Source organism: Mycobacterium sp. NGS45 (assembly GCF_059812645.1).
Genome location: NZ_JCALDB010000004.1, coordinates 56,674 through 112,827, shown reverse-complemented (window position 1 = coordinate 112,827; position 56,154 = coordinate 56,674). Strand labels below are relative to the sequence as shown.

At 70.2% G+C, this 56,154-nt stretch carries 55 protein-coding genes (2 of these 55 cut by a window edge); 23 read left to right on the top strand and 32 right to left on the bottom strand.

The window, feature by feature from the left end:
* The 5 genes from AC5Y3P_RS05625 to AC5Y3P_RS05605 form a co-directional block, all read right to left on the bottom strand.
* Positions 1-885 carry the beginning of a peptidoglycan D,D-transpeptidase FtsI family protein gene (locus AC5Y3P_RS05625; protein ID WP_500044900.1) on the bottom strand. The gene continues 1,035 nt to the left of window position 1, outside the view, so 885 of the gene's 1,920 nt are visible here — the first part of the coding sequence; it begins with the start codon at positions 883-885; the stop codon falls past the left edge of the window.
* Positions 882-2,033 carry a cell division protein FtsL gene (ftsL, locus tag AC5Y3P_RS05620; RefSeq protein ID WP_500044899.1) on the bottom strand — a complete coding sequence of 384 codons (1,152 nt, stop codon included), beginning with the start codon at positions 2,031-2,033 and terminating at the stop codon, positions 882-884. The genes AC5Y3P_RS05625 and ftsL overlap by 4 nt, the downstream gene beginning before the upstream one ends.
* Complete coding sequence (rsmH, locus tag AC5Y3P_RS05615) at positions 2,030-3,217, bottom strand: 16S rRNA (cytosine(1402)-N(4))-methyltransferase RsmH (protein WP_500044898.1); 1,188 nt, start codon at positions 3,215-3,217, stop codon at positions 2,030-2,032. The genes ftsL and rsmH overlap by 4 nt, the downstream gene beginning before the upstream one ends.
* On the bottom strand, positions 3,192-3,623 hold the full coding sequence (gene mraZ, locus AC5Y3P_RS05610; protein ID WP_500044897.1) for a division/cell wall cluster transcriptional repressor MraZ: 432 nt from the start codon (positions 3,621-3,623) through the stop codon (positions 3,192-3,194). The genes rsmH and mraZ overlap by 26 nt, the downstream gene beginning before the upstream one ends.
* A gap of 372 nt (positions 3,624-3,995) precedes the next feature.
* Entirely contained in the window at positions 3,996-4,400 is a 405-nt protein-coding gene (locus AC5Y3P_RS05605; protein WP_500044896.1) for an SCO2097 family morphological protein, read from the bottom strand.
* A gap of 240 nt (positions 4,401-4,640) precedes the next feature.
* Between AC5Y3P_RS05605 and AC5Y3P_RS05600 the strand changes: the two genes are divergently transcribed.
* From AC5Y3P_RS05600 to AC5Y3P_RS05585, 4 genes are all read left to right on the top strand, one after another.
* The gene (locus AC5Y3P_RS05600) at positions 4,641-5,279 is read left to right on the top strand and encodes a GNAT family N-acetyltransferase (RefSeq protein WP_500044895.1); all 639 of its coding nucleotides are present in this window, start codon (positions 4,641-4,643) and stop codon (positions 5,277-5,279) included.
* Positions 5,280-5,338: 59 nt separating this feature from the next.
* Entirely contained in the window at positions 5,339-6,034 is a 696-nt protein-coding gene (locus AC5Y3P_RS05595; RefSeq protein ID WP_500044894.1) for a DUF3153 domain-containing protein, read from the top strand.
* Between the two features lie 161 nt (positions 6,035-6,195).
* Entirely contained in the window at positions 6,196-7,257 is a 1,062-nt protein-coding gene (gene idsA2 / locus AC5Y3P_RS05590; protein WP_500044893.1) for a bifunctional (2E,6E)-farnesyl/geranyl diphosphate synthase, read from the top strand.
* Complete coding sequence (locus AC5Y3P_RS05585) at positions 7,257-8,777, top strand: alpha-(1->6)-mannopyranosyltransferase A (RefSeq protein WP_500044892.1); 1,521 nt, start codon at positions 7,257-7,259, stop codon at positions 8,775-8,777. Before idsA2 ends, AC5Y3P_RS05585 begins: the two co-directional genes overlap by 1 nt.
* 15 nt (positions 8,778-8,792) lie before the next feature.
* On the opposite strand, the gene AC5Y3P_RS05580 is transcribed toward AC5Y3P_RS05585, so the two are convergent.
* Positions 8,793-9,197, bottom strand: coding sequence for an Rv2175c family DNA-binding protein (locus AC5Y3P_RS05580; RefSeq protein WP_500044891.1), 405 nt, complete (start codon positions 9,195-9,197; stop codon positions 8,793-8,795).
* Positions 9,198-9,259: 62 nt separating this feature from the next.
* Here AC5Y3P_RS05580 and AC5Y3P_RS05575 point away from each other — a divergent pair, with 62 nt between their 5' ends.
* Positions 9,260-10,495, top strand: a complete 1,236-nt coding sequence (locus AC5Y3P_RS05575; protein ID WP_500044993.1) for a protein kinase domain-containing protein — start codon at positions 9,260-9,262, stop codon at positions 10,493-10,495.
* 27 nt (positions 10,496-10,522) lie between these two features.
* Here the strand turns inward: AC5Y3P_RS05575 and AC5Y3P_RS05570 are convergent, their stop codons facing one another.
* Positions 10,523-11,929, bottom strand: a complete 1,407-nt coding sequence (locus AC5Y3P_RS05570) for a class II 3-deoxy-7-phosphoheptulonate synthase (protein WP_500044890.1) — start codon at positions 11,927-11,929, stop codon at positions 10,523-10,525.
* Positions 11,930-12,040: 111 nt separating this feature from the next.
* Between AC5Y3P_RS05570 and AC5Y3P_RS05565 the strand changes: the two genes are divergently transcribed.
* Positions 12,041-12,754, top strand: coding sequence for a zf-HC2 domain-containing protein (locus AC5Y3P_RS05565; protein WP_500044889.1), 714 nt, complete (start codon positions 12,041-12,043; stop codon positions 12,752-12,754).
* A 3-nt stretch (positions 12,755-12,757) separates the two neighbouring features.
* Here AC5Y3P_RS05565 and AC5Y3P_RS05560 read toward each other — a convergent pair whose 3' ends face one another.
* A complete protein-coding gene (locus AC5Y3P_RS05560; RefSeq protein ID WP_500044888.1) occupies positions 12,758-13,432 on the bottom strand; it encodes a DUF5134 domain-containing protein in 675 nt (224 codons plus the stop codon).
* Positions 13,429-14,781, bottom strand: a complete 1,353-nt coding sequence (locus AC5Y3P_RS05555; protein WP_500044992.1) for a PepSY-associated TM helix domain-containing protein — start codon at positions 14,779-14,781, stop codon at positions 13,429-13,431. The genes AC5Y3P_RS05560 and AC5Y3P_RS05555 overlap by 4 nt, the downstream gene beginning before the upstream one ends.
* Positions 14,782-14,993: 212 nt before the next feature.
* Here AC5Y3P_RS05555 and AC5Y3P_RS05550 point away from each other — a divergent pair, with 212 nt between their 5' ends.
* Positions 14,994-16,988 (top strand): cytochrome c oxidase assembly protein, encoded by a 1,995-nt coding sequence (locus AC5Y3P_RS05550; protein WP_500044991.1) that lies wholly within the window; start codon positions 14,994-14,996, stop codon positions 16,986-16,988.
* A gap of 158 nt (positions 16,989-17,146) precedes the next feature.
* Here AC5Y3P_RS05550 and AC5Y3P_RS05545 read toward each other — a convergent pair whose 3' ends face one another.
* The gene (locus AC5Y3P_RS05545) at positions 17,147-17,365 is read right to left on the bottom strand and encodes a heavy-metal-associated domain-containing protein (protein ID WP_500044887.1); all 219 of its coding nucleotides are present in this window, start codon (positions 17,363-17,365) and stop codon (positions 17,147-17,149) included.
* 8 nt (positions 17,366-17,373) lie between these two features.
* Positions 17,374-19,644, bottom strand: coding sequence for a heavy metal translocating P-type ATPase (locus AC5Y3P_RS05540; RefSeq protein WP_500044886.1), 2,271 nt, complete (start codon positions 19,642-19,644; stop codon positions 17,374-17,376).
* 104 nt (positions 19,645-19,748) lie between these two features.
* On the opposite strand from AC5Y3P_RS05540, the gene sigC reads away from it, so the two are divergent.
* Positions 19,749-20,306 (top strand): RNA polymerase sigma factor SigC, encoded by a 558-nt coding sequence (sigC, locus tag AC5Y3P_RS05535; RefSeq protein WP_500044885.1) that lies wholly within the window; start codon positions 19,749-19,751, stop codon positions 20,304-20,306.
* Here the strand turns inward: sigC and AC5Y3P_RS05530 are convergent.
* Together AC5Y3P_RS05530 and AC5Y3P_RS05525 are read right to left on the bottom strand one after the other, a co-directional pair.
* The gene (locus tag AC5Y3P_RS05530; protein ID WP_500044884.1) at positions 20,303-20,797 is read right to left on the bottom strand and encodes a polyadenylate-specific 3'-exoribonuclease AS; all 495 of its coding nucleotides are present in this window, start codon (positions 20,795-20,797) and stop codon (positions 20,303-20,305) included. The genes sigC and AC5Y3P_RS05530 overlap by 4 nt on opposite strands.
* A gap of 11 nt (positions 20,798-20,808) precedes the next feature.
* A complete protein-coding gene (locus AC5Y3P_RS05525; RefSeq protein WP_500044990.1) occupies positions 20,809-21,666 on the bottom strand; it encodes a hypothetical protein in 858 nt (285 codons plus the stop codon).
* 112 nt (positions 21,667-21,778) lie between these two features.
* Here AC5Y3P_RS05525 and AC5Y3P_RS05520 point away from each other — a divergent pair, with 112 nt between their 5' ends.
* The gene (locus tag AC5Y3P_RS05520; RefSeq protein ID WP_500044883.1) at positions 21,779-23,056 is read left to right on the top strand and encodes a glycosyltransferase family 87 protein; all 1,278 of its coding nucleotides are present in this window, start codon (positions 21,779-21,781) and stop codon (positions 23,054-23,056) included.
* On the opposite strand, the gene AC5Y3P_RS05515 is transcribed toward AC5Y3P_RS05520, so the two are convergent.
* The 5 genes from AC5Y3P_RS05515 to AC5Y3P_RS05495 form a co-directional block, all read right to left on the bottom strand.
* Positions 22,995-23,714 carry a lysophospholipid acyltransferase family protein gene (locus tag AC5Y3P_RS05515; protein ID WP_500044882.1) on the bottom strand — a complete coding sequence of 240 codons (720 nt, stop codon included), beginning with the start codon at positions 23,712-23,714 and terminating at the stop codon, positions 22,995-22,997. The genes AC5Y3P_RS05520 and AC5Y3P_RS05515 overlap by 62 nt on opposite strands.
* Before the next feature lie 92 nt (positions 23,715-23,806).
* Positions 23,807-24,241 carry a hypothetical protein gene (locus AC5Y3P_RS05510; protein WP_500044881.1) on the bottom strand — a complete coding sequence of 145 codons (435 nt, stop codon included), beginning with the start codon at positions 24,239-24,241 and terminating at the stop codon, positions 23,807-23,809.
* Positions 24,238-25,503, bottom strand: coding sequence for an ArsA family ATPase (locus tag AC5Y3P_RS05505; RefSeq protein WP_500044989.1), 1,266 nt, complete (start codon positions 25,501-25,503; stop codon positions 24,238-24,240). The genes AC5Y3P_RS05510 and AC5Y3P_RS05505 overlap by 4 nt, the downstream gene beginning before the upstream one ends.
* Positions 25,500-25,934, bottom strand: coding sequence for an SRPBCC family protein (locus AC5Y3P_RS05500; protein ID WP_500044880.1), 435 nt, complete (start codon positions 25,932-25,934; stop codon positions 25,500-25,502). Before AC5Y3P_RS05500 ends, AC5Y3P_RS05505 begins: the two co-directional genes overlap by 4 nt.
* A 108-nt stretch (positions 25,935-26,042) precedes the next feature.
* A complete protein-coding gene (locus AC5Y3P_RS05495) occupies positions 26,043-26,432 on the bottom strand; it encodes a polyketide cyclase / dehydrase and lipid transport (protein ID WP_500044879.1) in 390 nt (129 codons plus the stop codon).
* A gap of 129 nt (positions 26,433-26,561) precedes the next feature.
* On the opposite strand from AC5Y3P_RS05495, the gene AC5Y3P_RS05490 reads away from it, so the two are divergent.
* Positions 26,562-28,364, top strand: coding sequence for an AMP-dependent synthetase/ligase (locus AC5Y3P_RS05490; RefSeq protein ID WP_500044988.1), 1,803 nt, complete (start codon positions 26,562-26,564; stop codon positions 28,362-28,364).
* Between the two features lie 7 nt (positions 28,365-28,371).
* Here AC5Y3P_RS05490 and AC5Y3P_RS05485 read toward each other — a convergent pair whose 3' ends face one another.
* The 4 genes from AC5Y3P_RS05485 to AC5Y3P_RS05470 all read right to left on the bottom strand — a co-directional run bounded on the left by AC5Y3P_RS05485 (position 28,372) and on the right by AC5Y3P_RS05470 (position 32,034).
* On the bottom strand, positions 28,372-29,505 hold the full coding sequence (locus AC5Y3P_RS05485) for a glycosyltransferase family 4 protein (RefSeq protein ID WP_500044878.1): 1,134 nt from the start codon (positions 29,503-29,505) through the stop codon (positions 28,372-28,374).
* Positions 29,506-29,527: 22 nt separating this feature from the next.
* Positions 29,528-30,343 carry a hypothetical protein gene (locus AC5Y3P_RS05480; protein ID WP_500044877.1) on the bottom strand — a complete coding sequence of 272 codons (816 nt, stop codon included), beginning with the start codon at positions 30,341-30,343 and terminating at the stop codon, positions 29,528-29,530.
* A gap of 52 nt (positions 30,344-30,395) precedes the next feature.
* Positions 30,396-31,556, bottom strand: coding sequence for a peptidoglycan hydrolase RipC (ripC, locus tag AC5Y3P_RS05475; RefSeq protein ID WP_500044876.1), 1,161 nt, complete (start codon positions 31,554-31,556; stop codon positions 30,396-30,398).
* Between the two features lie 223 nt (positions 31,557-31,779).
* The gene (locus AC5Y3P_RS05470; RefSeq protein ID WP_500044875.1) at positions 31,780-32,034 is read right to left on the bottom strand and encodes a hypothetical protein; all 255 of its coding nucleotides are present in this window, start codon (positions 32,032-32,034) and stop codon (positions 31,780-31,782) included.
* A gap of 178 nt (positions 32,035-32,212) precedes the next feature.
* Between AC5Y3P_RS05470 and AC5Y3P_RS05465 the strand changes: the two genes are divergently transcribed.
* Positions 32,213-34,048: a DEDD exonuclease domain-containing protein gene (locus AC5Y3P_RS05465; RefSeq protein ID WP_500044874.1), complete on the top strand. Its 1,836-nt coding sequence runs from the start codon at positions 32,213-32,215 to the stop codon at positions 34,046-34,048.
* Here AC5Y3P_RS05465 and trpD read toward each other — a convergent pair.
* The gene (trpD, locus tag AC5Y3P_RS05460) at positions 34,032-35,129 is read right to left on the bottom strand and encodes an anthranilate phosphoribosyltransferase (RefSeq protein ID WP_500044873.1); all 1,098 of its coding nucleotides are present in this window, start codon (positions 35,127-35,129) and stop codon (positions 34,032-34,034) included. The genes AC5Y3P_RS05465 and trpD overlap by 17 nt on opposite strands.
* A gap of 112 nt (positions 35,130-35,241) precedes the next feature.
* Between trpD and ctaE the strand changes: the two genes are divergently transcribed.
* The 4 genes from ctaE to qcrB are packed head-to-tail and all read left to right on the top strand — an operon-like array spanning position 35,242 to position 39,538.
* Positions 35,242-35,853 carry an aa3-type cytochrome oxidase subunit III gene (ctaE, locus tag AC5Y3P_RS05455; protein WP_500044872.1) on the top strand — a complete coding sequence of 204 codons (612 nt, stop codon included), beginning with the start codon at positions 35,242-35,244 and terminating at the stop codon, positions 35,851-35,853.
* Positions 35,854-35,865: 12 nt separating this feature from the next.
* On the top strand, positions 35,866-36,717 hold the full coding sequence (gene qcrC / locus AC5Y3P_RS05450) for a cytochrome bc1 complex diheme cytochrome c subunit (RefSeq protein WP_500044871.1): 852 nt from the start codon (positions 35,866-35,868) through the stop codon (positions 36,715-36,717).
* Entirely contained in the window at positions 36,714-37,865 is a 1,152-nt protein-coding gene (gene qcrA, locus AC5Y3P_RS05445; RefSeq protein WP_500044870.1) for a cytochrome bc1 complex Rieske iron-sulfur subunit, read from the top strand. The genes qcrC and qcrA overlap by 4 nt, the downstream gene beginning before the upstream one ends.
* Complete coding sequence (qcrB, locus tag AC5Y3P_RS05440) at positions 37,862-39,538, top strand: cytochrome bc1 complex cytochrome b subunit (protein ID WP_500044869.1); 1,677 nt, start codon at positions 37,862-37,864, stop codon at positions 39,536-39,538. Before qcrA ends, qcrB begins: the two co-directional genes overlap by 4 nt.
* Before the next feature lie 315 nt (positions 39,539-39,853).
* Here the strand turns inward: qcrB and AC5Y3P_RS05435 are convergent, their stop codons facing one another.
* The 4 genes from AC5Y3P_RS05435 to ctaC form a co-directional block, all read right to left on the bottom strand.
* On the bottom strand, positions 39,854-40,498 hold the full coding sequence (locus AC5Y3P_RS05435; protein ID WP_500044868.1) for a DUF2561 family protein: 645 nt from the start codon (positions 40,496-40,498) through the stop codon (positions 39,854-39,856).
* Positions 40,498-41,364 (bottom strand): MmpS family transport accessory protein, encoded by an 867-nt coding sequence (locus tag AC5Y3P_RS05430; protein ID WP_500044867.1) that lies wholly within the window; start codon positions 41,362-41,364, stop codon positions 40,498-40,500. Before AC5Y3P_RS05430 ends, AC5Y3P_RS05435 begins: the two co-directional genes overlap by 1 nt.
* Before the next feature lie 161 nt (positions 41,365-41,525).
* Positions 41,526-41,945: a cytochrome c oxidase subunit 4 gene (locus AC5Y3P_RS05425; RefSeq protein ID WP_500044866.1), complete on the bottom strand. Its 420-nt coding sequence runs from the start codon at positions 41,943-41,945 to the stop codon at positions 41,526-41,528.
* A gap of 10 nt (positions 41,946-41,955) precedes the next feature.
* Positions 41,956-43,029 (bottom strand): aa3-type cytochrome oxidase subunit II, encoded by a 1,074-nt coding sequence (gene ctaC / locus AC5Y3P_RS05420; RefSeq protein WP_500044865.1) that lies wholly within the window; start codon positions 43,027-43,029, stop codon positions 41,956-41,958.
* 240 nt (positions 43,030-43,269) lie between these two features.
* Here ctaC and asnB point away from each other — a divergent pair, with 240 nt between their 5' ends.
* The gene (gene asnB, locus AC5Y3P_RS05415; protein WP_500044864.1) at positions 43,270-45,201 is read left to right on the top strand and encodes an asparagine synthase (glutamine-hydrolyzing); all 1,932 of its coding nucleotides are present in this window, start codon (positions 43,270-43,272) and stop codon (positions 45,199-45,201) included.
* Here the strand turns inward: asnB and AC5Y3P_RS05410 are convergent.
* A complete protein-coding gene (locus AC5Y3P_RS05410) occupies positions 45,198-46,172 on the bottom strand; it encodes a carbohydrate kinase family protein (RefSeq protein WP_500044863.1) in 975 nt (324 codons plus the stop codon). The two genes, asnB and AC5Y3P_RS05410, sit on opposite strands and share 4 nt — an antisense overlap.
* A gap of 212 nt (positions 46,173-46,384) precedes the next feature.
* Here AC5Y3P_RS05410 and AC5Y3P_RS05405 point away from each other — a divergent pair, with 212 nt between their 5' ends.
* Entirely contained in the window at positions 46,385-47,020 is a 636-nt protein-coding gene (locus AC5Y3P_RS05405; RefSeq protein ID WP_500044862.1) for an Rv0361 family membrane protein, read from the top strand.
* A gap of 37 nt (positions 47,021-47,057) precedes the next feature.
* On the opposite strand, the gene AC5Y3P_RS05400 is transcribed toward AC5Y3P_RS05405, so the two are convergent.
* A complete protein-coding gene (locus AC5Y3P_RS05400; RefSeq protein ID WP_500044861.1) occupies positions 47,058-47,414 on the bottom strand; it encodes a HesB/IscA family protein in 357 nt (118 codons plus the stop codon).
* 80 nt (positions 47,415-47,494) lie between these two features.
* Positions 47,495-48,571: a glycerate kinase family protein gene (locus tag AC5Y3P_RS05395; protein WP_500044860.1), complete on the bottom strand. Its 1,077-nt coding sequence runs from the start codon at positions 48,569-48,571 to the stop codon at positions 47,495-47,497.
* A 66-nt stretch (positions 48,572-48,637) separates the two neighbouring features.
* On the opposite strand from AC5Y3P_RS05395, the gene AC5Y3P_RS05390 reads away from it, so the two are divergent.
* The 4 genes from AC5Y3P_RS05390 to AC5Y3P_RS05375 are packed head-to-tail and all read left to right on the top strand — an operon-like array spanning position 48,638 to position 51,621.
* Positions 48,638-49,303: a DUF3043 domain-containing protein gene (locus AC5Y3P_RS05390; protein ID WP_500044859.1), complete on the top strand. Its 666-nt coding sequence runs from the start codon at positions 48,638-48,640 to the stop codon at positions 49,301-49,303.
* A gap of 7 nt (positions 49,304-49,310) precedes the next feature.
* Positions 49,311-49,841: a bifunctional adenosylcobinamide kinase/adenosylcobinamide-phosphate guanylyltransferase gene (locus AC5Y3P_RS05385; RefSeq protein WP_500044858.1), complete on the top strand. Its 531-nt coding sequence runs from the start codon at positions 49,311-49,313 to the stop codon at positions 49,839-49,841.
* Between the two features lie 23 nt (positions 49,842-49,864).
* Entirely contained in the window at positions 49,865-50,896 is a 1,032-nt protein-coding gene (cobT, locus tag AC5Y3P_RS05380; protein WP_500044987.1) for a nicotinate-nucleotide--dimethylbenzimidazole phosphoribosyltransferase, read from the top strand.
* On the top strand, positions 50,893-51,621 hold the full coding sequence (locus AC5Y3P_RS05375; RefSeq protein WP_500044857.1) for an adenosylcobinamide-GDP ribazoletransferase: 729 nt from the start codon (positions 50,893-50,895) through the stop codon (positions 51,619-51,621). The genes cobT and AC5Y3P_RS05375 overlap by 4 nt, the downstream gene beginning before the upstream one ends.
* Here the strand turns inward: AC5Y3P_RS05375 and AC5Y3P_RS05370 are convergent.
* Together AC5Y3P_RS05370 and gcvT are read right to left on the bottom strand one after the other, a co-directional pair.
* Positions 51,618-52,721 carry a branched-chain amino acid aminotransferase gene (locus AC5Y3P_RS05370; RefSeq protein ID WP_500044856.1) on the bottom strand — a complete coding sequence of 368 codons (1,104 nt, stop codon included), beginning with the start codon at positions 52,719-52,721 and terminating at the stop codon, positions 51,618-51,620. The genes AC5Y3P_RS05375 and AC5Y3P_RS05370 overlap by 4 nt on opposite strands.
* 31 nt (positions 52,722-52,752) lie before the next feature.
* Positions 52,753-53,859: a glycine cleavage system aminomethyltransferase GcvT gene (gene gcvT / locus AC5Y3P_RS05365; protein WP_500044855.1), complete on the bottom strand. Its 1,107-nt coding sequence runs from the start codon at positions 53,857-53,859 to the stop codon at positions 52,753-52,755.
* A gap of 45 nt (positions 53,860-53,904) precedes the next feature.
* On the opposite strand from gcvT, the gene AC5Y3P_RS05360 reads away from it, so the two are divergent.
* Both AC5Y3P_RS05360 and AC5Y3P_RS05355 read left to right on the top strand, forming a co-directional pair.
* On the top strand, positions 53,905-55,434 hold the full coding sequence (locus AC5Y3P_RS05360; protein WP_500044854.1) for a leucyl aminopeptidase: 1,530 nt from the start codon (positions 53,905-53,907) through the stop codon (positions 55,432-55,434).
* Positions 55,427-56,154, top strand: the 5' portion of a protein-coding gene (locus tag AC5Y3P_RS05355) for an alpha/beta fold hydrolase (RefSeq protein WP_500044853.1). Its footprint extends 7 nt past the window's final position; 728 of the gene's 735 nt are visible here — the first part of the coding sequence; its start codon is at positions 55,427-55,429; its stop codon lies beyond the right edge, outside the window. Before AC5Y3P_RS05360 ends, AC5Y3P_RS05355 begins: the two co-directional genes overlap by 8 nt.

Genomic DNA, 56,154 nt, shown 5'->3' with positions numbered 1-56,154 from the left:
CGCACCGGAGGCGTCCTTGGCCATCTGCACCTGCTGCTGGACGTGGAACTGGATGTCGTCGTCGATGGTGAGTTGCACCGTGGCGCCGTCCACGGCGTTGTGCTGGTTGCGGTAGCTGCCCGGGATCACCACACCGTCGGATCCGCGGTCGTAGGTGATCGAGCCGTCGGTGCCGGCCAGCACCGCGTCCAGCGAATCCTCCAGCCCGAGCAGGCCGTGGCCGTCCCAGTCGATGCCGCCGACCAGGTTGGCCGCCAACGAACCGCCCGGGTACTGGCGCAGGTCCTGGCGCTCCGAGCCCACCTCCGGGAATTTCTCCGAAATCTTCGATGCCACAGCGGGATCCACCGCCCGGGCCAGATAAACGAAGGTTTCGTTGCTGTTCAGCTTCTTGAGCACGGTGGCCATGTCGGGACGGTTGTCCAGCTGGGTGGCGACCTCACGGGCGATGTCACGCAGCCGGGTTTGCGGTTCGGGGGCCTTCTCGGACTTGGCCCGGGCCTCGGCCAGTTGCTCGCGGATCTTCTTGGGCTGGAAGGTCAGCGCCCTGGCCTCGATGGTGAACGCCAGCTTGTCGAAGTTGCGGTCCACGATGGCGCCGCGCACCGCCTGTTCGACGTCGGTGACCTTGAGTTGGCCCGCGGCCTGGGCGCGCAACCCGGCCGCGCGCGGCACCTGCAGGCTGAACAGCTGAGCCGCGGCGATGATCAGGAAGACCGCGACGATGATGTTGCCGGTGCGGTGCCGGAAGGCGAACTCGGCGGTCCGCGAACCGGTTTCGACGGCCTCCCGGGTACGCCGGGCGCGTACCGAATGTCCCTGCGCCGCAGCCGGCTTGGCCCCGCGGCCAGCCGAGCCGGGTGCTGGGCGGCCGGCCCGGCTCACGCCGGCGCTCCTGCGGGTGCCGGGGCCGGGTTCACCAGGACGGGTTGTTCGGGTGCGACGGTTGGGCCGGGCGCCGGGCCGCGTGCCGGGCCGGGGGCCGGGCCGGTGCCCTGCGGGGCTGCGGGAACCGCGACCTCAGGTGCTGGTGCGGCAGCCTCAGGTGCCGGTGCCGCGACTTCGGGGGCCGCCGGTGCAGCAGCTTCGGGGGCTGCCGGTGCGGCGGGTGCGGGTGCGGGTGCGGGTGCGGGTGCGGCAGCCTCGGGAGCCGCGGGCGCGGCCGGTGCGGGTGCGACCGCAACCGGCCCGGGCTGCGGTGCGGTCGGCGAATGACCGTGGTCCAGCGGCTGGGCGGCCGGATTCGGTTCGGCGGCAGCCGGTGCCGGGACCCGCACCGGGCGTTCGACCTCCTGCGGCCGGGTGGCGTCGGCGGCCGGAGGCTCTTCGGGCAGCTTGACGTTCAACGGTGGCGGCGGTACACCCTCGGCAGGTTTGGGTTCGCCCACCACCATCCAGCCGCCGGCCGCATCCTGGACCAGGTGCGCGGTGTCGCGCGACGGGATCATGCCCAGTTCGCGGGCTGCTTCGGCCAGCGCCGGCGCGGCCTGCGCCTCCAGCACATCGCGTTCCAGCGCTTCCTTCTGCTGCAGCAGCTGCTGGTTCTGCAGCCGCGCGTTGCCCAGTTGGTAGGACCGTTCGGCAGCATCGGTGGACAGCCACAGCGTGACGCCCAGCCCCACCCCGAGCGCGGCGATGACGAACACCACGAACGGCACCCGCGCGGCCAGCCGCCGCGGGTTGAGATCGATGCCGGCCAGCCAGATCCGCAGCCGTTCCCGCAGCGGGACCCGAACTACTTTGGGCGCCTTGGCCTTACGCGCCTTGGCCCGGGCCTTGGCCTGACCGGCGTTCTTTGCCGGCACCGGGCGTTGGATCGGCGTGGTGGCCGGTCCGTGCTGCGGGGCGCGCGGTGCGCCGCGACCGGTCCGCCGCGGCTGCGCGTCGGCACCCCGGCGCGGCGGTGCTCCGTCGGCCCGCCGCCGACGCTGCGGGGTCTCGGTGGCCCGGACCCGTCGGGCCGGCGGATCGCCGACCGGCACCCGCCCCCGGGCGCCGCGCGGCTTCGGCGTCGCTGCACGCTTGGTCTTCATGCCGGTGGCCTTTCCCTGAGCTTTTGCACTGCTCGCAACCGCACCGCCGCGCTGCGCGGATTGAGTTCAATCTCGTCGTTCCCGGCGCGTTCGGCGCCCCGGGTCAGATGGCTGAATTCCGGTTCGTGGCCCGGCAATTCGACCGGCAGCCCCGCTGGGGTGCGGCTGGCCGTGGCCTCGGCGAAGACCGCCTTGACGATCTTGTCCTCCAGCGACTGGTAGGCCATCACCACCGCCCGGCCACCCACCACCAGCGCATCCAAGGCCGCCGGCAGCGCAGCCCGCAGCGAGTCCAGCTCGCCGTTGACCGCGACCCGCAGGGCCTGGAAGGTGCGTTTGGCCGGATGCCCTCCGGTGCGCCGGGCCGGCGCCGGAATGGCCGCGTACAGCAACTCGACCAGCTCGCCGGTGGTCTGGAACGGCTTCTGCTTCCGGCTGCGCAGCACGTGGGCGGCGATCCGGGAGGCGAACCGTTCCTCGCCGTAGCTGCGCAGCACCCGGGTCAGCTGCGCCTGGTCGTAGGTGTTGAGGATGTCGGCCGCGGTCAGCGGCAGGTCGGGATCCATCCGCATGTCCAACGGCGCGTCGCTGGCATAGGAGAACCCGCGCTCGACCCGGTCGAGCTGCATGGATGACACCCCGAGGTCGAACAGCACGCCGTCAATCGACCCGCGGGTCGCCAGGCCGGCGTCGGTCAGCGCGGTGTCGATGCCGTCATAGCGGGTGCGGACCAACTCGACGCGATCACCGAACGGCGCCAACCGTGCTCCGGCGATCTGCAGCGCGGTGGGATCGCGGTCCAGCCCGATCAGCCGCAGACCCGGGAACTCGGTCAGGAAGCGCTCGGAGTGGCCACCGGCACCCAGGGTGGCGTCCACCAGCACCGCACCCGACCCGTCGGCGGACTGCCGGCGCAACGCCGGCGCCAGCAGTTCCACGCAGCGCTCCAGCAGGACCGGCACATGGCCATGACTTTCGTCGGCCATCGCCACTCCTCCCGTCAGGGTGTGGAAAGCCCGTGCACCGAGGTCCCTGTCCGTAACGAACCTGGCGTTGGGGAAGTACGCCAGGGTCGTTTCGGGCAGAGGCCACGTGGCACGGGCCCCAACCGGTTGGCAACCCCTCGCCGCGGCTGCGGCAGTCGGTCCGACGGCCGCATCAGATGATGTCGCGAAGTGCTTCATCGCTGGCCGCGGAGAAGTTCTCTTCGTGGGTCTGCTGGTACTCCTGCCAGGCCTGGGCATCCCAGATCTCGAGGTAGTCGACCGAGCCGATCACCACGCAGTCTTTGGACAGGCCGGCGTAGCGGCGGTGGTCGGCCGACAGCGTGATCCGGCCTTGACCGTCGGGATGCTGTTCGTCGGTGGCGGCTGCCAGGTTGCGCAGAAACGCCCTGGCCTCCGGGTTGCTGCGGGACGCGCTGGCCGCGCGCCGAGCCAGTTGCTCGAACTCCGCGCGGGGGTACACGGCCAGGCTGTGGTCTTGGCTCTTGGTGACCATCAACCCTCCTGCCAGTGCGTCGCGGAACTTGGCCGGCAGCGTGAGCCGCCCCTTGTCGTCGAGCTTGGGCGTGTAGGTGCCGAGAAACACACTCGTCACCTCCCGCTTGGGCCTGCTGTGCGGAACCCCCTGGCGCTCCGCACATCGCCACCATACCCCACAATCCCCCACTTTGCTCCATTAAAGCGGGAAACTTGCCCGCGGTTCCCCACCCAGTCCCACGAGGATGCCACCGGGCGCCAGTACTTCCTTCGACCACGCGCCGACGAGTCAGGAGAAACCGCAGTTCAGAGCGGTAGGGAGGGCCGCAGCCACCGGTGGGGCGAAGTGGGGGGCGCGGCCCTGTCGAGGCTCCGACCGGCCGGAAACCACCCGACACGCCCGCGTTGCGATCAGGTTGCGGCGCGAGAACGAAAGCGGGGCAGCCACCCGGCTGCCCCGCAATATCAGTGCTTCAGGAAGCTACTGCTCGAACCGACGACGGAACCGGTCTTCCATCCGGTCGGTGAACGACCCGGCGCCAGAGCTTTTGTTCTTCTTGATCTTGGTCGGGCCGGCGCCCGCGCCGCCCTTGTCCGGGCTCGGCACCCGCGGACCGGTGACGGCGAACACCACACCGGCGAACATCGCGATGAAACCGATCACCGAAAGCACCGGGAAATCCCCGATCATGGTCTGCTTGACCGCGACACCGGTGACCAGCAATGCCAAACCGACCACGAAGAGCCCGATGCCCTGCAGACGTCGCCGCGCTGAGGGAGCCCGGAAATTGCCGCCCCGCACGCTGGAAGCGAACTTCGGGTCTTCGGCGTAGAGCGCGCTCTCGATCTGGTCGAGCATGCGCTGCTCATGCTCGGAGAGTGGCATTCGTCCCTCCTTGCCTGCGCGGCGGTTTGTCGGCGTGCTGTCGGATCCCACGGCCCACTGCGGGCCTCTATAGAGATGATACGAGGTGAATCTGCGCCGTACCACCCACTTCACTGCCCCCATTGTAGGTGGTGCAGGACCCCGCGCTGTGCGGCCGTCCCACAGCACATAATGAGTCAGGACCGGCATGGAGCAGGGCGCCACCGAAAACCGATCGACTCCTGTGGAAGGCACACCGCTTTGGCGACGTACCTGATCGACCTGTCGGCCTCCGACATGCAGCGCCGGCTGGCCGAAGCGCTGAGCGTCTACGTCGAAGCCATGCGCTACCCCCGCGGCACCGAGCAGCAGCGCGCATCGATGTGGCTCGAGCACATCCGGCGCCCCGGCTGGCGCGCGGTGGCAGCCGTCGAGGTCACCCCGGATGGCGGTGCCGGTACCGCGGCGAACGGCAGCGGCGCCGGGGAGGTGGCGCTGCCCGACCCGGCCGCGATCGACGCCGCGCCGCTGTTGGGGGTGGCCTACGGCTACTGCGGGGCCCCCGATCAGTGGTGGCGTCAGCAGGTGGTCGCCGGACTGCACCGGAGCGGCCTGCCGGCCACCGACATCGAGGCGCTGACCAGCAATTACTTCGAGCTCACGGAGTTGCACATCGCGCCGCAGGCGCAAGGCCGCGGGCTGGGCGAGGCGCTGGCGCGCCGGCTGCTGGCCGACCGGCGGGAGGCCAATGTGCTGCTGTCCACCCCGGAGATCAACGGCGAGGACAACCGCGCCTGGCGGCTGTACCGCCGGCTCGGGTTCACCGACGTGATCCGCGGCTACCACTTCGCCGGGGATCCGCGGGCGTTCGCCATCCTGGGCCGCGGCCTGCCGCTGTAGAACCGAACCGAACCCGCGCTCGGGCCGCCCGCAACCACCGGATCTGGCACGATGACCGGGTGCGCGCCCCCGATTCCCGATCCTGCCAGCGCCGCCGCGTGCTCGCGCTCGCGGTGCTGCTGGCACTGCTGGTGACGTTGCTGAGCGGCTGTCTACGGGTCCGCGCGTCGATCACGGTGTCGCCCGACGACCTGGTGTCCGGGCAGATCGTGGCGGCGGCCGTTCCGCGCGACGACGACGACAAGGGTCCGCAGCTGGTCAACAATCTGCCGTTCGGGCACAAGGTTTCGGTGACCAAGTACGAAACCGACGAATACGTCGGCTCGCAGGCGGTGTTCTCCAACCTGACCTTCGCCGAACTGCCGCAGCTGGCCGGTCTCAACGACGACGCCGCCGGCGTGGACCTGCAACTGCGCCGGGCCGGCAGCCTGGTGATCCTGGAGGGCCGGGTGGATCTGACCACGCTGGTCGACCAGGAGGCCGACGTCGCGCTGACGGTGTCCTTTCCCGGCGAGGTGACCTCGACCAACGGCGAGCGCATCGACAGCAAGGTGGTGCAGTGGCAGCTGCAGCCGGGTGTGGTGAACGCCATGAGCGCGCAAGCCCGCTACACCGATCCGGCCACCCGCTCGTTCACCGGTGGCGCACTGGTGCTCGGCATCGCCGCGGTGCTGGTGGCCGGTGCAACCGGGCTGCTGGCCTGGGCCGCCCGGGACCGCTCGGCCAAACCCGGCGCCGGTGCCGAGGTCGGCTGAGCGGCGCGCGGCGTGCCGCAGTCTGCGGTGCCTGGGCCCGGCGCCGCGAGCCACGCTCTACGCTGTGGATTCGGCCCCCGTGATCCCGGGCCGGGATTGAGCACGAGCGACAGGGAGGTACGGCGCTGACCCCCGAACCTGCGGCACCGTCAGCCGTCGAGTTGGCCGCGGCCGTCACCGACCGACTGCGGGACTACCTGCAGCTCCGGCGTTCCGATGCCGCCTACATCGGCACCGACTACGCCGAATTGATCGACGCGCTGGCCGATTTCGTGCTGCGCGGCGGCAAGCGGGTCCGGCCCGCGTTCGCCTACTGGGGTTGGCGTGCCGCATTGCCGGCCGAACCCAGCGACCCGATGGACCCCGATGCGCTGCTGCTGTTCTCGGCGCTCGAGTTGTTGCACGCCTGCGCTCTGGTGCACGACGACGTGATCGACGACTCCGGCACGCGGCGTGGCTGGCCCACCGTGCACGTGCACTTCGCCGAGTTGCACCGGGCCCGCGCCTGGCGCGGCTGCCCCGATCAGTTCGGCCGCTCGGCGGCGATCCTGGCCGGCGACCTGTCCTTGGTGTGGGCCGACGACATCATCTCCACGGTGTCGATGCCCGACGGTGCGCACCCGCGGGTGCAGCGGGTGTGGGCCGACATCCGCACCGAGGTGCTGGGCGGCCAGTACCTCGACATCGTCGCCGAATCCAGTGCGGCGCAGTCGATCGAGTCGGCGATGACCGTCAACATGTTCAAGACCGCGTCGTACACGGTGTCCCGGCCGCTGCAACTGGGCGCAGCCGCCGCGGCCGATCGGCCCGACGTGCAGAAGGCCTTCCACGATCTGGGCACCGACCTCGGTGTGGCGTTCCAGCTGCGCGACGACGTGCTCGGCGTGTTCGGCGACCCCGCGGTGACCGGCAAACCCTCCGGTGACGATCTGCGCGCCGGCAAACGAACCGTGCTGTTGGCCGAGGCGGTGGCCCGGGCCGAGGACTCCGACCCGGCCGGCGCCGAGCTGCTGCGCACCGGCGTCGGTGCCGAACTCAGCGATCAACAGGTGCGCGAGCTGTGCGCGGTGATCGAGTCGGTGGGCGCGCTGGCCGCCGTCGAGGAGCGGATCGAGACGCTGACCCGGCGCGGCTTGCAGACCCTGGCCGCGTTGGACATCAACCCCGCCGCCAGGACCGGGTTGGCCGAGCTCGCCCACGCTGCCGCCAACCGGACGGCCTGATGGACACCGTCTCCCACGACGACCGCCCGGCCGGCTCCGCGCTGACCCGCGGCTGGCAACAACTCAAGCAGTTCAGCACCGCCGAGGCGGCCCGGCCGGCGCTGCTGGGCCTGCTGGGCGCGATGCTGATCGCGGCCGGCGGCCTGGGTGCGGGCAGCACCCAATTGCACGACGCGCTGCTCGAAGAGCTTCGGCTGTCCTGGCTGCGGTTCGGGCACGGCCTGGTGGTGTCCTCGCTGCTGCTGTGGGGCGGGGTGGCGCTCATGCTGGCCGCCTGGCTGTGGCTGGGCCGCCGGGTGGCGGCCGGCGCGGTGACCGAGAACACCATGATCGCCACCACCGGTTTCTGGCTGGCGCCGCTGCTGCTGTCGGTGCCGCTGTTCTCCCGGGACACCTACTCGTATCTGGCCCAGGGCGCGCTGCTGCGCGACGGCCTGGACCCGTACGTGGTCGGGCCGATCGAGAACCCGAACATCTTGTTGGACAATGTCAGTCCGATCTGGACCACCACCACCGCGCCGTACGGCCCGGCGTTCATCCTGGTGGCCAAGTTCGTCACGATGATCGTCGGCGACCACGTGATCGCCGGCACCATGCTGCTGCGGCTGTGCATGCTGCCCGGGCTGGCGCTGCTGATCTGGGCCACCCTGCGGATCAGCCGGCACCTGGGCAGCAACGGCGCCACCGCGCTGTGGATCTGCGTGCTCAACCCGCTGGTGATCATCCATCTGATGGGCGGGGTGCACAACGAGATGCTGATGGTCGGCCTGATGGCCGCCGGCATCGCGCTCACCCTGGGCCGACACCCGGTCTGGGGGGTGAGCCTGGTCGCCGCCGCGGTGGCGGTCAAGGCCACCGCGGGTCTGGCGCTGCCGTTCTTGGTGTGGGTGTGGATGCGCCAACTGCAGGACCGCGGTGACCGTGCGGCGCGCCGCCCGGTGGCCGCGTTCGCGATCGCGACGGCGGCCTCGCTGGCGATCTTCGTGGCGGTGTTCGCGGTGCTGTCGGCGCTGGCCGGAGTGGGGCTGGGCTGGCTCACGGCGCTGGCCGGTTCGGTCAAGATCATCAACTGGCTGACCATCCCGACCGCCGTCGCCAATCTCACCAACGCCGTCGGCGGCCTGTTCTTCCCGGTGAGTTTCTACGCCGTGTTGGAGGTCACCCGGATCGTCGGCATCGGGGTGATCGCCGTGACGCTGCCGCTGCTGTGGTGGCGGTTCCGGCACGACGACCGCGAGGCGCTGATCGGCATCGCCTGGGCGATGGTGGTGGTGGTGCTGTTCGTACCGGCCGCACTGCCCTGGTACTACACCTGGCCGTTGGCGGTGATGGCCGCGCTGACTCAGTCCCGGGCCTGGATCGCGGCGATCGCGGGCTTCTCCACCTGGATCATGGTGATCTTCAAACCCGACGGCTCACACGGCATGTACTCCCCCGTGCACGTCGGGTTGGCGACGGTGTGCGCCGTGCTGGCCTGGTACGTGTTGAGCCGCGACGAACCGGCCCGCGACCCGAGCTGAGAGCGGCCGACGCGGTCAGTAGGCCATGGCCTGCGCGCGGCGCAGCACCTCGCGGGCCTGATGCGAGTGCAGTGCGTCGACCGGGCGGGCGTTGGACTGCACGTCCTTGGTGCCGTCGCGGGTCAGGCTCAGCGACTCGTCGGCGGTGAACAGCCAGCGCAGGATCTCGGTGTCCTGGTAGCCGCCGTCGCGCAGCACCGCCACCAGGCCGGGCAGCGCCTTGACCACCTGTCCGGTCGGCGAGAAGAACGCCTGCGGAACCAGCGGCGCGCCGTTGCGGCGCACCGCGACCAGGTGCCCGTCGCGCAGGAGCTGGTGCACCTTGGTGACCGGGACCCGGAGCATCTCGGCCACCTCGGGCAGATCGAACATCGGCTCTTCCGGGTCCAGGACGTCCTGCCCGGCGGGAATGCTGCTCACCGGGCAAGTCTATGACCGTCGGGTGACACTGCGCGCAATACGATGGCCCGGTGAGTTCACCGATGCGCGCCGACCCCCTGGTGGGCAGCCTGCTGGACGGGCGCTACCAGGTGCTGGACGCCATCGCGTCGGGCGGCATGTCCACCGTGTACCGGGGTCTGGACACCCGACTGGACCGGCCGGTGGCGCTGAAGGTGATGGATTCCCGCTACGCCGGGGACGCGCAGTTCATCACCCGGTTCCAACTGGAGGCGCGCGCGGTGGCCCGGTTGAAGGACCCGGGTCTGGTCGCACTGTATGACCAGGGCACCGACGGGCGGCACCCATTCCTGGTGATGGAGCTGATCGAGGGCGGCACGCTGCGCGAACTGCTGCGCGAGCGCGGCCCGATGCCGCCGCACGCCGTGGCCGCGGTGCTGCGCCCGGTGCTGGGCGGGTTGGCGGTCGCGCACCGGGCCGGCCTGGTGCACCGCGACGTCAAACCCGAAAACGTCCTGATCTCCGACGACGGCGAGGTCAAACTGGTGGACTTCGGTCTGGTGCGCGCCGTCGCCGAGGCCGGCATCACCTCGACCAGCGTGATCCTGGGCACCGCCGCCTACCTCTCCCCTGAGCAGGTCAGCACCGGAACCTCCGATCCGCGCAGCGACGTCTACTCGGCCGGCATCTTGACCTATGAGCTGTTGACCGGTGCCACCCCGTTCACCGGCGACACCCCGCTGGCGGTGGCCTATCAGCGGATGGACGCCGATGTTCCGGCCCCGAGTAGTCGAATCGACGGTGTACCAACACAATTCGATGATTTCGTGCTGCGGGCGACGCGGCGCGACGCGGCCGGCCGCTACCCGGACGCCGGTGCGATGGGAGCCGCGCTGGAGGCGATCGCCGCCGAACTGAACCTGCCCGCGTTCCGGGTGCCGGCCCCACGCAACTCGGCCCAGCACGAGTCGGCCACCCGCCGGCACCAGCGCGCCCAACCACCACCCGGCCCGAGCGCGGCCACGCCTGCGGTGCGCCACCCCACCCGGGCGTTGACCCGTGGTCCCGACGACTGGAGCGCACCGACCGATCAGCACGCCGATCAGCACGACCCGGACTACCACCGATTCGAGGACGAATTCGACGCTGGCGCAGGGACTTTCGCCGGCATCGAGCTCGGCGAGTTCGCCTGGGCACGCCAGCGCGCGCGGCGCAAGACCGCGATCTGGTTCGCGGTGGTGCTGACCGCCACCGGCGCGGTGGCGGCCGGCGCGTGGACGCTGGGCACCCACCTGAACGCACTGCTGGGCACCGGCTGACAGCGCGGTGCGGTCTGCGTCAGCTGCTCAGTCGCGCAACATCTCGGCGACCAGGAAGGCCAACTCCAGGCTCTGCTGGGTGTTCAGCCGCGGGTCGCAGGCGGTCTCGTAACGACCGGCCAGGTCGTCGTCGGAGATGTCCTGTGCACCACCCAGGCACTCGGTGACGTTCTCGCCGGTGATCTCGACGTGGATGCCACCCGGGTGGGTACCCAACGCGCGGTGCACCTCGAAGAAGCCCTGCACCTCATCGACGATCCGGTCGAAGTGCCGGGTTTTGTAGCCGGTGGACGCCTCGTGGGTGTTGCCGTGCATCGGGTCGCACTGCCAGATCACCTGATGGCCCGACGCCTGCACCTTCTCGATGATCGGCGGCAGCACGTCGCGCACCTTGCCGTTGCCCATCCGGCTGACCAGCGTGAGCCGGCCCGGGGTGTTCTTCGGGTCCAGCCGCTCGACGTACTCGACGACCAGTTCCGGCGTGGTGGACGGGCCGATCTTGACCCCGATCGGGTTGGAGATCACCTCGGCGAACGCGATGTGCGCGCCGTCGAGTTGGCGGGTGCGCTCGCCGATCCACAGGTAGTGCGCCGACAGGTCGTAGAGCTTGAGCGGCTCGCCTTCCACCGCACCCTCGTCGGCGTCATCGGCCAGCCGCAGCATGGCGCGCTCGTAGTCCAGCACCAGCGCCTCGTGGCTGGCGAAGATGTCGGCGGTGTCCAGGTTGCGGTCGTTGACCCCGCAGGCGGTCATGAACCGCAGCCCGCGGTCGATCTCGGCGGCCAGCGCCTCGTAGCGCGCGCCGGCCGGTGAGGTCCGGACGAACTCCCGGTTCCAGTGGTGCACCAGATCCAGCGACGCCAGGCCCGACGCGGTCAGCGCCCGGGTCAGGTTCATCGCCGCGCTGGCGTTGGCGTAGGCGCGCACCAGCCGCGACGGGTCGTGCTCGCGCACCGCGGCGTCCGGCGCGAAACCGTTGACCATGTCGCCGCGGTAGGACTTCAGGCCCAGCGCGTCGGTGTCCGACGAGCGCGGCTTGGCGTACTGCCCGGCGATCCGGGCCACCTTGACCACCGGCATGCTGGCGCCGTAGGTCAGCACCACGGCCATCTGCAGCAGCGCGCGCAGGTTGGCCCGGATGTGCGGTTCGGTGTTGTCGGCGAACGTCTCGGCGCAGTCGCCGCCCTGCAGCATGAAGGCCTCGCCGCGGGCCACCGCGGCCAGCTGGGTGTTGAGCTTCTCGACCTCACGGGGCACCGTGATCGGCGGCACGCTCTCCAGCACGGTGCGCATGGCCTGGGCTTGGCCGGGATCCCAGCTGGGCTGCTGCACGGCCGGCCGGGCCAACGCCGCGTCCAGGCGTTTGCGCAGGTCTTCGGGCAGCGGCGGGAGCGATGGCAGCTGCTCGATGGGTACGTCGACGGTCCAGTTCACCCATCCATGGTAACGGGGTTGCGCGGGTGCTTTTGACCAGCTCACCTGGCCCGCCGGCGGAGCTGCCGACCGGTTGGGAGAAAACCGGGCCTGGTGCGCGACTATTGAAGTGTGGAATGCGAAGTTGCCCGGGAGGCGCTGTCGGCGCGGCTGGACGGTGAACGCGAACCGGTGCCCAGCGTGCGGGTCGACGAGCACCTGCATTCCTGCTCGACGTGCACCGACTGGTATTTCCGGGCGCGCAGCACCACCGAGCGGCTGCGCACCCTGACCGGGCAGTCCCGGCCGGCGATGTCGGTGGTCACGCCGCCCGCGGACCCGGCGCCCCGGCCGCGGGCCCGGCGTCTGCAGCGGTTCTGGCGACCGGCGCTCGGACTGGCCGGTGCGGTGCAGCTCGCGGTGGCGCTGCTGCAGGGCTTCGGGGTGGACGTCGGCTTCGCGCATCTGGATCCGGCCGGCGGGCACGGGCACCTGCTCAACGAATCCACCGCGTGGTCGGTCGCGCTCGGGCTGGTGATGCTGGCCGCTGCGGCCTTCCCGGTGCTGGCCGCCGGTTTGTGCGCGGTGCTGACCGGTTTCGCCGCGGTGTTGGCCGGCTACGTCGTCGTCGACGCCGTGGCCGGCGCGGTGACCCCGCTGCGGGTGCTCAGCCACCTGCCGGTGTTGGCCGGCGCGGTGTTGGCCGCGCTGGTGTGGCGCACCCGGCCCGCGCCGCCGCCGCGACCCGACGACGACGAGCGCGACGCCCCGATCACGCTGCCCGAACACGCGGTGCGCGGACGTCGTCGCGGCCATCTACGTCGCGCCGACGACTCGGTGGCCTGATCCCTACAGCATCACGCCGAACATGATCGCCATGCCGGCGGCCATCGCGGCCTGGGCCGCCACGTCGAGGAACGCGACGGTGGGCTCGGCCGGGCGGTCGCGGCGCTCCACGAAGTAGCGGTTCAGCCAGTACAGCGCGGCGACCGCGAAACCCACGGTCCAGAACCAGTTCACGCCGTCGATCCAGGTCAACCCGTCGGCCGCGGCGCTGTGCTGGTGCTGAGCTGCCCCGTGCTCCAGCCCGGCGCCGTGCTGGTGCCCGCCGGCCGGAACGTCCTGATGGTGATCGTGCCGGCTCGCGTCCTGACCGGGCAGCAGCCCGCCGTCCATCACGGCGTACATCCAGGCCATCGCCGCCATCATCAGGCCGTGATAACCGGCGACCAACCTGGCAAAGCGGGCCTCGGCCCGCAGCATCACCGCGACGAACCACAGCGCGGCCAGCGCGAAGAACACCAGCGGCGGCCGGTCCGGCACCGCCAGCCCCCACGGCCACGCCATCACCGCCATCGCCACGGCCATCGCGATGTGCAGCAGGTGGCTGACCGCGTGCCGAGGCGGGCGGTTGTCCGGAACCCGCAGCGGTCGTCGCTCGACCACCAGTGCGTAGCAGCCCTCGATCGCGGCGAAACCGAACAGCAGCGTCACCACCCAGCACAGCGCCATATCGGTGATCACCGGTCCACCTCGACGTGCGCGATCTCGGGTTCCCGCCCGTGCTCGACGGGCACCGCAGCGCGCCGCGCGGCGCGCCAGCCCAGCAGCACGTCGACGGCCAGGAACCCGGCCAGGGACAAGCCGAGCAGCGGGACCAACCAGCCGACGCCCACCAGCATCACGACCACCAGCACCGCCTCGTGCGGTCGCAGTGCGCCCAGCGCACCGCGTCGCGGGCCGGCCGGCAGCACGAACGTCGAACCGCGCACCGGCCGTCGGCGCCACCACATGCGGTAGCCGAGCAGGATCATCGCGATCAGCGCGATCGCGATCAGCGCCAACACCACCTGATTGGCGACGCCGAACAAGATGCCCATGTGCGCGCCGATGATCCAGTCGGTGAGTTTGGCCAGGATCGGCCAGTCCGCGAAGTTCACCCGGTCGGTCACCGCACCGGTCTGCGGGTGCACCGCGATCGCGTCGTAGCGGGTCGGCCAGCTGCGCTTCTTCTCGGCCACCCGCCAGGCCCGGCCCTCGTCGGCCGGTGGGTACATCCACAGCGGCGTGCGCAGACCGGCCTGCTGCGCGGCCTGCCATGCGACGTCGGCGCCGGCCCAGCTCGGGTCGACACCGGTCGGCCCGGAGGCCGGTGCGACCTGGGGCAGCGCGGTGTCCAGTGTCGGTGCGCGCTGATCGAGTTGGGTCTGCACGGTGTCGATGGACTGACCGGCCCAGCGCGACCAGGTCATCCCGGACACCGACAGCACCAGCAGACCGATCAGCACCCACACCCCGAGGGCGCCGTGCCACGACGTCAGCCGGCGGCGACCGCGGGCGGCGCGGTCCGGCAGCAGCAACCGACGCAGCCGACCCGAGCGAGCACGCCGACCGAGCCACAGCGCCAAGCCGGCCAGCGCGATCAGCCAGGTCCAGCTGGCCGCCAACTCGCTGTAGTTGCGGCCCACGGCGTCCAGGTGCAGCGTGCGGTGCAGTTCGTCGAACCAGGCCCGCACCGGCATCCACTGGCCGTAGGTGGTCAACGCGCCGCGCACCTCGCCGGTGTAGGGGTCGACGAACACCGTGCGGCCGTAGTCCGGCGGGACGTCGTCGACGGCCAGCGTGATCTGCGTGGTGTCGGCGGCCGCGGCCGGCGGCCGGATGCTGGTGACAGTGCCTTCCGGGTGCGCGCGCCGGGCCGCGGCCAGCTGCTCGGCCAGCGGCAACTGCTGGGTGCCGACGTTGGGCACGGTCAACTGCTCGCGATGCACCCACTCGTCGATCTGCGGGGTCAGTACGTACATCAGTCCGGTGAGCGCCGCGATCAGGATGAACGGCGCGACGAACAGACCCGCGTAGAAGTGCACCCGCATCAGCAGCGGGCGGAACCGCGACCAGGTGGTTTCGGCGGATTCGGGCAAGACGTCGCTCACTGCTGCACTTTCGTCGGACTGACCGGGCCGGACTGCGGCCTCGTGTGCATTTGTCGGGTGCGAGCGCGGAAAGTTCCCACGGATTCGGGTGCTACGACCTGCAGTCGTAGACTTCGGGTACCCGATCAGATCCCGTGAAGGGCCGATAACCCATTACCAGCAACCCGACTGAGACCACCGACGAGAACAGCGCCGAGAGCATCGTCGCGTCCGGCACGAAACCCGGCAACGCTCGGCGTTGGGCGCTGATCGTCGGCTGGCTGGTCTGGGTCGTCGCGCTGATCGGCTACGCCCTGGTGGCCGGCCGGCAGCGCTTCGTCGACGCCGGTGACGCCTATCCGGGCGCGCTGACCAACATCGCCGACCTGGTCGGACATTTCACCGCCGGCACTGCTGCCGCGACCTGCCTGGGCGGCCTGCTCTACGTGGTCTGCACGGCCCGACCGGACGCCGACGGCCGCATCGACGCCGCCGGCTTCCGGATACACGTGGTGCTCGAGCGACTGGCCGGGCTGTGGGCCGTGATCGCCGCGGTGATGGTCGTCGTGGTGGCCGGGGCCGATTCCGGGCTGTCGGTGGGCCGACTGCTCACCACCCCGTCGCTGCCGGCCGCGATCGGCGCCTCCGAGCTGTCCCGGGCCTGGATCGTCACCGCGATCTTCGCGACCTTGATCGCGGTGGTGCTGCGGTTCTGCCTGAGCTGGGTGGCCCACCTGGTGCTGTTGATCCCCACCGCGATCGCCGTGGTCGCGGTCCCGGTGGCCGGCAATGCGGGGCAGGGACCCGATCACGACTACTCCACCGGAACCATGATCGTGTTCGCCGTGACGGTGGCCGCGGTAGCCGGTCTCAAGATCGCCGAGACGCTGGTCGGCGCCCCGGCCGACGTGCTGCGCCGGCTGCGGATGCTGACCGCGGTGGCCGGCGGGGTTGCGCTGGCCTACGGCGCGCTACTGCTGGTACTGCTCACCCCGCACACCTTGACCAGCAGCGGATACGGCCGGCTCGGTCTGCTGGTCGGGGTACTGCTGGCCGGGGTGTTCGTGACCGATCTGCTGGCACTGCGCGGTGCCGCACCGGCCCGACCGGCCGTGCCGCTGGCGCAGGCCTTGGCGATGCTCACCGCGCTGGCGTCGATCACCGTGATGGCCACCCAGACCGCGCCGCGGTTCCTGACCCACCCGTTCACCATCTACGACGTGTTCCTGGGCTATCAGCTGCCCGGGCCGCCGACCGCGCTGAACCTGCTCACGGTGTGGCGCTTCGACACCTTCATCAGCACCGCCGCGCTGGTGGCCGCGGCCGCCTACACCGCGGGTTACCTGCGGCTACGCCGACGTGGCGACCACTGGCCGGTGGGTCGACTGCTGGCCTGGCTGATCGGTTGTCTGCTGCTGGTGATCTGCACCAGTTCGGGCCTGCGCTCCTACGGGTCGGCGATGTTCTCGGTGCACATGGCCGAGCACATGGCGCTGAACATGTTCATTCCGGTGCTGCTGGTGCTCGGCGGACCGGTGACCATGGCGCTGCGGGCGCTGCCGCCGGCCGGTTCCGGGCAGCCGCCCGGCCCGCGCGAATGGGTGCTGTGGGCCGTGCACGCCAAGTTCACCCGGGTGCTGGCCAACCCGATCGTGGCGTTCGTGCTGTTCGTCGGGTCGCTGTACGCGGTGTACTTCAGTCCGCTGCTGGACACCCTGATGCGCTACCACTGGGGCCACGAGCTGATGAGCGTGCACTTCCTGCTCACCGGCTACCTGTTCTTCTGGGGCATCATCGGCATCGACCCGGGCCCGCGCCGGTTGCCGTTCCTGGGCCGGCTGGGCCTGCTGTTCGCGGTGATGCCGTTCCACGCGTTCTTCGGCATCGCGACCATGACCATGACCACGCCGCTGGCCGGCACCTACTACCGCTACCTGGACCTGCCGTGGGTTTCGAGCCTGACCGACGACCAGCATCTGGGCGGCGCGATCGCCTGGGGGTCCAGCGAAGTCCCGGTGGTGATCGTGGTGATCGCGCTGGTGGCGCAGTGGGCCCGGCAGGATCGGCGCACCGCCGAACGCAGCGACCGGCATTCCGACGCCCACTACGACGACGATCTGGACGCCTACAACGCCATGCTGCGCGAGTTGGCCCGCAACCGTCGGTGAAACCGACGCCGGTGTGCCCTGGTTGCACACCGGGTGCGGGCAAGGCACGTTCAAACCCCATTTCGCGTGCCCTGGTTGCACACCGGGTGCAGGCAGGGCACGCCCAAACCTGATTTCGCGTGCCCTCGTTGCACACCGGGTGCAGGCAGGGCACGCCGTCAGCTGCGCAGGGTGTAGTTGCCCTCGTCGCTCAGCGCGGCCTGTACCTCGGCGGCACCGAGTTCCCGGCCGGCGTTCACCGTCACCACCGAGGTGCCGTTGGGAACCAGCTCGACGTTGACCTCGGTGACCTCGGGCAGCCCGGTGAACGCCTCGGTGACGTGGTTGACGCAGCCGCCGCAGCTCAGGCCGTCGATGTTGAAGATCTGTTCAGTCATGACGAAGGTCATTGCCTTTCAGGGTCATTGGAGACGGAAGCGCCTTTGCGGCCGAACTTGCGCAGCCGCAGGCTGTTGGACACCACGAAGAACGACGAGAACGCCATCGCACCCCCGGCGATCAGCGGGTTGAGCAGACCGGCGGCGGCGATCGGGATGGCCGCGACGTTGTAACCGAACGCCCAGCCCAGGTTGGTCCGGATGGTGCGCATGGTGGCCTTGGCCAGATCCAGGGCCTGCGGCACGATCTGCAGGTCGTCGCGCACCAGGATGATGTCGGCGGCCCCGATCGCGACGTCGGTGCCGCGCCCGATCGCCAGACCCAGATCCGCGCAGGCCAGCGCGGGCCCGTCGTTGATCCCGTCGCCGACCATGGCGACCACCCGGCCGCGTTCGCGCAGCTGCTCGATCACCGCGACCTTGCCCTCCGGCAGCACCTCGGCGATCACCTCGTCGATGCCGACCGCGTCGGCCACCGCCGCGGCCGTGGCCGCGTTGTCACCGGTGAGCAGGACCGTGCGCAGCCCGCGTTGGTGCAGCGCGGTCACCGCGCCGGCCGCGGACTCCTTGACCGTGTCGGCCACCGCGACCGCACCGACCAGCTGCTGGTCGACTGACACGAAAACCACTGTCTGCCCGCGGGATTCACCGGCCTGGCGAGCCGCGACCAGTTTGTCCGGCACCGCCCCGGTGGTCACCCAGGACGGTCGGCCCACCGCGACGACGGCGCCGTCGACGGTCCCGACGACACCGCGGCCGGCCTCGGCCCGGAAGTCGGTCACCGGCCGGTGCTCGGCGACCGCGCCGGAGATCGCCAGACCCACGGCGTGTTCGGAGGCGTGCTCGACGGCCGCGGCGACCGCCAGCACCTCGGTCGGGTCGGCGCCGGGCGCTGCGGTGACCGCGGCGACGGTCAGCTGCCCGTGGGTCAGGGTGCCGGTCTTGTCGAACACCACGGTGTCGACGCTGCGGATGGCTTCCAGCGCGGGCTGGCTCTTGAGGAAGATGCCCAACTGTGCGCCGCGCCCGGCCGCCACCAGCATCGCCGTCGGCGTGGCCAGCCCGAGTGCGCACGGGCAGGCGATCACCAGCACCGCCAGCGCCGCGGAGAACGCCCGGTCGGCGTCGCCGTCGGCCAGCCACCAGCCCAGCGCGGTCAACGCCGCGATCACGAACACCGCGGGCACGAACACCGCGGAGATCCGGTCGGCCAGCCGCTGCGCGGCCGCCTTCTGCGCCTGGGCGCCTTCGACCAGGCGGACCATGCCGGCGAACTGGGTGTCGGCGCCGACCGCGGCGGCCTCCACGATCAGCCGGCCGTCCAACACCACCGTGCCGCCGACCACGTTGCCGCCGGGGCGGACCCGCACCGGGCTGGATTCACCGGTCATCGCGCTCATGTCGATGGCGGCCTCGCCCTCGACCACCAGCCCGTCTGCGGCCACCGTCTGCCCCGGGCGCACCACGAACCGCTGCTGCTCCTTGAGCTCGTCGGCCGGGATCACCAGCTCGCCGCCGTCGGCCAGCAACACCGAGACGTCCTTGGCGCTCAACGCGGCCAGCGCCCGCAACGCGCTACCGGCGCGGGACTTGGCCCGCGCCTCGAAGTACCGGCCGGCCAGCACCAGCGTGGTGACCCCGGCGGCCACCTCCAGGTAGATCGAATCGCTGGACCCCAGGGCCTGCCAGACACCGCTGGTCTCGCGCACCGGGGCGGCCGTGAAGATGGTGTGCAGCGACCACACGGTCGCGGCGCTGACGCCGACCGAGATCAGCGTCTCCATGGACGCCGTGCCACGGCGGGCGTTGCGCAGCGCGACCCGGTGGAACGGCCAGGCCGCCCAGGTCACCACCGGCAGCGCCAGTGCCAGCAGCACCCAGCTCCAGCCGGCGAACCGGGTGCTGGGCACCACCGCGAACATCACCGACAGGTCGGCCAGCGGGACGAACAACACGGCGGCCACCGCAAGGCGCAGCAGCAGGTAGCGGGCGTGGTCGGCGTCCGGGTCGGAGACCGGGGGCACCGAGCGCTCGTCGTTGGGGGCGGCGTCGTAGCCGGCCTTGCGCACCACCTCGCACAGCGTCCCGACGTCGGTGTCGGCCGGTGCGTCGACGGTGGCCACCCGGGTGGCGTAGTTCACCGAGGCCCGCACCCCGGCCACCTTGTTCAGCTTGATCTCGACCCGGGCGGCGCACGCCGCACAGGTCATACCGGACACGTCCAGGCGTACCCGCTGGATCTGCGCCGGGTCCTGCTCACCGGCGACCACAGCGGTCATCGTTCTCCCATCACTGCTAGCTGCACCGGGGGTTCTGGTGCACCTAAGTCCTAGTCGCACCGCGCTGCCGGTTGGTTCCCGGCGACCAGGCATAATCTCTGGTCGTGCCCACAGACGGCGGACAAGACCAAGTTACCCGGCTCGCGTTGGCGGCCGGTCGCGGCGACGCCGTCGCGCTGCGGCAGTTCATCGAGGCCACCCAGGCCGACGTGTGGCGTTCGGTGGCCTATCTGGCCGATCCGGGCAGCGCCGACGACCTGACCCAGGAGACCTACCTGCGTGCGATCGGCGCGCTCCCCCGTTTCTCGGCGCGGTCCTCGGCGCGCACCTGGCTGCTGTCCATCGCCCGCCGGGTGGTGGTCGACCAGATCCGGCGCAATCAGGCCCGGCCGCGCACCACCGGCGACGTCGACCTGGACGCCCTGTTGGGCGCCGGCCGCGGCGGCCCGGGCCGGTTCGAGGACATCGTCGAGGTCAAGATGCTGCTCGACGGTCTGGAGACCGACCGGCGGCACGCCCTGATGCTGACCCAGGTGCTGGGCTTGTCCTACGCGGAGGCCGCCGCGGTGTGCGGCTGCCCGGTCGGCACCATCCGCTCCCGGGTGGCCCGGGCCCGCGAAGACCTGCTGGCCGCGAGCCACGACGACGAGGCCACCGGTTAGACCCAGCCGGCCCGCAGTTCGGCCATGATCTCGAATCTGCGGCGCGCCTGCTGCGCGTCCACCAGGGCATCGTGGGTGTCGGTCGGCCGCGGCGGCATCCGCGGACTGCCCAGATCCGCCCAGAGTTGCCGCAGCTCGTGGGTGAACCGCGGGATCTGCGGCGGCAGGTTGGTCATCGGCCCCCACAGCTGACACAGCGCGACGTGGTCGTAGGCGCCCACCCAGGCCCACAGTTCGATCGGTTCGTCGGTGTCGATGCCGAAGAACGCCTCCAGGTCCTCGCGAATGGTGCGGCGGGACTTCCACAGCGGCGAGGACGGCGACGGCAGCTTGGGCAGCACGTGTTTGCGTACCCAGGTGCCGGCCCGCTCGGGCGGGAATTCGGTTGACACCGCGTAATATTCGCGGCCATCCTCGGCGGCCACCCCGATCGAGATCAACTCGATGGTGCGGCCGTCGTCGATGAACTCGGTGTCATAGAAGTACCGCATGGCAGGCCAGCCTAGCCAGCACCGACGACGCTCGACGGGGCCGACGGAGCCGGTGCCGGGTGGATCGCGCGATCCAGTTCGGCGTCCACGGCGTCGTCGTCGGGGAAGCGCGGCATGCCGGCCAGCACGGATTGCAGCCACAGGTTCGTCGCCACGATCGGCCGGCGGATCCGGCGTTCCCGCACCAGCGCGCGGTGCATCTTGCGCGGGTCGTCGGTGTAGCGCCACCGCGCCCACGGCGCATGCGGACGGGACAGCCGGATCGCGCCGACCACCAGCAGCAGCGGCATGCCCAGCCCCAGCAGACCGGTCCACACCTTGCCCTTGAGCAACACCAGCACCGCCAACGCCAAGCTGACCACCGCTGCGCCGATCAGCAATGCCTTGGCGTACCAACCGGTTTCGTTCGACCAGACGTCGATACCCAGGAACGCCAACGGATTGAACCCGGTGACCAACAGTCCGGCCACCGCGGCCGCGACGAACACCGCGTCCACCGACGTGCGACCGTCCTCACTCCAGTAGACGTCCTGCAGGTGCAGGATCAGCGCGAACTCGTCGAGCACCAGTGCGGCACCGATCCCGAAGAACACTGCGGCGACGGTGAAGTCACGCTCGCTGCCGTCGACCGCCAGCGTCACCATGGCCAGACCGGAAACCAGCACCAGCACCACCCCGATCACCACATGGTGCAGATGGAAACCGCCGCCGTCGCCGTCGTCGATGGCCAGGTTGCGCGGCTGCCACCACTTGCGCGGCCCGGTAGCACCGGCGTGCGCGCGGATGTAGCGCACGATCAGCCGGGTGATCAGGAACGTGACGATGAAGGCGACCAGACAGCAGACCAGCGGCAGCCGGCCGGGGGCCATCAGTTGCACGTGCCAGGAGACCTCGTGTTCGAGCCTTGCTACCGCCCACGCCACGTGCCGAACTTACGCCAGTGCCCTGATGCCGCACGGCCGCGGATACCCTGTCATGGACATGATGACTCGGCAGCCCCACACGGGTACGACGGCGACCCCTCGGCAGCTGATCGGCCGGCGGGTGTTCCAGCTGATGGCGGTCATCGCCTTCGCTGCCGCGGCCTGGTGGCTGTTCACCCACGCCAACTACCGCATCGACATCGACGTGTACCGGATGGGCGGGCGGGCCTGGCTGGACGGCCACGAGCTGTACGGCGCAGATTCGTCGTTCCACACCCAGGCCGGGCTGGACCTGCCGTTCACCTATCCCCCGCTGGCCGCGATCGTGTTCGCGCCGTTCGCCTGGCTGCCACTGCCCGCGGCCAGCGCCGTGATCACCGGGTTGACCCTGGTGCTGCTGGTGGTCTCGACCCAGATCGTGCTGAACCGGCTCGACGTGCTGGCCGGCCGCAGCGCCGACCGCTGGTGGCTGGCGGTTGCCCTCAGCGCACCCGCCGCGGTGCTGCTGGAACCGCTGCACGCCAACTTCGACTTCGGCCAGATCAACGTCGTGCTGATGACCATGGTGATCGCGGACTGCCTGCTCCGGCGCACCTGGTGGCCGCGCGGACTGCTGGTCGGCCTGGCGATCGCGGTGAAGCTGACGCCGGCGGTGTTCCTGGTGTACTTCGTGCTGCGCCGCGATTGGCGCGCGGTGCGGACCGCGGGTTTGGCGCTGCTGGGCGCCACCGCCGTCGGGTTCGCGCTGGCCTGGCGCGATTCGGTGCAGTACTGGACCAAGACGATCCACGACACCGAGCGGATCGGCACCGCGACGCTGAACACCAACCAGAACATCTCGGCGCTGCTGGTGCGGCTCGGCATACCGGACGGACCGCGGTTCCTGCTCTGGGTGACGCTGTGCCTGCTGGTGCTGGCGCTGACGGTGTGGGCCGGCCGGCACGCGCTGCGCGCCGAGCAGCCGGTGCTGGCGCTGATCACGGTGGCGCTGTTCGGTCTGGTGGTCTCGCCGGTGTCCTGGTCACACCACTGGGTGTGGGCGTTGCCGGCGCTGCTGACACTGGGATTGCTGGCCGTGCGGTGGCGCAACATCGCATTGGGCGTCGTGACCGTGGTCGGGGTGCTGCTGATGACCAGCTACCCGCTGCTGCTGATGCCCGAGCACCGCGAGGCCCAGGCCGCGCTGTGGCGGCAGCTGCTCGGCGCGTCCTACGTGTGGTGGGCGCTGGCGGTCATCGTGGTGACCGCGGTGGTGTGCAAATCCCACCCGGGGGTCAGCCCGCGGCCGACTCCGGCAGCCGGGACACCGGCGGATCCTGCGTTGCGCCCGTCTTGAGCGTGGCCGCGTAGATGTCGACGTACTCCTGGCCGGACAGCCGCATCAGCTCGTAGATCACCTCGTCGACCACGGCGCGCTCGATGAACCGGTTGCCGGCCATGCCGTCGAACCGGGAGAAGTCCATCGGCTTGCCGAACCGCACCTCGACCCGGCCGAACCGCAGGCCCTTGCGGCCCGGCGGGTTGACCACGTCGGTGCCGACCATCGCGACCGGGATCACCGGAACACCGGTCTCGAGCGCCAGCCGGGCCAGGCCGGTCTTGCCCTTGTAGAGCCGGCCGTCGGGCGAGCGGGTGCCCTCCGGGTACATGCCCAGCAGCTTGCCCTCGCCCAGGATGCGGGCTGCGGTCTGCAGCGCGTCCTGCGCCGAGTCGGCGTTGGTGCGGTCGATCGGAACCTGCCCGACCACGGTGTAGAACCAGGCCAGGAACCGGCCCTTGATCCCGGTGCCGGTGAAGTACTCCTGCTTGGCCAGGAAGGTGATCCGGCGGCGCACCACCAGCGGCAGGTAGAAGCTGTCCATCACGGCCAGGTGGTTGCTGGCCAGAATCGCCGGCCCATCAGCCGGAACATGTTCCAAGCCTTGGACTTTTGGCCTACCCAGGGCGGCCAGTAGCGGTCCCAGCAGGATGTACTTGAACAGCCAATACCACATGGACCCTCCCGCTCGGACGCACATCGACGACGACGATGCCGTGCGCCAACTTTACCCACCGGTACCCGTAGCGACTACACGCGAGTTTGCGATCAGTCCTCGACGGTGACGTGGATGGGCTGATATCGGCCGGCGCCGCCGGGCCCACCCGGTTCGGCCGCGGGCCGCGGTTCGGCCGCCGGACCCGCGTCGTCCGCGGTCTGCGGTGGTGGCCCGCTCGGGTCGGTGGGCGGCTGCGGTGGGCCGGCCGGCGCGGCCGCGTCGTGGCCGTCGATCACCGCGCGCACCACGGTCAGCAGCGCCATCGAATGCTCGGCGATCACGGTCAGCAGCGGATGCTCCTCACCGGCGGCGACCGCGGCCAACGCGCACACCGGGCACCACACCTGCTGGCAGCGGCCCGGGCTGTCGCCGGAGCGGGCGGCGGCCAACGCCGCGGCAGCGCGCACCGCAGGGTCGATCCGGTCCAGCAGGGCTGCGGCCAAGGCACGCAGCTCCGGACCCAGATCCGAGTGCGACCCACTCACTTCGGCCACACCTCCGGGTTGGGACGAAAACGCACGGTCAACTGATTGCCCTTGAGTTGGGCGTTGATCACGATGCACCGACGCAAGACGGAGGCCAGCCGGACCCGCCGGCGCATGCCCCCCACCCCGATGATCAGATCATCGTCGACCCGGCCCAGGGACAGCGCCCCGGAGTCGACATGCGGTAACTCTAGTCGCAATCGGTAGATCGAGCCGAGTCCCGTGCCGGACTCCAAGTCCACCACCGGGCGCAGCGGGCCGGGCGGAGCCGAGCCGTCGCGGCGGCGGGCGGCGTCGAGCAACTCGGCGAGCGCCTTGGGTCCGATCGGTTCGCCGGGCAGATGCGGCGTCAGCACCAGTTGCACATCGCCGATGGTGCCGCTCAGTTCGTCGAGCACCGCGCGCTGCTCGCTGATCCGCTCGGCATACCAATCGAAGGCCGGATGGTCGGGCAGGTTGCGGTACTCGTACGAGTCGTCTTGCAGCAGTACCTGGTTGACGATCAGTTCGGTGACCCGCACCCCCATCAACGACAGCGACCCCAGGGTGCGCGCGGCTTCGGCGGCCACCACCCGTTCGGCGGTCATCACCAGGTGCGCGCCGACGACGTCCTCGTCGGTCAGCAGCGCGCCCAGCGTCTCGATGCCGGCGCTGATCCGCTCCAACACGCCCACCACGGCCGCGCTCGCAGCGTCGGTCACCGAGGACAACCGCCGGTGCCGCGGCCAGGCCCGCTCCAGATACAGCCCGAAGGTCGACGGCAGGGTCAGCATCCGCAGCGCGTCCGCGGTGGACGCGCAGTCCACCACGATGGTGTCCCACTGTCCGGAGTTCGCCAGCTCGGCCACCTCGTGCAGTCCGAGTACCTCCTGGATTCCAGGCAGCGCCGAAAGTTCTTCCGGCGCAACATCGCCCAGCTCGGAGTCCGGGAACCGGCCGGCCAGCGTGGCGGCCACTTCGCGCCACCGGGCCGCCAGCAGCGCCAGGGTGTCGACGGCCAGCGCATCCAGCGAACCGCCACCGGCATCGGGATCATCGGTCAGCACCCGGACCGGGTCGCGCACACCGGTGGCCGGCACCGGCACCCCGAGCACGTCGCCGAGTGAGTGCGCCTGGTCGGTGGACACCAGCAGCACCCGGGCACCGGACTGCGCAATGCGCACCGCGGTGGCCGACGCCAGCGTCGACTTGCCAACCCCGCCCTTGCCGACGAACAGGCTGATCTGGGCGCGGACGGCGGCCGCTGCGCTGGATTCGGTCAGCCTTCGACTCTCTTCTTCAGGTCCTTGAGTGCGGTGTCGGTGAGTCGACGTTCGGCCTTGCGCTTGAGCAGCCCGATCATCGGGATCAGCAGATCGACCGCAAGCTCATAGGTGACCTCGGTGCCGGATCCCTTGGGCACCAAGCGATATTCCCCGTCGAGCGCCTTGAGCAGCGAACTCGATACCAACCACCAGCGCACCGAACGACGGTCGGCGGGCCACTCGTACTCGAACACCATGGTGTCCTTGAGCACCGCGGCGTCCAGCACCAGCCGGGCCACTTTCGGGTTGCCGTCGGCGCCGGTCTCGAGCACCTCGGTTTCCTGGTACTCCTTGACCCACTCCGGATACGAGCCGATGTCGGCTATCACGTCCATCACCGTGCCCGGATCGGCATCGATGTAGATGGTTTGCGTCGTCTTGTCCGCCACGTGATCGCTGCCCTAACGCTCTATGACTTGCAGTTGTCCGCTCGTCTGCAGACGGTACCCGTACCGCCTGCGACCTCGCCTGTCATCCCACCCGCCGGGAGGGGCTCGTCAGCCCTGAGGTGCCGCCCCGACCGGACGGTTGCACTCCAGTTCGCCCTTGACTTCGAAGGCCATCCGCTTGCCGGCCACCCGGCGTGCGTGGTTGAGCTTGGCCAGGTTCAGCTTGGCCAGTTGGTGCGCGGTCACACCCGCCGGTTCGGCGTGCAGGAAGTAGTGCAGGATCACGCCGTCGAGCATGGGCTCCAACCAGATTTCCATCGATCCGGTCAGCGGCCCGGACACCGTCCAGCGGATCCCCGCCTCGCCGCGCTCCTCGACCACCTTCAAGCTCAGATCGGGCCACCAGCGCCGCCAGCGCGCCGGATCCGCGATCGCCGCACCCACCACGGCGCCGTCGGCCGCCACGAACGTCTCGTCGGCCACCTGAATGCTGTTCATCGCCCATTAGCTTCACATACCGGCGACCAGGCCGGGCAACCTCCCCGACCTGCCGAACACTCCCACACCGGCGCAAACCTGCCGACTAGGCTGGTGGCATTGACCGCCGACCCGGAAGAGGCCACCGAAGTGCGCGAGTTCAGCGTTCCCGCAACATTCGAAATCGCCGAGGACGACAACGTCGTCGCTGCCGTGTTCGACCATGAGCGCAACGACCCGGACTACGTCATCTACCAGCGCCTGATCGACGGCCAGTGGCACGACGTCACCGCGGCGCAGGCCGCCGAGTTGATCCGCTCGGCAGCGCGCGGCCTGATCGCCCAGGGTGTGCAGCCCGGTGACCGGGTGGCCATCCTGAGTGCGACCCGGTTCGAGTGGGCCATCCTGGACCTGGCCATCCTGGCGACCGGCGCGCTGACCGTGCCGATCTACGAGACCTCCTCGGCCGAGCAGGTCGCCTGGGTGCTGTCGGACTCCGGTGCGGTGGCGCTGTTCGTGGAGAACGACGCGCACGCTGCCATCGCCGCGCAGCTGGCCGATCAGCTGCCCGAGTTGCGCCGGGTGTTCCACATCGACACCGCAGGCCCGGCCGCGCTCGACGAGCTGGCCGAGGCCGGCGCATCGGTGGATCCCAGCGAGGTGGACCAGCGGGTGGCCGGCATCCGGTCGGCCGACGCGGCCACCCTGATCTACACCTCGGGCACCACCGGCCGGCCCAAGGGCTGCCAGTTGACCCATTCCAATCTGCTCTACGAGATCAAGGGCGCCGCCGACTGCGTGCCCAGCCTGCTCACCGAGGGGCAGCGCATGCTGGTGTTCCTGCCGCTGGCCCATGTGCTGGCCCGGGCGATCACGCTGGCGGCCTTCCACAACAAGGTCACGGTCGGGTTCACCAGCGACATCAAGAACCTGGTGCCGATGTTCTCGGTGTTCAAGCCAACCATCGTGGTGTCGGTGCCACGGGTGTTCGAGAAGGTCTACAACACCGCCGAGCAGAACGCCAGCAACGACGGCAAGGGCAAGATCTTCGCGCTCGCGGCCAAGACCGCGATCGACTACAGCGAGGCGCTGGATCACGGCGGACCCGGCCTGCTGCTGCGGCTGCGGCACGCGCTGTTCGACAAGCTGGTGTACCACAAGCTGCGTGCGGCACTCGGCGGAGACTGCCGGGCCTCGATCTCCGGCGGTGCGCCGCTGGGCGCCCGGCTGTGCCACTTCTACCGCGGCGTCGGGCTGACCATCTACGAGGGCTACGGACTGACCGAGACCAGCGCCGCGATCACGGTCAACCGGATGGACAACATGAAGGTAGGCACTGTCGGAACCCTGTTGCCCGGCAACAAGTTACGCATCGCCGAGGACGGCGAACTGCTGGTTGCCGGCGGTGTGGTGTTCAACGGCTACTGGCGCAACGAGGAAGCCACCGCCGAAGCCCTGACCGACGGCTGGTTCCACACCGGTGACCTCGGCACCGTCGACGACGAGGGGTTCGTGCAGATCGTCGGCCGCAAGAAGGAGATCATCGTGACCGCCGGCGGCAAGAACGTCGCGCCCGCGGTGCTCGAAGACCCGCTGCGGGCGCACCCGCTGATCAGCCAGGCGCTGGTGGTCGGCGACGCGCAGCCGTTCATCGGTGCGTTGATCACCATCGACCCGGAGGCCTTCGAGGGCTGGAAGGAACGCAACGGCAAGCGTGCTGACGCCGCGGTGGCCGACCTGGTGCAGGATTCCGACCTGCTCGCCGAGGTGGAGCACGCGGTCAAGGAGGCCAACCAGCACGTGTCCAACGCCGAGGCGATCCGCAAGTTCCGGATCCTCGGGGTGGACTTCACCGAGGACACCGGTGAGCTGACGCCGACCATGAAGCTCAAGCGCAAGGTGGTCGTGGAGAAGTTCACCGACGAGATCGACGCGATCTACGCAAAGGGCTAGCGCGGCCTCAGCCGGCGAGCAGAGCCGCCATCCGCTGCGCCAGCACATCCTGGCGCCACTGCGCCAGCACCCACTGCCGGCCCGCAGCGCCCATCGCGGCGGCGCGCTCCGGATCTTCCAGCAGCCCGGCCACGGCGTCGGCGATCGCGGCGACGTCTCGGCCGTCGACCACGTGCCCGGTTTCGCCTTCGCGCACGGTCTCGGGCGCTCCCCCGGAATCGCCGGCCACCACCGGGATCCCGGTGGACGAGGCCTCCAGGAACACGATGCCCAACCCTTCGACGTCCAGCCCGCCGCCCCGGGTACGGCACGGCATCGCGAACACGTCGCCGAGTGCGTAGTGCGCGGCCAGCTCGTCGAACGGTACGCCCGCGGTGAAGGTGACGTGTTCGGTGACCCGGTGCTGGTCGGCCAGCTTGCGCAGCTGGTCCAGATGCGGTCCACCACCGACGATCACCAGCGCGGCATCAGGTACCCGGGCGCGGATGGCCGGCAGCGCGGCGATCAGCTTGTCCTGCCCCTTGCGCGGCACCAGGCGGGACACGCACACCACGGTCGGGCGCTCGCCGAGGCGGTAGCGCTGGCGCAGTTCGGCGCGGGCAGCCGGGTCCGGCGCGAACCGGTCGGTGTCGACCCCCGGCGGCAGGTGTTCCAATGCGGCGTGCGGCCCGAACGCCGAAGCGAACCGGTTGCAGGTGTACTGGCTGACGTAGGTGATCACGTCGGCGCCGTCGCCGATCCGGCGCAACGCCGACCGGGCCACCGGCAGCATCGACCAGCCCACCTCGTGGCCGTGCGTGCTGGCCACGATCCGGCGCGCACCGGCCGCCCGGGCCCGCGGCCCCAGCAACGCCAGCGGTGCGGCCGCACCGAACCACACCGTCTCGATGCCGTGTTCGACGATCAGGGCCCGCATCCGCGACTCCACCGACGGCACCGGCAGCATCAACTTGCCCGGATGCCGCACCACCCGGTAGCCGGCGGCCGCGTCGTAGTCCGCGGCACCCTTCCAGGCCGGCGCGTAGACGGTCAGCTCGTGGCCGCCCGGCGCGGCGATCCGCCCGGCCAGTTCGGCCAGATACGACTGGATCCCACCGCGCCGGGGCGGAAAGTCGTTGGTCACCAGCAGCACCCGGGTCATCGAGTGCCGAGCCTAACGGGTGTCAGCCGGCCAGCCAGCGCCGCCACTCGGCCAGCAGCAGCTCCGGTGTGCTGCCGGTGGCGTCGGCCAGCGCCTCGGGCAGCGGCACCGGGTTGGCGCCGGCCGACTCGACGTAGAGCGCGTGCAGCGCATCCTCGCCGTAGCGGTCGGCGATGAACCGGGCGAACCACCAGGCCCGGTCGTAGGCCTGCGACAGCGCGGCGCCGGTGGTATCGAAATCGGCGTCGTCGGGCAACGCAGCCGGCAGCGTCGCGGCCGGCGGGCGCGGCTGCTCGGGCCGGGCCAGGTAATCGGCCACCGCCTCGGTGATCCAGCGCGGCGCCTGCGGGTGGGTCTGCGCGCGGGCCGCGTAGTGGAACAGCTCATGGGTCAGGACCAGTTCCAATGCCGCATCGCTCATCTCGGAAGCCTTGGGCGCCAACACGATCCGTTGCCCTTCGGCGGTTCGGCGGCTGATGTCGACGGAGTCGGCGACGGCTACCGCGGCCATCTGCGGCGCGGCGCCCGGCGCGGCGGTGGCGAACTGGTCCGGCGTGTCGGTGGCCACGATGACGATCTCGCGCGGCCAGTCGGTGCCCCAGAACGCCTCGACGCGGTCGGTGGCGCCGGTCAGCATGCCCGCCACCCGGTTCAACACCGGATCGGTGGCTTGCCCGCCCATGCTCAGCAACGTCACGCTGCGGTCGGCGCCGACCCGCAGTTCGGGCCTGACGGCCGTGCCGGAGGTGTCGAGAGCGGTGGGTGTCGTGGGGATCTGCCCGGTGCCCGGCGGGAACGCCAGGGTCAGTGCGCCGCCCACGGCCAGCGCACCACACACCGCGGCCAGGGCGAGCCGACGGCGAGTCCGGCCAGCGACAGAGCCGAGCGTGTCAGTACCGACGCGCGTTGTAGAACGGTCCGGCACCATCGAGCGGCACCACCTTGACCGGCACACCGTAGGTGGACGCGTGCACCACCATGCCGTCGCCGATGTAGATGCTCGAGTGCGAGGCATCCGAGTAGTGCTGGATGACGTCACCGGGCTGCAGTTGATCCCGGGAGACCGGGGTGCCACCGCGGCCCAGCGCCTGGCTGGAGTGCGGCAACGAGATACCGGCCTGCTGGTAGGCCCACATCACCAGGCCCGAGCAGTCGAATGCGTTGGGGCCGGAACCGCCCCAGGAGTACGGCGAACCGACCCGGGTCAGCGCGGCCTGCACCACCACGTTGCCGACGCCGGAACCCGGGGCCAGTTCGGGGGCTGCCACGTCACCGGGCGGGATGGCCGCGGCGGGATCCGGTGCGGCCAGGATCTCCGGACCGGGCGCGGTCTCGGCCGGAGCCTCGGGCCCGGGGGCCGCCGGCGGCACCGGAACCGGGTGCGGCGCAGCCAGTGCCACCCGCTGATCCGGCGTCAACGCCTCGTACTGCGCCTTGACCACGGCGATCTTGACCTGCAATTGACTCTGCTTGGCCTGCAGGTCGGCGCGTACGGCCGCGGCCTGCTCGGCGGCTGCCTTGGCCTCGGCGGCCGACTTGGCCGACGCCTCCTCGGCGGTGCGAGCGCTCGTGCTGGCCTCGCGGAAGTTGCCCAGCTGCTCGGACATCTGGGTCGCCATCACGCGCTGCACGGCCAGCTTGTCGATCAGGTGCTGCGGCGACTTGGCGGTCAGCAGCGCGCTGAAGCCGTCGGTGCGACCACCCATGTACATCGAGATCGCGACCTTGTTGACCTTGCTCTGGAACTTTGCCAGCTGCACCTGCGCGGCCTCCGCGGCAGCCAGGTCGGCGGCGTGCTGCTGCTCGGCGGCCTGCTGCTCGGCCAGCTTGTTGGTCAGGTCGATCTGCGCGCTGTGCACCGCTTCGGTAGTTTGCTCGGCCTCGCGGGACAGCTCCTGCAGTTTGTGCAGCGCGTCGTCGGCGGGATCGGCCTGCGCCGCCGGTACCAGCAGTCCGCCGACCAGGGTGAAGCCGGCCAGAACGCCAAGAGCCATCCGCTTGAGGGAGCGCTTTTGACCGCGAGCATGTACGTGCTTGGCGTCGAACCTCAAGATTGCGTTCCTTACAAACTGCCTTCGGCGCGCAGCGAGAGCGTCGGCGCCGAACCGCCTTAGGTCTCAAATAGGTTACGAAACGGCATCGGCGTTGTCCAACAGAAGACCCAAATTTATCAGCCCGGATGCCAAACCGCTCGCCCGGCGCGCGCATTGCGGCCCCTCAATCCGGGGCATTCGGGCCCGCCCACGGCGTCGGTCAGCCGGGCGCCGGCGTCGGTCAGGCCACCCCCGGACGCGGCCGCCGGTGCACCGGCACCAGCCGCAGCCGCGGCGCCAAGCCCACCTCCGCCAGCGCCTCCAACGCGGCCCGTTCATCGGCCAGCAACGTCTCCGGCACTCCCAGCAGCACGCTGACCACACAATCTCGGCAGCCTGGTCCGCGGACAGCACAGTCATCGCAGTCGATGACGACGGGTTCGTCGGGGTCACGGTCAGCCATCGACCCGTCCCCCGGCTCCGGTGCTCGCACCATGTCGTCGATCCTTTCGTTGCACGACACGCCTGGTCAGGCGCTGCGCTCGCGACGCTAGGCCAGGCCACCGACAAGTTCGGCGGGCGCGAGCCGATCCGGCCGTGACACGGCCCTGTGACAGCTGAGTCGGAAGTGGCGAAAGCGATGTTTGTCACCGGGGTGCCCTAGCGTCTGCGGCGTGGGTGAGCCCCTGGGAGCGCAACTGAGCTTCGCCGACGTCGACGCGGCCGCCGAGTTGCCGCTGGCCCGCACCACCTTCGTGGTGGTCGACCTGGAGACCACCGGTGGGCGCGCCCGGCCCGCCGAGCCGGGCGGGCCCCGGGACGCGATCACCGAGATCGGGGCGGTCAAGGTGTGCGGCGGCGAGGTGCTCGGCGAGTTTGCCACCCTGGTCGACCCGGGCCGCCCGATCCCACCCCAGATCGTCTCGCTGACCGGCATCACCACCGCGATGGTGCACGACGCACCTCAAATCAACGCCGTGCTGCCGATGTTCCTGGAGTTCGCCAGGGGTGCGGTGTGGGTGGCCCACAACGCCGGTTTCGACATGGCTTTCCTGCGCGCGGCCGCCGCCGAATGCGACCTCGCCTGGCCGCGGCCGCCGGTGTTGTGCACGGTGAAGCTGGCCCGCCGGGTGCTGACCCGCGACGAGGCGCCCAGCGTGGCGCTGGGCGCGTTGGCCCGCACGCTGCGGATCGCCGGCCGGCCCACGCACCGGGCGCTGGACGACGCCCGCGCCACCGTCGACGTGCTGCACGCGTTGCTCGAGCGGGTCGGCAACCAGGGCGTGCACACCTACGCCGACCTGCGCGCACACCTTCCGAACGTCACACCGGCGCAGCGCCGCAAACGCGGTCTGGCGCAAGCGTTGCCGCACCGGCCGGGGGTCTATTTGTTCCGTGGTCCAGACGACCAGGTGCTCTACGTCGGAACCGCCGTCGACCTGCGCCGTCGGGTGGGTCAGTACTTCACCGGGGCGGATCCGCGCGGCCGGATCAAGGAGATGGTGGCGCTCGCGGAGCGGGTCGAGCACGTCGAATGCGCGCACGCACTGGAAGCCGGGGTGCGCGAACTGCGGCTGCTGGCCGCGCACGCCCCGCCGTACAACCGGCGCTCCCGCTTCCCGCACCGGTGGTGGTGGGTGACGCTGTCCGACGAGCCGTTCCCCCGGTTCAAGGTGGTGCGCTCGCCCGGCCACGACCGGGTGCTGGGTCCGTTCCGGGCGCGCGCCGACGCCGCCGCCACCGCGACGCTGCTGGCCGAGTTCACCGGTGTGCGCACCTGCACCACCCGGCTGGGCGCCCGCGGCCGGCACGGGCCGGCCTGCCCGCAGCGCGAGGTGGCCGGCTGCCCGGCCGCCCGTGATGTGTCGGCCACCGAATACGCCGCGGCGGTGCAGCGCGCGGCCGACCTGATCGCCGGCGCCGACGCCACCGCACTGGCCGGGCCGGTCGCCAAGGTCGGCGCACTGGCCGGGCGTGGGCTCTACGAGAGCGCGGCGCGGCTGCGTGACCACACCGCCACCGCAGTCGAGACCATCTGGCGCGGCCAGCGGCTCAAGGCACTGGCCGACGTCACCGAGCTGGTGGCGGCCCAGCCGGACGGACAGGGCGGCTGGCACCTGGCGATGCTGCGGCACGGCCGACTGGCCGCGGCCGGCAACGCCGCGCGCGGGGTGCCACCGATGCCGGTGGTGGCCGCGCTGCGCAGCGCGGCTCAGGTGGTGTTGCCGCAGGCCGCGCCAGCCGGGGGTGCGTTGATCGAGGAGACCGGTCTGCTGGTGCGCTGGTTGGCCACCGCGGGCACCCGGATCGTGACGGTCGACGAGGACAGCCCGCCCTGGTGCACGCCGGTGCACGCGGCCGGCAAGTTCGGCAGCTGGCTGGGCACCGCACGTTCGGCGCAGCTGGCTGCGGCCCAATGGGATCGCGCGGCAACCTTCCCGGACGCCGCGGACATCACGCCCGAGCCGTCCGTCCCGACCCCGCGGGGCCGGCTCAGAGCTTCTGGGTGAACTGCACCCAGCGGGCCAGCAGCTGTGCTGCCGCCCCGGAGTCGATCGCCTCGGCGGCCCGCGCCAGGCCGGACTCCCAGGACGGCAGCCAGTCCGCCGAGCTGGACAACCCGGCATGCGCGACCATCGCGCCGGCCGCGTTGAGCACGACGGCGTCGCGCACCGCGCCCTTGGCCCCACCGAACACCGCACGCGCCTCGGCGGCGTTACTGGCGGCGTCACCGCCGATCAGCTCGGAGAGCTGCGCGCGCGGGAACCCGAAACCGGCCGGGTCGAAGGTGAGCCGGTCGATGGTGCCGGCCTGCACCCGCCAGATCGTCGACGTCGTGGTGGTGGTCAGCTCGTCGAGGCCGTCGTCCCCGTGCACCACCAGCACACTGCAGCGGCGGGCCGCGAACACCCCGGCCATCACCTCGGCGAGGTCACCGAACGCACAGCCGATCAGCCCGGCGCGCGGCATCGCCGGATTGGTCAGCGGTCCGAGCAGGTTGAACACCGTCGGGACGCCGATCTCGCGGCGGGCCACGCCGGCATGCCGGTAGGAGGGATGGAACTGCGGCGCAAAGCAGAACCCGATGCCGAGCTCCTGCAGGCAGCGTGCGACGTCCTCGGGGCCGAGGTCGATCCGCACGCCGAGCGCCTCGAGTGTGTCGGCGCCACCGGACAGCGACGACGCCGCCCGGTTGCCGTGCTTGATCACCGGGACCCCGGCGGCCGCGCACACGATCGAGGCCATCGTGGACAGGTTGACGGTGTTGGCGCCGTCACCGCCGGTACCCACCACGTCGACGGTGTCGGTGCCGATCACCTCCGGCGGCATCTTGCGGGCGTGCGCCAGCATGGTGTCGGCCAACTCACTGACTTCGGCAGCCGTCGGCCGCTTCATCTTCATGCTCACCCCGAACGCGGCGATCTGGGCCGGCGAGGCTGCCCCGGTCATGATCTGGTCCATCGCCCAACCGGCTTCGCCGGGTCCCAGGTCATGGCCCTCGGTGAGCTGACCGAGCACCCCACGCCAGGAGGGGGCCGGCCCCGACACGCCGGAGGGACGGTGGGCGGGTTGCGATGAAGAACGGGTCACGGCCCGATATTCGCACGTCGGGACGTCAATTCCCAACGCGGCCCGCTCCCGGAACGACCTAAATGCATCCCCGGGTGGAGTTCGACAACTACAAAGCGTCATACTTCTACCTGTGACGAGCGCTGTAGGTACTTCGGGAACTGCAATCACGTCGCGCGTACATTCGCTGAACAGGCCAAATATGGTCAGTGTCGGCACCATCGTGTGGCTATCCAGTGAGCTGATGTTCTTCGCTGGATTGTTCGCGATGTACTTCACCGCGCGCGCCCAAGCGGACGGCGATTGGCCGCCGCCGCCCACCGAGTTGAATCTCGCGTTGGCGGTGCCGGTGACGCTGGTGCTGATTGCCTCATCGTTCACCTGCCAGCTCGGCGTGTTCGCAGCCGAGCGCGGTGACGTGTTCGGGCTGCGCCGCTGGTATCTGCTGACGCTGGCGATGGGCACGTTCTTCGTGCTCGGCCAGGGCTACGAGTACCTGCACCTGGTGGAGCACGGCACCACCATCCCGGGCAGCGCCTACGGCACGGTGTTCTACATGACCACCGGGTTCCACGGCCTGCACGTGATCGGCGGTCTGATCGCCTTCGTGCTGCTCCTCGCTCGCACCACCATGAGTAAGTTCACCCCGGCACAGGCCACCGCAGCGATCGTCGTGTCCTATTACTGGCACTTCGTCGACATCGTGTGGATTGCACTGTTCGCCGTCATCTACTTCGTCCGCTAGCAAGTGACCGTGATGAACAGGAGTGCTCGGTTGAAGATCACGCGGCTGACCGGATCGGTCAGCGACGACCGGTCCCGACGGCGCTGGCGGCGCCGGGCCACAGGTGGCCTATTGCTGATGATGGCATTGGCCATGGCCGGTGGCATGGCGGCGCTACTGACTCCCACACCTCAGGTGGCCGTGGCCGACGAGGCCAGTTCGGCGATGCTGCGGCAAGGCCAAGAGCTCTACGAGACCTCTTGTGTCACCTGCCACGGCGTCAACCTGCAGGGCGTGGCGGACCGTGGCCCCAGCCTGATCGGTGTCGGCGAGGCCGCGGTCTACTTCCAGGTCTCCACCGGCCGGATGCCCGCAATGAGCCTGAACGCCCAGGCGCCGGCCAAGCCGCCGAACTTCACCGCGGAACAGACCGACGCCCTGGGTGCCTACGTCCAGGCGCACGGCGGCGGTCCGGTGGTCCCGCGCGACGGCGACCACATCGCGACCGAGTCGCTGACCAACGGCAACGTCGCGCGCGGCGGTGACCTGTTCCGGCTGAACTGCGCGTCCTGCCACAACTTCACCGGTAAGGGCGGCGCGCTGTCCTCCGGTAAGTGGGCTCCCGACCTCGGCGACAGCGAACCCGCGGTGATCTACACCGCGATGCTGACCGGCCCGCAGAACATGCCGAAGTTCTCCGACCGGCAGCTCTCCCCCGAAGAGAAGGCCGACATCGTCAGCTACGTGCGGCACGCTGCGGAGTCCCGCAGCCCCGGTGGCTACGGCCTGGGTGGCTTCGGGCCGACCTCTGAGGGCATGTTCATCTGGATCGGCGCCATGGTGATCATGATCGGAATCACGATGTGGATCGGGGCACGTTCATGAGCAACGACAACCGCACCAACCCCACCGACGAGCAGCTCGCCGCGATGTCGCGCGAGGAACTGCTGGCGCTCGGCGGCGAGCTCGACGGCGTCGACATCGTCTTCAAGGAACAGCGGTGGCCGGTCGAGGGCACCAAGGCCGAGAAGCGCGCCGAGCGCGCGGTGGCCCGCTGGTTGATGCTCGGCGGTTTCCTCGGTCTGGCGCTGCTGGTGGTCTTCATCTTCTGGCCGTGGGAGTTCGACCCGGACAGCTGGTGGTACAACCTGGCCACCCCGATGTACGGCCTGACCTTCGGCGGTTCGATCCTGTGCATCGGCATCGGCGCGGTGCTCTTCCAGAAGAAGTTCATCCCGGAGGAGATCACCATCCAGGAGCGCCACGACGGCGCCTCCCCGGAGCTGCACCGCAAGACCATCGCGGCCAACCTGACCGACGCGCTCGAAGGCTCGACCATCAAGCGCCGCAAGATGATCGGCGCCTCGCTGGGCCTGGGCATGGGTGCCTTCGGATTGGGCACGCTGGTCGCGTTCGCCGGCGGCATGATCAAGAACCCGTGGAAGCCCGTGGTGGAGACCGCCGAGGGTAAGAAGGCCGTGCTGTGGACCTCGGGGTGGACCCCGCGCTACCACGGCGAGACCATCTACCTGGCCCGTGCCACCGGTGACAGCCACGCCCCGTTCGTCAAGATGCGGGCCGAGGACCTCGACGCCGGCGGCATGGAGACCGTCTTCCCGTGGCGGGAATCCGACGGCGACGGCACCACCGTCGAGTCGCACCACAAGCTGTCCCAGATCCACATGGGTGTGCGCAACCCGGTGATGTTGATCCGGATCAAGCCGCAGGACCTACCCAAGGTGGTCAAGCGCAAGGGTCAGGAGAGCTTCAACTTCGGTGACCTGTTCGCCTACACCAAGGTCTGCTCGCACCTGGGCTGCCCGTCGTCGCTGTACGAGCAGCAGACCTACCGCATTCTGTGCCCCTGCCATCAGTCGCAGTTCGACGCGCTTGCCTACGCCAAGCCGATCTTCGGCCCGGCGGCCCGCGCGTTGGCACAGTTGCCCATCACGATCGATCAAGATGGCTTCTTGGTCGCCAACGGCGACTTCATCGAACCCGTCGGACCGGCCTTCTGGGAGCGCAAGTCATGAGTTCGAAAATCGGAGACCGTCTGGCCAAACAGGGTGATGCGATCGATTCGCGCTATCACCCGTCGGCGGCGGTGCGGCGCGGCATCCTGAACAAGGTCTTCCCGACGCACTGGTCGTTCCTGCTCGGCGAGATCGCGCTGTACAGCTTCATCATCCTGTTGATCACCGGCGTGTACCTGACGCTGTTCTTCGACCCGTCGATGGCTCACGTCACCTACGACGGCGTGTACCAGCCGCTGCGGGGCATCGAGATGTCGAAGGCCTACGCGTCGACCCTGGACATCAGCTTCGAGGTGCGCGGCGGTCTGTTCGTCCGGCAGGTTCACCACTGGGCGGCGCTGCTGTTCGCCGCGTCGATCATGGTGCACCTGGCCCGCATCTTCTTCACCGGTGCGTTCCGGCGCCCGCGTGAGGCCAACTGGATCATCGGCACGCTGCTGCTGATCCTGGCGATGTTCGAGGGCTACTTCGGTTACTCGCTGCCGGACGACCTGCTCTCCGGTATCGGCCTGCGCGCCGCGATGAGCTCGATCACCCTGGGCATGCCGGTGATCGGTAGCTGGCTGCACTGGGCGCTGTTCGCCGGCGACTTCCCGTGCGGCGGCGTCGGCAACAACTGCCTGGCGCCGGGTGCCGGCATCATCATCCCGCGGATGTACGCGCTGCACATCCTGCTAATCCCGGCCATCATCCTGGCGCTGATCGGTGCCCACATGGCGCTGGTGTGGTTCCAGAAGCACACCCAGTTCCCCGGCCCGGGCCGGACCGAGACCAACGTCGTCGGCGTCCGCGTGATGCCGGTGTTCGCGGTCAAATCGGGTGCGTTCTTCGCGCTGACCGCCGGTGTGCTGGGTCTGATGGGTGGTCTGCTGCAGATCAACCCGGTGTGGGAACTGGGGCCCTACAAGCCATCTCAGATTTCGGCAGGTAGCCAGCCGGACTTCTACATGATGTGGACCGAAGGCATGGCCCGGGTCATGCCGGCCTGGGAGCTCTACCCATTCGGGCACACCATTCCCGCGGTGATCTGGGTGGCGCTGGCCATGGGTGCGATCTTCATCCTGCTGGGCGCGTGGCCGTTCCTGGAGAAGAAGTTCACCGGCGACAACGCCCACCACAACCTGCTGCAGCGGCCCCGGGACGCTCCGGTCCGGACCGCCATCGGCGCGGCGGCGATCTCGTTCTACATGATCCTGACGCTGTCGGCGATGAACGACGTGATCGCCTGGAAGTTCCACATCTCGCTGAACGCGACGACCTGGATCGGCCGGATCGGCATGCTGGTGCTGCCCCCGATCGTCTGGTTCATCACCTACCGCTGGGCCGTGGCGCTGCAGCGTAGTGACCGCGAGGTGCTCGAGCACGGCATCGAGACCGGCATCATCAAGCGGCTGCCGCACGGTGCCTACATCGAGCTGCACCAGCCGATCGGACCGGTCGACGAGCACGGCCACCCGATCCCGCTGGACTACCAGGGCGCTCCGCTGCCGAAGAAGATGAACAAGCTCGGTTCGGCCGGCGCCCCCGGTGTGGGCAGCTTCCTCACCGCGGATCCGCCGGAGCAGGCCGACGCCATCAACGAGGCGGCGCACGCCTCCGAGCAGCGTGCCCTGACCGCGCTGCGGGAGTACCAGGAGACCGAGATCGACACCGGCAACGGCCAGCAGCACTAGTCGATCTCCGCGAGCGGACGAGGCCGTCACCCCCACCGGGTGACGGCCTCGCTGCTGTATCGGGCCGGTTTGTGCCGTGAACCGTGAATTGTGTACGCCCGCACTCGCGATATGCGTACACAATTCACGGTTCACGACCGATATCCGCCCTAGCGGCCACCGCTACCCCATTGACCGCGCCGGTTACCTACGACGAGCACCTGACCGGCCTCAGCCCGAGCACCTGACCGGCCTCAGCCCGAGCGCCTGGCCGCCTCAGTCCGAGCTCCTAACCGGCCTCAGCCCGAGATCTGGGCCACCGACGGCAGCCCCGAGCTAGCCGGCCGAATCCCTATCGGCGTTGTCCAGCGTCGCCCGCAGCCGGTGGAAGTAGAACCCGGGAATCGCGATCATCGCGCCGGCGAACACCGCACCCAGCGCATACAAGCCCCAGGACCAGCCGTCGTGTCCGACCGCCATCAGCTGGGTCGCGACCGCCACCGACGCCATCGCCAGCCCGGCCGCGGTCAGCACGCCCACCCCGCAGCGCAGCCACATCCGGTCCAGCTCTTCGGCCGAGATCACCGCGCTGGAATAACGTGCCGGCGTCGGCCCGGGATATCCGGGCGGGTCGCTTTCGCTGCCCCGCAGCGCGGAGCGCACCGGTCCGGGTTTGCGCCCGGATTCGCCCGGTTCGGCCCGCCGCGCGCGCAGCAGCAGCGGGATGGCCAGCGCGATCACCAGCGCCGAGATCCCCATCACCACGTACAGCACCCACGGGGTTCCGCCGCCGTCCTCGCCGTCGATGGCTGCGCTGTGCGCGCTGCCCAGATCGACCAGCGCCACCCCGGCGGCCACCGACAACCCGAGCACCAGCAGCCACACCACCGCGCACGCCGCGATCAGCGCCCGGTCGACGGCCTCGGGTGATTTGAGCAGCTGCTCGAACCGGTTCTCCATCTCCACGCTCGACGCCCGCATCAGCAGCTGGTCTGCGCGGCGTTGCTGGTGTTGGCGGACAACACCTGACCGTCGCTGGTCGTGATCGAACAATTGAGCCTGCTGAAACCGAACAAGCTGGATGCCTGCACCGAACCTACCTCCGACTGGGAAATCGGGGTCACCGTGAGCGACCACGGAATGTACACGTTGCGTTGGGTGCGACGACGCCCGTTGGCGTCGACGTAGGTGACCGAGATGATGTCCCCGGGCGACTTGCTGCCGGTCACCGAGTAGGTGACCTGACGCGGTCCCGAGCGGGTGGTGGGCGCCGGCGTCGGCTCGGCGGCGGGCTCCTCCGGGGCCGGCTCCGGAGCCGGTTCGGGTTCCGGCGCCGGTGCGGGCGCGGGCGGCGGCGCCGGCGAGGTCACCGTCACGGTCTCCGGCGGCGGCGGGGGCGGCGGTTCCGTGGTCGGCGGTGGCGGCGGGGGCGGTTCTTCGGTGGTCGTCGGCGTGGTCGTGGTCGGGAACTCGTCCTGTACCGGCGGCACCGACGTCGTCGTGGTCACCGGCGTCGCCAGCTGATCGGTGTCGGTCTGGGTGACCAGCAAAGAAACCGACACCACCAGCGCGATCGCGGCGATGATCGCGGTGATGCCCACCACCCACGGCCAGCGCGGCGGACGCTCGTCCTCCGCGGTGCCGTAGGCGTCGTAGTCGTAGAGCTCGAGGTCGGCCGGCACGTACGGCGCGCTCTGGAACTGCTCGGATTCCGGGGCCGAGTAGGCCTGGGACGGGAAGCCTTCGGATACCGCCTCGGTCGAATCGAGGTCACCGGCGGCGTCGGCAGCGTCCATCGCATCCGGATCGTCGTCGGACTCCGGTCCCGGGGGATTCGGCCCGCTCATCCTCGTCTGTCCTTCTCGACTAGATCACCGTAACGAGCACGCGCCTGTCGTGCCCCGGCAACACTACCCAACGTGGCTGGCCGAACCGGCACGACGGGACCGTGGCGCGCCGAGTCGCGCCGTGATCGTGACCTTGGACGATGCCGGACCCGCAGCTGCGATCAGTGCTTCTCGGGCCCGAGGTAGTACTCGAAGACCAGGCCGGCGACCGCGCAGATGATCATCACGATGCCCGAGACGAACAGCCACGGATGCCACAGCGCCAGGCCGACCGCGGTGACCGAGGCGGCCAGCGCGATCACGATCGGCCACCAGCTGTGCGGCGCGTAGAAGCCCAGTTCGCCTGCGCCGTCGCTGATCTCGGCGTCCTCGTAGTCCTCCGGGCGGGTGTCCAGGCGGCGCGCGACGAACCGGAAGAAGGTGCCGATGATCAACGACAGACCACCAGACAGCACCAGCGCGGTGGTGCCTGCCCACTCGATGCCGCCGACCGCGAACAGATGGGTCAGCACGCCGTAGGCGATCGCGGCGACCGCGAAGAACGCGGTCAGGATCTCGAACAGCCGGGCTTCGATATGCATGTCTTAACCCCTACCTGGTCGCCGTGCGGCGGGTCTCGAACGGTTTGGTCGTGGTGGCCAGCGGCTCTTCACCGATCGCCTTGAGGGCTTCAGCGTTGGTCATGCCGTCCGCGCCCTGCCGGAACTCGATGTAGCGCTGGAACAGCACCGGGTTCACCACCCGGACCTCGAAGTTCATCATGGCGTGGTAGGTGCCGCACATCTCCGCGCACCGGCCGACGAAGGCGCCGCTGCTCTGGCCCTCGGGCAGCTGGATCTCGCTGACCTGGAAGACGTTCTTGGAGTGGTTGGCCTCCGGGTCCGGCATCACGTCACGCTTGAACAGGAACTCCGGCACCCAGAACGAGTGGATCACGTCGGACGAGGCCAGCACGAAGCGGACCGGCTTGCCCTCCGGCAACACCAGCACCGGGATCTCCTCGCTGGTGCCCAGCGTCTCGATCTCGTTGTAGTTCAGGTACGAGCGGTCCTCGGGGTCCTTGCCGTGGATGGCACCGCGCTGCTCCTTGCCGTGCTCGTCGACGCCCTCGGGCGCCGACACCATGGCGGCCTTGCGCTCTTCGTCGAGGCCCTCGTAGCTGAACGACCCGTCGGCGTAGTTCACCGACTGGTAGCCGAACTTCCAGTTCCACTGGAACGCGGTGACATCGATGACGACCTCGGGATCCGTCTCGAGGCTCTCGATCTTCTCCTGCACCACCACGGTGAAGTAGAACAGCACCGAGATGATCAGGAACGGGATCACCGTCAGCGCCAGCTCCAGCGGCATGTTGTAGCCGAACTGACGCGGCAGCTCGGTGTCGGTGTCCTTCTTGCGGTGGAACATGGTGGTCCAGAACAGCAGCACGTAGACGATGCCGCCGACCACGAAGGCCGCGACCACCGAGTAGATCCACAGGTCGTAGTTGGCGTGCGCCTCCGGGGTGATGCCCTTGGGCCAACCCAGGCCGATGACATCCTTCCAGCTGCAGCCGCTCATCGTGACGGCCAGCGCGCCCAACATGGCCGCCAAAGCGACCTTGCTGGTCCAACGCGAACGGCCCTTCGAATCGGCCCCGGTCAAGGCCAGCCCGCGGCTTTTCACGTCGGCGCCTCCTGTATGTGTTGCCCTGCACGAATCCACTGCGCGCACGCGGCGCGAATCGAATACTACGCAGCGTAGACCACGCCCTCACACCAAGCTCGACACACCTCCCGATCCGAGGCCCGCGTCGCGGTGTTTCAGCCGCCCTCGGCGGGTGTTTGGGCGGCTCCGGCCGCGCTCGACAGGCCCGCGAGCACGCCGGACGCGCCCGGCACCGCGTCGGTGGCATACTTTGGCCCGATGTGCGGACTGCTTGCGCTGGTGTGTGACCCGGACCGGTCCGTCACCGCAGAACTCGTCGAATCCGTCGCCGGTGCCTCGCACCTGATGCGCCACCGCGGCCCGGATGAGCCCGGCACCTGGTCGGATGAGCTGGCGGTGCTGGGCTTCAACCGGCTCTCGATCATCGACATCGCGCACAGCCACCAGCCGCTGCGCTGGGGCCCGCCGGACGCACCGGACCGCTACGTGCTGGTGTTCAACGGTGAGATCTACAACTACCTGGAACTGCGTGACGAGCTGACCAGCCAGTTCGGTGCCGTCTTCCACACCGAAGGCGACAGCGAGGCGATCGTCGCGGCCTACCACCACTGGGGCGCCGACGCGCTGAACAAGCTGCGCGGCATGTTCGCGTTCGTGATCTGGGACACCGCCACCCGGCAGATGTTCGCCGCCCGCGACCCGTTCGGCATCAAACCGCTGTACCTGGCCACCGGCGCGCACGGCAGCGTGCTGGGCAGCGAGAAGAAATGTCTGATGGACCTGGCCGAACAGGTCGGTTTCGACACTTCGATCGACGAGCGCGCTGTGCAGCACTACACCGTGCTGCAGTACGTCCCGGAGCCGGAAACCCTGCACAACGGGGTGCGCCGGCTGGAATCGGGCTGCTACGCCCGGATCGCCCCCGGCCAGCCGCCGGAGATCACCCGCTACTTCACACCGCAGTTCAAGGCGGTGGCCTTCCGCGCCGGCGCCGAACAAGCCCGCTACGACGAGATCACCGCGGTGCTCGAGGATTCGGTGGCCAAGCACATGCGCGCCGACGTGACCGTGGGCGCGTTCTTGTCCGGCGGCATCGACTCGACCGCGATCGCCGCACTCGCGATCCGGCACAACCCGCGGCTGATCACCTTCACCACGGGTTTCGAGCGGGAAGGCTTCTCCGAGGTCGACGTTGCGGTCGCCTCGGCCGAGGCGATCGGCGCCCGGCACGTCACCAAGGTGGTCAGCCAGGCCGAGTTCGTCGACGCGCTACCCGAGATCGTCTGGTATCTCGACGAACCGGTGGCCGACCCGGCTCTGGTCCCGCTGTTCTTCATCGCCCGCGAGGCCCGCAAGCACGTCAAGGTGGTGTTGTCCGGGGAGGGCGCCGACGAGTTGTTCGGCGGCTACACCATCTACCGCGAACCGGTCTCGCTGCGGGCGTTCGACTACCTGCCCAAGCGCTTGCGCCGCACGGTCGGCAAGATGTCGGGCCCGCTGCCGGAAGGCATGCGCGGCAAGAGCCTGCTGCACCGCGGTTCGCTCACCCTGGAGCAGCGCTACTACGGCAACGCCCGCAGCTTCAACGACGCGCAGCTGCGCGCGGTGCTGCCCGGCTTCCGGGCCGACTGGACGCACACCGACGTCACCGGGCCGATCTACGCCGAATCGGTCGGCTGGGATCCGGTGGCCCGGATGCAGCACATCGACCTGTTCACCTGGTTGCGCGGTGACATCTTGGTCAAGGCGGACAAGATGACCATGGCCAACTCGCTGGAATTGCGGGTGCCGTTCCTGGATCCCGAGGTGTTCGCGGTGGCTTCCCGGCTGCCGCTGGAGCAGAAGATCACCCGCACCACCACCAAGTACGCGCTCCGCCGGGCACTGGAGTCGGTGGTACCCGGCCATGTGCTGCACCGCGCCAAGCTGGGCTTCCCGGTGCCGATCCGGCACTGGCTGCGGTCCGGTGAGCTGTTGGACTGGGCCCAGCAGATGATCGACGACTCGCAGGCCGACGCGTTGATCGACCGGGCCGCGGTACGTCAGATGCTCGAGCAGCACCGCACCGGCGCGGTGGACCACAGCCGGCGGCTGTGGACCGTGCTGATCTTCATGCTGTGGCACGCGATCTTCATCGAGCAGACCATCACACCGCAGATCAGCGAGCCGACCTACCCGGTCGAGCTCTAGGCGAGCGCGGTGCCGATCTCGCGGGCCGCCTCGACGCCGTAGGCGCCTTCGAGGCGGACCAGGCCCGCGTCCCGGTCCCAGGTCCACTGCTGGGTGCCGTTGGTCTCCAGCACCAGCACGGCCACCAACGAACCCAGCTGCGCGCTGCGCTCCAGGTTCAGGCCCGCGCTGCGCCCGGTCAGGAAGCCGGCCCGGAAGGCGTCGCCGACGCCGGTCGGGTCCACCTGCGCGGTCTCGGGGACGACGCCGACGTGGATGGTGCTGCCGTCCGGTTCGACGATGTTGACGCCGTCGGCGCCCAAGGTGGTGATCCGCAGCCCGATCTGGGCCATCACCTCGGCTTCGGTCAGCCCCGACTTGCTCAGCAGCAGGTCCCACTCGTAGTCGTTGGTGAACAGGATCGCCGCGCCGGAGATCAGCCGCTTGATCTCGTCACCGGACAGCCGGGCCAACTGCTGGGACGGGTCGGCGGCGAACGCCAGACCCAGTTTCCGGCACTCCTCGGTGTGCACGAACATCGCCTCGGGGTCGTTGGCGCCGATGATCACCAGTTCCGGGGCGCCGTCGGCGGCCACCACGTCGGCCAGTGAGATGTTGCGGGCCTCCGACATCGCGCCCGGGTAGAACGACGCGATCTGCGCCATGTCCTGGTCGGTGGTGCAGACGAAACGCGCGGTGTGCGCGGTCGTGGACTGCAGCACGTGCCGGCAGTTCACCCCGGCCGCCTCCAACCACTGCCGGTAGTCGGCGAAATCGGTTCCGGCCGCCCCGATCAGCGTCGCGTCACCGCCGAGCACGCCGATCGCGTAGGCCATGTTGCCGGCCACGCCACCGCGGTGCACCACCAGGTCGTCGACCAGGAAGCTCAGCGACACCTTCTGCAGGTGCTCGGCCAGCAACTGTTCGGAGAAGCGGCTGGGGAACCGCATCAGGTGGTCGGTAGCGATGGAACCGGTTACCGCAATCGTCACGAAAGGCCTCATCCGTTGTTCGTAAGCTTGGCTGGCGAAACACTACCCAAGGCTGACGACCCCGCTGTGCCGCCCCCGCGTGCGCTAACCTGCGTAACAGACGTCAGCCGAGGCGGCGCGGGTACGGTGCAATGGTGCAAAACCGTTAGCAGCCATGGCCTGACAGTCATCCGTCGGTGTTCATGATTCGCTCGACGACCGGGAGAGGAACCATGGCCGGGCCCAATCCGCCGCACCACGGCCTCGAAGGCAGCGGTCCGGTCGAGGGCACGGCTGCCGAGCCGGTTCCGTTCGACCCGGTCCCCTACCCGTTCGACGCCGAAACCACCGGGCCGCTGCCGAAAGTGGACTACCACCGCCGCTCCCGGGTCCGGATCGTGGCGATCGCGCTGGCAACCGTGGCGGTGGTCGCCGCCATCGTGACCGCGACCGCGCTGGCGATGCGTGGCGAAGAGGGTACGAGCACCGCGCTCACCTTGGATGCCGCGAGTGCGCAATCGTCGATCCAGAGCTACCTGGACGCGCTGGCCGATGCCGATCTGCAGGTCATCTCACGCAATGTGCTGTGCGGGCTCTACGACGGGGTGCGCGACCGGCGCGCCGACGACGCCCTGGCCGCGATGTCCAGCGACGCCTTCCAGAAGCAGTGGGTGCGCGCCGAGGTCACCTCGATCGACCAGATGGTGTTCTCCGCGCCGAACAGCGTTCAGGTGCTGTTCACCATGGACATCACCCCGGTCGGTTCGGCTGCCACACCGACCCAGCGCCAAGGTGTGGCGCAGTTGCTCGCGCACGACGGCGAGATCCTGGTCTGCTCCTACGTGATGCGGACCGTAGGCACGTTTTGACCCGACGACGGTTCGTCGTCGGGTCAAAGCCGGTGCGTCAGTTGAACGAGTCGCCGCAGGCGCACGAACCCGTGGCGTTCGGGTTGTCGATCGTGAAGCCCTGCTTCTCGATGGTGTCGACGAAGTCGATGACCGCGCCTTGCACGTAGGGCGCGCTCATCCGGTCGACGGTCAGGTTGACGCCGCCGAACTCGGCGGTCAGGTCACCGTCGAGCGAACGGTCATCGAAGTACAGGTTGTAGCGCAGGCCGGCGCAGCCGCCCGGCTGCACGGCGATCCGCAGAGCCAGGTCGTCGCGGCCCTCCTGGTCGAGCAACGACTTGGCCTTCTCGGCCGCCGCGTCGCTCAGGGTCACGCCGTGCGTGGTGGTGGCCGACTCGTCCTGAACAGTCATTGCCTCTCCCTTTGATAGCCATTCGGGGGTGCCTCACGGTGGGAAACACCCACGCCAATCAACGGTACCTCTAATCGGCGCTATTCCCGAAGTGACAGTCCCACCTCGGCCGCCACCTGCCGCGCCAAACCGGTCAGCGCCGCCTCCGCGTCGTCGATGGCGCGCTGCACCGATCCGGTGAGTTCGGCCAGCGAGTGCGCAGCGGCGATCCCGGCAGCCCGGCAGGCCTGCCGGTCCAGCTGCACCTGGCCGGCCAGCACCAGCACCGGTGTACCGCGCGGCTGCGCCCCGCGGGCCAGCGCGCTGACCACCTTGCCGTGCAGTGACTGGTCGTCGAAGCGGCCCTCACCGGTGATGATGAGGTCCGCTGCAGCGATGTCGTCGGCCAGCCCGGTGTGTCGGGCGACGACGTCGGCGCCGGATTCGCGGTGCGCGCCCAGCGCCAGCAGCGCGGCGCCGATCCCGCCGGCCGCGCCGGCTCCGGGTTGCGCACTGACCGCCGTCGCGGCGAATTCATCCAGCTCAGCACCCCATTCGGCGAGCCGCCGTTCGAGCCGCGCCACGGTGTCGGCGTCGGCGCCCTTCTGCGGACCGAACACCCGGGCCGCGCCCATCGGGCCCAGCAGCGGGTGCTCGACGTCGGATGCCGCGATCAGCCCTACCGGCGCCAGCGCCGCTCGGGCGGCGGCCAGCCCACCGAGCGCGGCGACCAGGCCCCGACCGCCGTCGGTGCAGGCGCTGCCGCCCAGACCCACCACGATGCGCCTCGCGCCGACCCGCAGCGCGGCCGCGATCAACTCCCCCACCCCGCGGCTGTGCGCGGCCAGCGCCGTCGTCGTGCTGGGCGGGCCACCCAGCAGCGACAGCCCGCAGGCATGGGCCGCCTCCAGATAGGCCGTCGCGGTGACCGGATCGAACACCCAGCGCGCGGTCACCGTGCGCTGCAGCGGCCCGGACACCGCGGTGTGGTGAAACTCACCGAGCCGGGACGCCAGCACCTCGACGAATCCGGGTCCGCCGTCGGACTGTGGCGCCAGGGTCAGCCGGTCGCCCGGACGCACCGCGCGCCAACCCGCGGCGATCGCCCGCGCGGCCTGCACCGCGGTCAGGCTGTCGCCAAAGCAGTCCGGCGCGATCAGCACCTGCAGGTCGGCCATCCGTGCAGCGTACGGCCGGGCCCGCCGGGGCGCAGCGGCCGCGACCGACACCGGTAACCTGGCAGCGTGAAGTTGCTGGGCCGCAAGGGCGGAGATTCAGAGAAGGAACCCGCCGAAGACGTACAGGACGTGCCGTCGCAGGCGATCGACGAGCCGGGCCCGAAGGCCACCGCGCCGAAGGGCCGGCCCACCCCCAAGCGTGATCAGGGCCGCCGCGGACCGGTGGCGCCGGCGCCGATGACGGCCGCCGAGGCGCGCGCCCGACGCAAGGCCATGAAGGGTCCGAAGCTCAGCCGCGAGGAGCGCAAGGCCGCCAGCGCCGAGCGCAGGGCGCGGATGGCCGAGAGCCGCGAACGCATGATGGCCGGCGACGAGAAGTACCTGACCGACCGCGACCGGGGCCCGGTGCGCCGCTATGTGCGGGACTGGGTGGACTCCCGCCGATTCCTGCTCGGGCTGTTCATCCCGGTCGCATTCCTGCTGATCCTGGTCAGCTTCTCGACACCGCAGCTGCAGCTCTACTTCTCCCCGGCCATGCTGATCATGATGCTGTTCATGATCGGCGACGGGATCGTGGTGGGCCGCCGGGCCAACAAGGCCGTCGACCTGAAGTTCGGAGAGCACAGCGAAGGCCGGCTGCGGCTGGGCTTCTACGCCGCCATGCGGGCCTCGCAGCTGCGCCGGATGCGCGCACCGCGCCCGCAGGTCAAACCCGGCGACAGCATCGACTGACGCAGCGATGCGCACCTTGGTGCTCGGCGGCATCCGGTCGGGCAAGTCTGGCTGGGCCGAGGACGCGGTCACCCGCGCGGCGGGCGCGACCCCGGTGCGCTACATCGCGACCGGACGCGGTGGGCAGGACGCCGATTTCGCGGCCCGGATCGCCGCGCACCGCGGCCGTCGTCCGCAGCATTGGCAGACCGTCGAGACCGTCGAGGTCGCTGCCGCGCTGCGCGACGCCGCCGTCCCCACCCTGGTCGACGACGTCGGCAACTGGCTGGTCGCCGCCATGGACCGCGCCGACGGCTGGTCCGGCGGTGAGGTGCGCGACGAGGTCGACGAGTTGGCCGCGGCCGTCACGGCTTTCGCCGCCCCGCTGGTGCTGGTCAGCCCGGAGGTCGGGTTGACCGTGGTGCCGGCCACCGCGTCCGGCCGCCAGTTCGCCGACCAGTTGGGCTGGTGCAACCAACGCCTGGCCGCGGTGTGCGACGAGGTGGTGTTGGTGGTGGCCGGAATCCCGGTGCCGGTCAAGACGGGTGGGTCGGCGTGAGCGAGTTCACCGAACTGAGCGACATGCCGGCACCGGATGCGTTGGCCGCCGGCGCCGCCCGCGAGCGTCAGCTGCAGTTGACCAAACCGCCCGGCGCGCTGGGCCGGCTCGAGGACCTGTCGGTGTGGCTTTCGGCCTGCCAAGGTCAGTGTCCGCCAAAGCAATTCGAGCGGGCCCGGATCGTGGTGTTCGCCGCCGATCACGGCGTGGCGGCTGCCGGGGTGTCGGCGTTCCCGGCCGAGGTGACCGCGCAGATGGTGGCCAACATCGACGCCGGCGGTGCCGCGATCAACGTGCTGGCGCAGGTCGTCGACGCCGGCGTGCGGGTGGTGGACATGGCCGTGGACGCCGAAGCGCTGTCCCCCGCGATCGGCGCGCACAAGGTGCGCCGGTCCAGCGGCGACATCGCCGTGGCCGATGCGCTGAGTCCGGATGAGACCCGCGCAGCGCTGGCGGCCGGCCGGCGGATCGCCGACGAGGAGATCGACGCGGGCGCCGACCTGCTGATCGCCGGCGACATGGGCATCGGGAACACCACGCCGGCAACGGTTTTGATCTGCGCGCTGACCAACACCGAGCCGGTGGTTGCGGTCGGCCGCGGCACCGGGATCGACGACACCGGCTGGATGCGCAAGACCGCCGCGGTGCGGGACGCGCTCTACCGCGCACACCCGGCCCGCCGGGATCCGGTGGCGCTGCTGGCCGTGGCCGGCGGCGCCGACCTGGCCGCGATCACCGGCTTCCTGGCCCAGGCGGCGCTGCGCCGCACCCCGGTGCTGCTGGACGGCCTGGTGGTGACGGCGGCCGCGCTGGTCGCCGACCAGTGGGCCCCCGGTGCCCGCGCGTGGTGGCGGGCCGGGCACCGCTCAGCCGAGCCCGCGCACGACCTGGCGCTGGCCCAGTTGGAACTCGAGCCGATCCTGGATCTGGGCATGCGGCTCGGCGAAGGCACCGGCGCCGCCGTCGCGCTCGGTGTGCTGCGCGCCGCGGTGGCCACCCTGGCTTCGATGGCCACCTTCGACTCCGCTGGGATCTCGGCCGGGCCGCGGCCGTGATCGGTTCGCTGGCTTCGGCTTTCGGTTTCGCCACGGTGCTGCCGATACGCAGCCGCACCCCGATCGGTCGGGGCACGCTGACTGCGCTGCCGGTGGTCGGGGTCGCGTTGGGCGCCCTGGCCGCCGCCGCGGTGGCCGGCGGGCAGGCGCTGTTCGGTGCGGGCAGCCTGCTGCCCGGGGTGTTGGCGGTGACCGTGCTGCTGTTGTGCACCCGCGGACTGCACATCGACGGGTTGGCCGACACGGTCGACGGCCTGGGTTGCTACGGGCCGCCCGAACGGGCGCTGACGGTGATGCGCGACGGCAGCAGCGGTGCGTTCGGGGTGGCCGCGGTGGTGGTCGCGATTGTGCTGCAGGCCTTGGCTTTCAGTGCGGTGGGCGGGCTGGCCGTGCTGACCGCGGTGGCCGCGGGCCGGGTGGCGGTGCTGTTCGCCGCGCGCCGCGGCGTGCCGGCCGCACCGGGCAGTTCGTTGGGCGCGTTGGTGGCCGGCAGTCAACCGCTGTGGGTGCCCGTCCTGTGGGCCCTGGCAGTAGCCGGCGCCGCGGTGTTCGCCGGCCCGCGCCCCTGGCAGGGCCCGACGGTGGTGCTGGGCGCACTGCTGATCACGGTGCTGGTGGTGCGCCATTGTGTGCGCCGATTCGGCGGCATCACCGGTGACGTGCTGGGCGCGGCCGTGGAGTTGACCACGACGCTGTGCCTGCTCGGGTTGGCGGCCGGCGGCTAACCGAGCCGATGCATCCAGCCGTGGGTGTCGGCGAAGGTGCCACGCTGGATCCCGGTCAGGGTGTCGCGCAACGCCATGGTGACCTCGCCGGGCTCGCCGTCGGCGATGGTGAATTCACCGTCGCCGTGTTTGACCACCGAAACCGGGGTGATCACCGCGGCGGTACCGCACGCGAACACCTCGGTGATCTCGCCGGAGGCCGCGCCCTTGCGCCATTCCTCGACGTCGATCTTGCGTTCCTCGATCGCGAAGCCGGCGTCGGTGGCCAACTGCAGCAGCGAATCTCGGGTGATGCCGGGCAGCAGCGAACCGGACAGTTCGGGGGTGACCAGCCGCGCCGACCCACCACTGCCGAACACGAAGAACAGGTTCATCCCGCCCATCTCTTCGACGTAGCGGCGCTCGATCGCGTCCAGCCACACCACCTGATCGCAGCCGTGCTCACTCGCTTCGGCCTGCGCCAGCAGCGACGCCGCATAGTTGCCGCCGAACTTGGCCGCACCGGTGCCGCCCGGGCTGGCCCGGACGTACTCGGTGGACAGCCACACGCTGACCGGTTTGATGCCGCCCTTGAAGTAGGCCCCGGCCGGCGAGCCGATCACCAGGTAGCGGTACTCGTCGGCGGGCCGCACCCCCAGTCCGGGTTCGGTGGCGAAGATGAACGGCCGCAGGTACAGCGACTCCTCACCACCGGCCGGCGGCACCCACTGCTCGTCCACGGCGATCAGCTGGCGCAGCGACTCCAGGAACAGCTCGGTGGACAGTTCCGGGATGGCCAACCGGCGCGCCGAACTCTGCAGTCGGGCCGCGTTGGCTTCCGGCCGGAACGACACGATCGAACCGTCGTTCCACCGGTAGGCCTTGAGTCCTTCGAAGATCTCCTGCGCGTAGTGCAGCACGATCGCCGACGGGTCCAGTTCGATCGGTCCGTACGGCAGCACCTGCGCATCGCGCCAGCCGCCGTCGCGGTAGTCGATCGAGACCATGTGGTCGGTGTGGTACCGGCCGAAGCCGGGTTCGCGCAGGATGTCGGCCCTTACCTGGTCGCTCGCCGGGTTCGGATTGCGGGCAAGCGAAAACTCGAGCGGGCCGTCGGTCATGCAGCGATTGTATAACCGGGCCGCCATCGAATTACCGGGTGCGTACCTCGACGAACGGCGGCTTGACCACCTCGCACTCGATCCGGCGGCCCCGCACATCGACCGCCACCCGTTGGCCGTCCTCGATCCCGGCTGCGGTGTCGATCAACGCCAACGCGATCCCGACCTTCAGGGTCGGCGAGAACGTCCCCGACGTCGTCACTCCCACCTGGGTGTCGCCGTCGAGCACGCTCAACTCGGCGCGCAGCACGCCGCGATCGACCGCGCGCAGCCCACGCACCACCCGCTTCGGGCCGGCTTCCTTCTCGGCCAGCAGCGCCTCGCGGCCCCAGAACGCAGGTTTGCGCCAGCCGATCGCCCAGCCGCAGCGCGCCTGCAGCGGCGAGATATCCAGCGACAACTCGTGCCCGTGCAGCGGGTAGCCCATCTCGGTGCGCAGCGTGTCCCGGGCGCCCAGGCCTGCCGGTTGGCCCCCGGCCGCGGTGACCTCGGCCAGCAGCGCGTCGAACACCGGTTCGGCGTCGTCCCAGGCCGGCAGCAACTCATAGCCCTGTTCGCCGGTGTAGCCGGTGCGGCACACCCGGACCGGCACACCGGCCGCGGTGGCGTCGGCATAGCCCATGTAGTCCATGTCGGTGGGCACGCCCAGCTTGCCCAGCACGTCGGCCGAGCGCGGCCCCTGCACCGCCAGCACGGCGCGGGAGCGGTGTTCGTCGGTGACGCTGATGCCTTCGGGCGCAGCGGCGCTGAGCGCCTCGACCACCGCGGCGGTGTTGGCCGCGTTGGGTACCAGGAAGATCTCGTCGTCGGCGACGTAGTAGACGATCAGGTCGTCGATCACGCCGCCGTCCGGCGTGCAGCACAGCGTGTACTGCGCCTTGCCGGGCCCGATCCGGGTCAAGTCGTTGGTCAAGGTGGCGTTGATGAACTCCGCCGCCCCCGGCCCGCGCACCATGGCCTTGCCGAGGTGGCTGACGTCGAACAGTCCGACCGCCGAGCGGGTGGCGGTGTGTTCACCGACGGTGCCCGCGTAAGCCACCGGCATCAGCCAGCCGCCGAACTCGGCGAAGCTGGCGCCGAGATCGCGGTGCCGCTGTTCCAGTGGGCCGTGCTGCAGTTCGGCGCTCGATTCAGTCACGGCCGTCACCCTAGTCGTCCGCGGCGACGCCGATATGGTGTTGACGTGAGCACCGCACCTGGCCATCAGTCCCCGTCCGTCTCCGTCGCCACCTCGCTGCCCAAACGCGGCAGCGACGCTTCGGTGCTGATCGTCGGCATCGTCAGCCCCGAGGACACCGACGGCAAGAACGGCACCACCACCGTGACGGTGGCACCCAGCACGTTCCTGACCGCCGAAGCCACCGCCGAGATCGAGGCCGCACTCAACGCCCTGGGCGCCAAGGCCGGCGCCGAGCAGGTGACCCGGGTGCTGGCACCGTCGCTGCCGGTGGCCAGTGTGTTGGCCGTCGGGCTGGGCAAGCCGCGCGACGAGTGGCCCACCGACCTGATCCGCAAGGCCGCCGGTGCGGCCGGGCGCGCGCTGAACGGCACCGAAGAGGCGCTGACCACGCTGTCCGAGCTGGATCTGGCCGGCGCCGTCGAGGGTCTGATCCTGGGCTCCTACAAGTTCGAAGAGTTCCGCTCCGACAAGACCGCACCCAAGACCGCCGGGCTGCGCACCATCACGGCGCTGTCGAGCGCCAAGGGCGCCAAGGACACCGCGGCCCGGGCAGCCGCGGTGGCGACCGCGGTGGCCACCGCCCGCGACTTCGTCAACACCCCGCCGAGCCACCTGTTCCCGGCCGAATTCGCCAAGCGCGCAAAGAAGTTGGGGGAACAGGTCGGCCTCGAGGTCGAGGTGTTGGGCCGCAAGGCACTGGAGAAGGCCGGCTACGGCGGCATCGTGGGTGTCGGGAAGGGCTCGTCGCGCCCGCCGCGGCTGGTCCGGTTGATCCACCGCTCCGGTCGCGCCGACGCCAAGACCGTGGCGCTGGTCGGCAAGGGCGTCACGTTCGACACCGGTGGCATCTCGATCAAGCCGGCCGCCTCGATGCATCACATGACCTCCGACATGGGCGGTGCGGCAGCGGTGATCGCCACGGTCGCGCTGGCCGCGCAGTTGAAGCTGCCGGTGGACGTGATCGCCACCGTGCCGATGGCCGAGAACATGCCATCGTCGACCGCGCAGCGCCCCGGCGACGTCCTGACCCAGTACGGCGGCACCACCGTCGAGGTGCTCAACACCGACGCCGAGGGCCGGCTGATCCTGGCCGACGCGATCGTGCGGGCCTGCGAGGACGAGCCCGACTATCTGATCGAGACCTCGACGCTGACCGGCGCGCAGACCGTCGCGCTGGGCGCGCGCATCCCCGGTGTGATGGGCTCCGACGAGTTCCGCGACCGGGTGGCCCGGCTGTCCCAGGAGGCCGGCGAAAACGGTTGGGCCATGCCGCTTCCCGCCGAACTCAAAGATGACCTCAAGTCGACCGTCGCCGACCTGGCCAACGTCAGCAGCCAGCGCTTCGCCGGCATGCTGGTCGCCGGGGTGTACCTCGGTGAGTTCGTCGCCGACGGCGTCGATTGGGTGCACATCGACGTGGCCGGCCCGTCCTACAACACCAGCGGCCCGTGGGGCTACACCCCCAAGGGCGGCACCGGCGTGCCGACCCGCACCATGTTCGCGGTGCTGGAGGACATCGCCGCCAATGGCTGACGGCGCCACGGCCGCGGCGCCGACCACCGAGATCTGGGGGCACGGCCCGCAGCGCGTGGTGTTCGTGCACGGCGTGATGGACCGGGGCCGGTCCATTGCGCCGGTCGCCGAACTGTTGGCCGACGAGTGTCACATCGAGGCCTATGACCGGCGCGGTTACGGCGCCTCGGCGGGGCTGACCGATCAGCCGGTCGGCATCGACACCCACATCGACGACATCATCGCGGTGCTCGACGGGCGCCCGGCGGTGCTGGTCGGGCATTCGTTCGGCGGGTTGAACGCCTTGGGCGCGGCTGCGCAGGCGCCGGAGCTGGTGTCGGCGGTGGTCTGCTACGAGAGTGTGCCGGCCTGGGCTCCGGGCTGGCCGGACGCCGCGATGCGTGCGGTGTTCGCCTCCGACGATCCCGCCGGCACCGCACTGGAGGTGCTGCTCGGGGATCGGTTCACCGCGGCCAGTGCCGAGGCGCAGGACCGCTGGCGGGCCAAGACCGGACCGTTCCTGGCCGAGGAACGGTCGATCCGCGGTGCGCAGCCGCCATTCGACCTGGCGCAGGTCAGCGCCCGGGTGATCTACGGCGCCGGCGCCAACGATCTGATCGCCACGCCGATCGACTACTTGCGTTCGCAGATCGACGATTTCGAACTGGTGACGCTGCCCGGGGCGGACCACTTCGCGCACCGCAGCGCACCGGAGCAGTTCGCCGACCTGATCCGCCGGGC

Bases quoted from the DNA above. Each gene is read 5' to 3' on its own strand.
- AC5Y3P_RS05585 (WP_500044892.1), top strand. From the start codon at position 7,257: ATGGACACCGTCTCCCACGACGACCGCCCGGCCGGCTCCGCGCTGACC.
- AC5Y3P_RS05540 (WP_500044886.1), bottom strand. From the start codon at position 19,644: ATGACCGCTGTGGTCGCCGGTGAGCAGGACCCGGCGCAGATCCAGCGG.
- AC5Y3P_RS05495 (WP_500044879.1), bottom strand. From the start codon at position 26,432: ATGAACAGCATTCAGGTGGCCGACGAGACGTTCGTGGCGGCCGACGGC.
- AC5Y3P_RS05485 (WP_500044878.1), bottom strand. From the start codon at position 29,505: ATGACCCGGGTGCTGCTGGTGACCAACGACTTTCCGCCCCGGCGCGGT.
- qcrC (WP_500044871.1), top strand. From the start codon at position 35,866: ATGAACAGGAGTGCTCGGTTGAAGATCACGCGGCTGACCGGATCGGTC.
- AC5Y3P_RS05575 (WP_500044993.1), top strand. From the start codon at position 9,260: ATGCGCGCCGACCCCCTGGTGGGCAGCCTGCTGGACGGGCGCTACCAG.
- AC5Y3P_RS05425 (WP_500044866.1), bottom strand. From the start codon at position 41,945: ATGCATATCGAAGCCCGGCTGTTCGAGATCCTGACCGCGTTCTTCGCG.
- AC5Y3P_RS05430 (WP_500044867.1), bottom strand. From the start codon at position 41,364: ATGAGCGGGCCGAATCCCCCGGGACCGGAGTCCGACGACGATCCGGAT.
- rsmH (WP_500044898.1), bottom strand. From the start codon at position 3,217: ATGAAGCACTTCGCGACATCATCTGATGCGGCCGTCGGACCGACTGCC.
- AC5Y3P_RS05395 (WP_500044860.1), bottom strand. From the start codon at position 48,571: ATGGCCGACCTGCAGGTGCTGATCGCGCCGGACTGCTTTGGCGACAGC.
- ftsL (WP_500044899.1), bottom strand. From the start codon at position 2,033: ATGAAGACCAAGCGTGCAGCGACGCCGAAGCCGCGCGGCGCCCGGGGG.
- asnB (WP_500044864.1), top strand. From the start codon at position 43,270: ATGTGCGGACTGCTTGCGCTGGTGTGTGACCCGGACCGGTCCGTCACC.
- AC5Y3P_RS05525 (WP_500044990.1), bottom strand. From the start codon at position 21,666: ATGGCCCCCGGCCGGCTGCCGCTGGTCTGCTGTCTGGTCGCCTTCATC.
- AC5Y3P_RS05520 (WP_500044883.1), top strand. From the start codon at position 21,779: ATGATGACTCGGCAGCCCCACACGGGTACGACGGCGACCCCTCGGCAG.
- cobT (WP_500044987.1), top strand. From the start codon at position 49,865: ATGCCGGCACCGGATGCGTTGGCCGCCGGCGCCGCCCGCGAGCGTCAG.
- qcrA (WP_500044870.1), top strand. From the start codon at position 36,714: ATGAGCAACGACAACCGCACCAACCCCACCGACGAGCAGCTCGCCGCG.
- qcrB (WP_500044869.1), top strand. From the start codon at position 37,862: ATGAGTTCGAAAATCGGAGACCGTCTGGCCAAACAGGGTGATGCGATC.
- AC5Y3P_RS05470 (WP_500044875.1), bottom strand. From the start codon at position 32,034: ATGGTGCGAGCACCGGAGCCGGGGGACGGGTCGATGGCTGACCGTGAC.
- AC5Y3P_RS05405 (WP_500044862.1), top strand. From the start codon at position 46,385: ATGGCCGGGCCCAATCCGCCGCACCACGGCCTCGAAGGCAGCGGTCCG.
- AC5Y3P_RS05545 (WP_500044887.1), bottom strand. From the start codon at position 17,365: ATGACTGAACAGATCTTCAACATCGACGGCCTGAGCTGCGGCGGCTGC.
- AC5Y3P_RS05605 (WP_500044896.1), bottom strand. From the start codon at position 4,400: ATGCCACTCTCCGAGCATGAGCAGCGCATGCTCGACCAGATCGAGAGC.
- AC5Y3P_RS05555 (WP_500044992.1), bottom strand. From the start codon at position 14,781: ATGCGGGTGCACTTCTACGCGGGTCTGTTCGTCGCGCCGTTCATCCTG.
- AC5Y3P_RS05530 (WP_500044884.1), bottom strand. From the start codon at position 20,797: ATGCGGTACTTCTATGACACCGAGTTCATCGACGACGGCCGCACCATC.
- AC5Y3P_RS05515 (WP_500044882.1), bottom strand. From the start codon at position 23,714: ATGTGGTATTGGCTGTTCAAGTACATCCTGCTGGGACCGCTACTGGCC.
- AC5Y3P_RS05435 (WP_500044868.1), bottom strand. From the start codon at position 40,498: ATGCGGGCGTCGAGCGTGGAGATGGAGAACCGGTTCGAGCAGCTGCTC.
- AC5Y3P_RS05370 (WP_500044856.1), bottom strand. From the start codon at position 52,721: ATGACCGACGGCCCGCTCGAGTTTTCGCTTGCCCGCAATCCGAACCCG.
- AC5Y3P_RS05385 (WP_500044858.1), top strand. From the start codon at position 49,311: ATGCGCACCTTGGTGCTCGGCGGCATCCGGTCGGGCAAGTCTGGCTGG.
- AC5Y3P_RS05400 (WP_500044861.1), bottom strand. From the start codon at position 47,414: ATGACTGTTCAGGACGAGTCGGCCACCACCACGCACGGCGTGACCCTG.